Annotated in this window: 62 protein-coding genes (1 of these 62 running past the window's edge); 36 read left to right on the forward strand and 26 right to left on the reverse strand. The window is 73.0% G+C overall.

Annotation, left to right across the window (positions count from 1 at the left end):
* Together ACFVXH_RS07120 and ACFVXH_RS07125 are read right to left on the reverse strand one after the other, a co-directional pair.
* Positions 1–1,341 (reverse strand): trypsin-like serine protease (locus ACFVXH_RS07120; RefSeq protein WP_387821015.1); only part of this gene is annotated, 1,341 nt, incomplete at its 3' end.
* 46 nt (positions 1,342–1,387) lie between these two features.
* Entirely contained in the window at positions 1,388–1,909 is a 522-nt protein-coding gene (locus tag ACFVXH_RS07125) for a hypothetical protein (protein WP_375874328.1), read from the reverse strand.
* Positions 1,910–2,325: 416 nt separating this feature from the next.
* Between ACFVXH_RS07125 and ACFVXH_RS07130 the strand changes: the two genes are divergently transcribed.
* Positions 2,326–5,706 (forward strand): ALF repeat-containing protein, encoded by a 3,381-nt coding sequence (locus tag ACFVXH_RS07130; protein WP_387821019.1) that lies wholly within the window; start codon positions 2,326–2,328, stop codon positions 5,704–5,706.
* 63 nt (positions 5,707–5,769) lie between these two features.
* Here the strand turns inward: ACFVXH_RS07130 and ACFVXH_RS07135 are convergent, their stop codons facing one another.
* Complete coding sequence (locus ACFVXH_RS07135; protein ID WP_387821022.1) at positions 5,770–6,588, reverse strand: NAD(P)-dependent oxidoreductase; 819 nt, start codon at positions 6,586–6,588, stop codon at positions 5,770–5,772.
* 65 nt (positions 6,589–6,653) lie between these two features.
* Between ACFVXH_RS07135 and ACFVXH_RS07140 the strand changes: the two genes are divergently transcribed.
* Positions 6,654–7,541 carry a LysR family transcriptional regulator gene (locus ACFVXH_RS07140; RefSeq protein ID WP_387821025.1) on the forward strand — a complete coding sequence of 296 codons (888 nt, stop codon included), beginning with the start codon at positions 6,654–6,656 and terminating at the stop codon, positions 7,539–7,541.
* 175 nt (positions 7,542–7,716) lie between these two features.
* Here ACFVXH_RS07140 and ACFVXH_RS07145 read toward each other — a convergent pair whose 3' ends face one another.
* Positions 7,717–8,361: a DUF6368 family protein gene (locus ACFVXH_RS07145; RefSeq protein WP_387821028.1), complete on the reverse strand. Its 645-nt coding sequence runs from the start codon at positions 8,359–8,361 to the stop codon at positions 7,717–7,719.
* A gap of 34 nt (positions 8,362–8,395) precedes the next feature.
* Positions 8,396–8,557 (reverse strand): hypothetical protein, encoded by a 162-nt coding sequence (locus tag ACFVXH_RS07150; RefSeq protein ID WP_387821032.1) that lies wholly within the window; start codon positions 8,555–8,557, stop codon positions 8,396–8,398.
* A 90-nt stretch (positions 8,558–8,647) separates the two neighbouring features.
* Between ACFVXH_RS07150 and ACFVXH_RS07155 the strand changes: the two genes are divergently transcribed.
* Positions 8,648–9,820: a helix-turn-helix domain-containing protein gene (locus ACFVXH_RS07155; protein ID WP_387821035.1), complete on the forward strand. Its 1,173-nt coding sequence runs from the start codon at positions 8,648–8,650 to the stop codon at positions 9,818–9,820.
* A 10-nt stretch (positions 9,821–9,830) separates the two neighbouring features.
* Here the strand turns inward: ACFVXH_RS07155 and ACFVXH_RS07160 are convergent, their stop codons facing one another.
* Positions 9,831–11,339, reverse strand: coding sequence for an alpha/beta hydrolase (locus ACFVXH_RS07160; RefSeq protein ID WP_387821038.1), 1,509 nt, complete (start codon positions 11,337–11,339; stop codon positions 9,831–9,833).
* 125 nt (positions 11,340–11,464) lie between these two features.
* Here ACFVXH_RS07160 and ACFVXH_RS07165 point away from each other — a divergent pair, with 125 nt between their 5' ends.
* The gene (locus ACFVXH_RS07165; protein ID WP_387821041.1) at positions 11,465–11,929 is read left to right on the forward strand and encodes a MarR family winged helix-turn-helix transcriptional regulator; all 465 of its coding nucleotides are present in this window, start codon (positions 11,465–11,467) and stop codon (positions 11,927–11,929) included.
* Positions 11,930–12,055: 126 nt separating this feature from the next.
* Positions 12,056–12,574, forward strand: a complete 519-nt coding sequence (locus ACFVXH_RS07170) for a cupin domain-containing protein (protein WP_387821044.1) — start codon at positions 12,056–12,058, stop codon at positions 12,572–12,574.
* 294 nt (positions 12,575–12,868) lie between these two features.
* On the opposite strand, the gene ACFVXH_RS07175 is transcribed toward ACFVXH_RS07170, so the two are convergent.
* Both ACFVXH_RS07175 and ACFVXH_RS07180 read right to left on the reverse strand, forming a co-directional pair.
* Positions 12,869–13,633 (reverse strand): hypothetical protein, encoded by a 765-nt coding sequence (locus ACFVXH_RS07175; protein WP_387821047.1) that lies wholly within the window; start codon positions 13,631–13,633, stop codon positions 12,869–12,871.
* Positions 13,634–13,857: 224 nt separating this feature from the next.
* Positions 13,858–15,456 carry an alpha/beta fold hydrolase gene (locus tag ACFVXH_RS07180; RefSeq protein WP_387821050.1) on the reverse strand — a complete coding sequence of 533 codons (1,599 nt, stop codon included), beginning with the start codon at positions 15,454–15,456 and terminating at the stop codon, positions 13,858–13,860.
* A 327-nt stretch (positions 15,457–15,783) separates the two neighbouring features.
* Between ACFVXH_RS07180 and ACFVXH_RS07185 the strand changes: the two genes are divergently transcribed.
* The 9 genes from ACFVXH_RS07185 (at position 15,784) to ACFVXH_RS07225 (ending at position 21,988) form a co-directional block, all read left to right on the forward strand.
* The gene (locus ACFVXH_RS07185; RefSeq protein ID WP_387821053.1) at positions 15,784–16,683 is read left to right on the forward strand and encodes a DUF1963 domain-containing protein; all 900 of its coding nucleotides are present in this window, start codon (positions 15,784–15,786) and stop codon (positions 16,681–16,683) included.
* 243 nt (positions 16,684–16,926) lie between these two features.
* Complete coding sequence (locus ACFVXH_RS07190; RefSeq protein WP_375874338.1) at positions 16,927–17,250, forward strand: hypothetical protein; 324 nt, start codon at positions 16,927–16,929, stop codon at positions 17,248–17,250.
* A 1-nt stretch (position 17,251) separates the two neighbouring features.
* Positions 17,252–17,764 (forward strand): DUF6879 family protein, encoded by a 513-nt coding sequence (locus ACFVXH_RS07195; protein ID WP_387821057.1) that lies wholly within the window; start codon positions 17,252–17,254, stop codon positions 17,762–17,764.
* A gap of 9 nt (positions 17,765–17,773) precedes the next feature.
* The gene (locus ACFVXH_RS07200; RefSeq protein ID WP_387821060.1) at positions 17,774–18,622 is read left to right on the forward strand and encodes a helix-turn-helix domain-containing protein; all 849 of its coding nucleotides are present in this window, start codon (positions 17,774–17,776) and stop codon (positions 18,620–18,622) included.
* 332 nt (positions 18,623–18,954) lie between these two features.
* Complete coding sequence (locus ACFVXH_RS07205) at positions 18,955–19,380, forward strand: hypothetical protein (protein ID WP_387821063.1); 426 nt, start codon at positions 18,955–18,957, stop codon at positions 19,378–19,380.
* On the forward strand, positions 19,377–20,033 hold the full coding sequence (locus ACFVXH_RS07210) for a hypothetical protein (RefSeq protein WP_387821066.1): 657 nt from the start codon (positions 19,377–19,379) through the stop codon (positions 20,031–20,033). The genes ACFVXH_RS07205 and ACFVXH_RS07210 overlap by 4 nt, the downstream gene beginning before the upstream one ends.
* Positions 19,997–20,842 (forward strand): hypothetical protein, encoded by an 846-nt coding sequence (locus ACFVXH_RS07215; RefSeq protein ID WP_387821069.1) that lies wholly within the window; start codon positions 19,997–19,999, stop codon positions 20,840–20,842. Before ACFVXH_RS07210 ends, ACFVXH_RS07215 begins: the two co-directional genes overlap by 37 nt.
* Positions 20,839–21,462: a GNAT family N-acetyltransferase gene (locus ACFVXH_RS07220; protein ID WP_387821072.1), complete on the forward strand. Its 624-nt coding sequence runs from the start codon at positions 20,839–20,841 to the stop codon at positions 21,460–21,462. The genes ACFVXH_RS07215 and ACFVXH_RS07220 overlap by 4 nt, the downstream gene beginning before the upstream one ends.
* Positions 21,463–21,760: 298 nt before the next feature.
* A complete protein-coding gene (locus tag ACFVXH_RS07225) occupies positions 21,761–21,988 on the forward strand; it encodes a holin (protein ID WP_049657972.1) in 228 nt (75 codons plus the stop codon).
* 69 nt (positions 21,989–22,057) lie between these two features.
* Here the strand turns inward: ACFVXH_RS07225 and ACFVXH_RS07230 are convergent, their stop codons facing one another.
* The 6 genes from ACFVXH_RS07230 to ACFVXH_RS07255 form a co-directional block, all read right to left on the reverse strand.
* Positions 22,058–22,252 carry a DUF397 domain-containing protein gene (locus ACFVXH_RS07230; RefSeq protein ID WP_387821075.1) on the reverse strand — a complete coding sequence of 65 codons (195 nt, stop codon included), beginning with the start codon at positions 22,250–22,252 and terminating at the stop codon, positions 22,058–22,060.
* A 20-nt stretch (positions 22,253–22,272) separates the two neighbouring features.
* The gene (locus ACFVXH_RS07235; protein ID WP_387821078.1) at positions 22,273–22,404 is read right to left on the reverse strand and encodes a DUF397 domain-containing protein; all 132 of its coding nucleotides are present in this window, start codon (positions 22,402–22,404) and stop codon (positions 22,273–22,275) included.
* Positions 22,367–23,314: a Scr1 family TA system antitoxin-like transcriptional regulator gene (locus ACFVXH_RS07240; protein WP_387821081.1), complete on the reverse strand. Its 948-nt coding sequence runs from the start codon at positions 23,312–23,314 to the stop codon at positions 22,367–22,369. The genes ACFVXH_RS07235 and ACFVXH_RS07240 overlap by 38 nt, the downstream gene beginning before the upstream one ends.
* 243 nt (positions 23,315–23,557) lie before the next feature.
* Positions 23,558–24,817: a S1 family peptidase gene (locus tag ACFVXH_RS07245; RefSeq protein WP_387821084.1), complete on the reverse strand. Its 1,260-nt coding sequence runs from the start codon at positions 24,815–24,817 to the stop codon at positions 23,558–23,560.
* Between the two features lie 68 nt (positions 24,818–24,885).
* Positions 24,886–25,311 carry a hypothetical protein gene (locus ACFVXH_RS07250; RefSeq protein ID WP_387821086.1) on the reverse strand — a complete coding sequence of 142 codons (426 nt, stop codon included), beginning with the start codon at positions 25,309–25,311 and terminating at the stop codon, positions 24,886–24,888.
* 4 nt (positions 25,312–25,315) lie between these two features.
* Positions 25,316–25,744, reverse strand: coding sequence for a hypothetical protein (locus ACFVXH_RS07255; protein WP_387821089.1), 429 nt, complete (start codon positions 25,742–25,744; stop codon positions 25,316–25,318).
* A gap of 756 nt (positions 25,745–26,500) precedes the next feature.
* Between ACFVXH_RS07255 and ACFVXH_RS07260 the strand changes: the two genes are divergently transcribed.
* The 9 genes from ACFVXH_RS07260 to ACFVXH_RS07300 all read left to right on the forward strand — a co-directional run bounded on the left by ACFVXH_RS07260 (position 26,501) and on the right by ACFVXH_RS07300 (position 33,707).
* On the forward strand, positions 26,501–26,785 hold the full coding sequence (locus ACFVXH_RS07260) for a hypothetical protein (protein ID WP_387821092.1): 285 nt from the start codon (positions 26,501–26,503) through the stop codon (positions 26,783–26,785).
* A 19-nt stretch (positions 26,786–26,804) separates the two neighbouring features.
* Positions 26,805–27,590, forward strand: coding sequence for a helix-turn-helix transcriptional regulator (locus ACFVXH_RS07265; protein ID WP_049657953.1), 786 nt, complete (start codon positions 26,805–26,807; stop codon positions 27,588–27,590).
* 154 nt (positions 27,591–27,744) lie between these two features.
* Positions 27,745–28,155 (forward strand): sigma factor-like helix-turn-helix DNA-binding protein, encoded by a 411-nt coding sequence (locus ACFVXH_RS07270; protein ID WP_074001055.1) that lies wholly within the window; start codon positions 27,745–27,747, stop codon positions 28,153–28,155.
* Between the two features lie 305 nt (positions 28,156–28,460).
* Positions 28,461–28,670, forward strand: a complete 210-nt coding sequence (locus ACFVXH_RS07275) for a cold-shock protein (RefSeq protein WP_355270029.1) — start codon at positions 28,461–28,463, stop codon at positions 28,668–28,670.
* 280 nt (positions 28,671–28,950) lie between these two features.
* Positions 28,951–29,343 carry a hypothetical protein gene (locus tag ACFVXH_RS07280; RefSeq protein ID WP_387821097.1) on the forward strand — a complete coding sequence of 131 codons (393 nt, stop codon included), beginning with the start codon at positions 28,951–28,953 and terminating at the stop codon, positions 29,341–29,343.
* Positions 29,344–29,467: 124 nt separating this feature from the next.
* Positions 29,468–30,349: a S1 family peptidase gene (locus tag ACFVXH_RS07285; protein ID WP_387821100.1), complete on the forward strand. Its 882-nt coding sequence runs from the start codon at positions 29,468–29,470 to the stop codon at positions 30,347–30,349.
* 65 nt (positions 30,350–30,414) lie between these two features.
* On the forward strand, positions 30,415–31,422 hold the full coding sequence (locus ACFVXH_RS07290) for an aldo/keto reductase (RefSeq protein WP_387821103.1): 1,008 nt from the start codon (positions 30,415–30,417) through the stop codon (positions 31,420–31,422).
* A 51-nt stretch (positions 31,423–31,473) separates the two neighbouring features.
* The gene (locus tag ACFVXH_RS07295; protein ID WP_387821106.1) at positions 31,474–32,298 is read left to right on the forward strand and encodes a DUF4253 domain-containing protein; all 825 of its coding nucleotides are present in this window, start codon (positions 31,474–31,476) and stop codon (positions 32,296–32,298) included.
* A 149-nt stretch (positions 32,299–32,447) separates the two neighbouring features.
* Positions 32,448–33,707 carry an SLC13 family permease gene (locus ACFVXH_RS07300; protein WP_387821646.1) on the forward strand — a complete coding sequence of 420 codons (1,260 nt, stop codon included), beginning with the start codon at positions 32,448–32,450 and terminating at the stop codon, positions 33,705–33,707.
* A 66-nt stretch (positions 33,708–33,773) separates the two neighbouring features.
* On the opposite strand, the gene ACFVXH_RS07305 is transcribed toward ACFVXH_RS07300, so the two are convergent.
* The 4 genes from ACFVXH_RS07305 to ACFVXH_RS07320 all read right to left on the reverse strand — a co-directional run bounded on the left by ACFVXH_RS07305 (position 33,774) and on the right by ACFVXH_RS07320 (position 37,396).
* A complete protein-coding gene (locus ACFVXH_RS07305) occupies positions 33,774–34,214 on the reverse strand; it encodes a hypothetical protein (RefSeq protein ID WP_387821109.1) in 441 nt (146 codons plus the stop codon).
* A 143-nt stretch (positions 34,215–34,357) separates the two neighbouring features.
* Positions 34,358–36,148: a beta-galactosidase family protein gene (locus ACFVXH_RS07310; RefSeq protein WP_387821112.1), complete on the reverse strand. Its 1,791-nt coding sequence runs from the start codon at positions 36,146–36,148 to the stop codon at positions 34,358–34,360.
* A 105-nt stretch (positions 36,149–36,253) separates the two neighbouring features.
* Positions 36,254–36,727 carry a hypothetical protein gene (locus tag ACFVXH_RS07315; RefSeq protein WP_387821115.1) on the reverse strand — a complete coding sequence of 158 codons (474 nt, stop codon included), beginning with the start codon at positions 36,725–36,727 and terminating at the stop codon, positions 36,254–36,256.
* A gap of 69 nt (positions 36,728–36,796) precedes the next feature.
* Positions 36,797–37,396 (reverse strand): hypothetical protein, encoded by a 600-nt coding sequence (locus ACFVXH_RS07320; protein WP_387821117.1) that lies wholly within the window; start codon positions 37,394–37,396, stop codon positions 36,797–36,799.
* Positions 37,397–37,546: 150 nt separating this feature from the next.
* On the opposite strand from ACFVXH_RS07320, the gene ACFVXH_RS07325 reads away from it, so the two are divergent.
* Positions 37,547–38,089, forward strand: a complete 543-nt coding sequence (locus ACFVXH_RS07325; protein WP_387821120.1) for an SMI1/KNR4 family protein — start codon at positions 37,547–37,549, stop codon at positions 38,087–38,089.
* 42 nt (positions 38,090–38,131) lie between these two features.
* Here the strand turns inward: ACFVXH_RS07325 and ACFVXH_RS07330 are convergent, their stop codons facing one another.
* Both ACFVXH_RS07330 and ACFVXH_RS07335 read right to left on the reverse strand, forming a co-directional pair.
* Positions 38,132–39,208, reverse strand: a complete 1,077-nt coding sequence (locus ACFVXH_RS07330; RefSeq protein WP_387821123.1) for a LuxR C-terminal-related transcriptional regulator — start codon at positions 39,206–39,208, stop codon at positions 38,132–38,134.
* Between the two features lie 114 nt (positions 39,209–39,322).
* Positions 39,323–40,267 (reverse strand): NAD-dependent epimerase/dehydratase family protein, encoded by a 945-nt coding sequence (locus tag ACFVXH_RS07335; protein WP_387821126.1) that lies wholly within the window; start codon positions 40,265–40,267, stop codon positions 39,323–39,325.
* A 174-nt stretch (positions 40,268–40,441) separates the two neighbouring features.
* Here ACFVXH_RS07335 and ACFVXH_RS07340 point away from each other — a divergent pair, with 174 nt between their 5' ends.
* Positions 40,442–41,794 carry an ALF repeat-containing protein gene (locus tag ACFVXH_RS07340; protein ID WP_387821649.1) on the forward strand — a complete coding sequence of 451 codons (1,353 nt, stop codon included), beginning with the start codon at positions 40,442–40,444 and terminating at the stop codon, positions 41,792–41,794.
* A gap of 167 nt (positions 41,795–41,961) precedes the next feature.
* On the opposite strand, the gene ACFVXH_RS07345 is transcribed toward ACFVXH_RS07340, so the two are convergent.
* Positions 41,962–42,162: a hypothetical protein gene (locus tag ACFVXH_RS07345; protein WP_387821129.1), complete on the reverse strand. Its 201-nt coding sequence runs from the start codon at positions 42,160–42,162 to the stop codon at positions 41,962–41,964.
* 219 nt (positions 42,163–42,381) lie between these two features.
* Here ACFVXH_RS07345 and ACFVXH_RS07350 point away from each other — a divergent pair, with 219 nt between their 5' ends.
* Entirely contained in the window at positions 42,382–42,903 is a 522-nt protein-coding gene (locus ACFVXH_RS07350; protein WP_387821132.1) for a peptidylprolyl isomerase, read from the forward strand.
* 89 nt (positions 42,904–42,992) lie between these two features.
* On the opposite strand, the gene ACFVXH_RS07355 is transcribed toward ACFVXH_RS07350, so the two are convergent.
* From ACFVXH_RS07355 to ACFVXH_RS07365, 3 genes are all read right to left on the reverse strand, one after another.
* Entirely contained in the window at positions 42,993–43,532 is a 540-nt protein-coding gene (locus ACFVXH_RS07355; RefSeq protein ID WP_387821135.1) for an RICIN domain-containing protein, read from the reverse strand.
* Between the two features lie 260 nt (positions 43,533–43,792).
* Positions 43,793–44,887, reverse strand: coding sequence for an RICIN domain-containing protein (locus ACFVXH_RS07360; protein ID WP_387821138.1), 1,095 nt, complete (start codon positions 44,885–44,887; stop codon positions 43,793–43,795).
* Between the two features lie 47 nt (positions 44,888–44,934).
* Positions 44,935–46,050, reverse strand: a complete 1,116-nt coding sequence (locus ACFVXH_RS07365; protein WP_387821141.1) for an alpha/beta hydrolase — start codon at positions 46,048–46,050, stop codon at positions 44,935–44,937.
* A gap of 202 nt (positions 46,051–46,252) precedes the next feature.
* On the opposite strand from ACFVXH_RS07365, the gene ACFVXH_RS07370 reads away from it, so the two are divergent.
* Positions 46,253–47,236 (forward strand): helix-turn-helix transcriptional regulator, encoded by a 984-nt coding sequence (locus tag ACFVXH_RS07370; protein ID WP_074001041.1) that lies wholly within the window; start codon positions 46,253–46,255, stop codon positions 47,234–47,236.
* A gap of 291 nt (positions 47,237–47,527) precedes the next feature.
* Here the strand turns inward: ACFVXH_RS07370 and ACFVXH_RS07375 are convergent, their stop codons facing one another.
* Positions 47,528–47,803: a hypothetical protein gene (locus ACFVXH_RS07375; RefSeq protein WP_380781285.1), complete on the reverse strand. Its 276-nt coding sequence runs from the start codon at positions 47,801–47,803 to the stop codon at positions 47,528–47,530.
* On the reverse strand, positions 47,800–48,192 hold the full coding sequence (locus tag ACFVXH_RS07380; RefSeq protein ID WP_380781284.1) for an ATP-binding protein: 393 nt from the start codon (positions 48,190–48,192) through the stop codon (positions 47,800–47,802). Before ACFVXH_RS07380 ends, ACFVXH_RS07375 begins: the two co-directional genes overlap by 4 nt.
* A 237-nt stretch (positions 48,193–48,429) precedes the next feature.
* Here ACFVXH_RS07380 and ACFVXH_RS07385 point away from each other — a divergent pair, with 237 nt between their 5' ends.
* The 9 genes from ACFVXH_RS07385 to ACFVXH_RS07425 all read left to right on the forward strand — a co-directional run.
* A complete protein-coding gene (locus ACFVXH_RS07385; protein WP_375876274.1) occupies positions 48,430–49,287 on the forward strand; it encodes a helix-turn-helix domain-containing protein in 858 nt (285 codons plus the stop codon).
* Positions 49,284–49,475, forward strand: coding sequence for a DUF397 domain-containing protein (locus tag ACFVXH_RS07390; RefSeq protein WP_074001038.1), 192 nt, complete (start codon positions 49,284–49,286; stop codon positions 49,473–49,475). Before ACFVXH_RS07385 ends, ACFVXH_RS07390 begins: the two co-directional genes overlap by 4 nt.
* A 320-nt stretch (positions 49,476–49,795) precedes the next feature.
* On the forward strand, positions 49,796–50,092 hold the full coding sequence (locus ACFVXH_RS07395; RefSeq protein WP_380781282.1) for a hypothetical protein: 297 nt from the start codon (positions 49,796–49,798) through the stop codon (positions 50,090–50,092).
* 244 nt (positions 50,093–50,336) lie between these two features.
* On the forward strand, positions 50,337–50,648 hold the full coding sequence (locus ACFVXH_RS07400; protein ID WP_387821148.1) for a hypothetical protein: 312 nt from the start codon (positions 50,337–50,339) through the stop codon (positions 50,646–50,648).
* Positions 50,572–51,102 carry a DUF6879 family protein gene (locus tag ACFVXH_RS07405; protein WP_387821151.1) on the forward strand — a complete coding sequence of 177 codons (531 nt, stop codon included), beginning with the start codon at positions 50,572–50,574 and terminating at the stop codon, positions 51,100–51,102. The genes ACFVXH_RS07400 and ACFVXH_RS07405 overlap by 77 nt, the downstream gene beginning before the upstream one ends.
* Positions 51,103–51,132: 30 nt before the next feature.
* Positions 51,133–51,981, forward strand: coding sequence for a helix-turn-helix domain-containing protein (locus ACFVXH_RS07410; RefSeq protein ID WP_387821154.1), 849 nt, complete (start codon positions 51,133–51,135; stop codon positions 51,979–51,981).
* Between the two features lie 135 nt (positions 51,982–52,116).
* Positions 52,117–53,016, forward strand: coding sequence for a hypothetical protein (locus ACFVXH_RS07415; RefSeq protein WP_387821157.1), 900 nt, complete (start codon positions 52,117–52,119; stop codon positions 53,014–53,016).
* Positions 53,017–53,193: 177 nt separating this feature from the next.
* Positions 53,194–53,571, forward strand: coding sequence for an ASCH domain-containing protein (locus tag ACFVXH_RS07420; protein ID WP_387821160.1), 378 nt, complete (start codon positions 53,194–53,196; stop codon positions 53,569–53,571).
* A protein-coding gene (locus ACFVXH_RS07425) for a low molecular weight phosphotyrosine protein phosphatase (RefSeq protein ID WP_387821163.1) crosses the window boundary here: on the forward strand, positions 53,568–53,629 show its 5' portion. The gene runs 361 nt beyond the window's last position; the window shows 62 of its 423 coding nt (coding positions 1–62); its start codon is at positions 53,568–53,570; its stop codon lies beyond the right edge, outside the window. The genes ACFVXH_RS07420 and ACFVXH_RS07425 overlap by 4 nt, the downstream gene beginning before the upstream one ends.

Below are 53,629 nucleotides of genomic sequence, written 5' to 3' on the forward strand. Positions count from 1 at the left end.
CGGTGTCCAGCCGCCGGCCCGGTTCCACGTCGCCCGGTAGATGGACCCGTCGGTGCCGGTGGCGAACACGTCGAGGGTGTTGGTGACCGGGTTGTGCAGGACGGCCGGTACGCCGACGAAGGCACCTCCGGGGTTGAGGGTGAACCAGCCGTGCCAGCCCGCCCCTTCGGTGTTGTAGAGGTGGGCCATGACGCCGTCGGCGCGCAGGGCGAAGACCTCGGCGGTCCGGGTGTCCGGGTTGTAGACGGTGGTGGGGGAGCCGCGGAACTTCCAGTCGGCGGTCATGGTCCAGGCCGACCAGCCGGTGGCGCGGCTCCACGTCGCCCGGTAGATGGACCCGTCGGTGCCGGTGGCGAACACGTCGAGGGTGTTGGTGACCGGGTTGTGGACGACGGCCGGGGAACCGGTGAACCGCGCGCCGTCGCCGAGGACGTACCAGCCGGACCAGCCCTCGCCGTTGGTGTTGTAGGCGTGGATCATGGCGCCGTCGCTGCGCAGGGCGAAGGTCTCGGCGGTCCTGGTGTCCGGGTTGTAGACGGTGCTGCGGCCCCCGGAACGGGCGGCGACCACGGCGGACCAGGCGGACACGGCCTGCTGGATCCAGCCCCCGAGGTCGTCGACCCGGGTCTCGTACGCGCCGGTGCGGGTGGTCGGGGCGGCGCCGAGGCAACCGTTCTGCCAGGAGCGGCTGTTGAGGGCGGCGAGTTCGTAGCGGTCGCCGACCTTGCGCAGGGCGGGGCCGCCGGTGTCGCCCTTGCAGACGGCGGCGTCCGCGGGGGCCTTGGCGGCGATGGCGAGACCGGTCGGGTCGCCGGCGCCGACGGTGAAGGCGGCGCTGTGGAGCTTGTCGGGCACCCACTCGGCCTTGGTGCGGCCGTAGCCCGTCACCAGCAGGTCCTCACCGGCGGCGGGGGCGGTGGTGGCCACGACGAGCGGGGTGATGTCGGTGACGGGGGTGGCGAGCCGGGCCAGGACGAGGTCGCGGTCGGTGCGGGGGACGAGCTCGGCGATCTCGCGGACCTGGCCGGTCGTGGTGGTGAGGTCGGTGCGGCCGATGGTGGCGGTGGCCTTGAGGGCCGGCGGGCCGGCGGGGACGGTCGTCGGCTGGGCGGGGTTGTCGGCGAAGCAGGCGGCGGCGGTGACGATCCAGTACGGGTCGACCAGGGCGCCGGTGCAGGCGCGCTGGCCGTTGCCGATGTCCAGCTTGGCGGTGAAGGCGTAGGAGCCGGCGGGCGCGGTGTCGCCGTTCAGGGCGGGGGCGGGTGTTGCGGCGAGCAGGGCGGCGGCGAGGACGGCGGCGCTGACCGTCCCGGCGGTCCGTGCGGAGCGCGGGCGGGGCATGGGGAGGCTTTCCTTCGTCGGTGGTCGGGGAGGAGCGGACCGTGCGTCACGCGGTGGCGGTGATCTCCAGCAGGCTGAAGATGCGCGCCTGCGGCGGGTCCGCGCTCTCACCGACCGGTGTCCAGGCGTTCTTCGTCACGTTGAAGGACTTGGTCTCGGTGTCCGTTCGCATGTCGAAGCGCACGGCGTAGTCGTTGCCCACGGCGGCGTAGACGGAGGGGAGTTCGAGGCTCAGCCGGCCGGTCGGGCCGCTGATCTGGAAGCAGAACCGGCCGTGGCCGACCGGGTCGGTGGTCTTCATGTTCCGGGCGTTCACTTCGAGCAGGCCGGGGCGGCTGTCGCAGGTGGCGAGCAGGATGTGGCCGTCGCCGCTCTTCAGCCGGATGCCGCGCTCCTGGAAGATCTTGTCGGCCTGGGGGTACGCGAAGTCCTCGACGGCCGGTGGCGGGGTGTCGTCCGCGGTGGCGGCCCCGGCAGGCAGGGGAGCGGCGCCGACCGTGGTCAGACCGGTCAGGGCGACGGCACCGACGACGGCACCGGTGGTCAGGACGCGGAACAAGGTCTTCATGCTGGTGTGGCCTCCTCGTATGGAATTCCACGGGCAAGGGAATGGTGCGATCGAGGTAAACGATGCGCCGAGCCAGTGCGGCATCAGGTGCCTCGCCATTGGATCGGGCGCCTATTGGTATCACGGTCGCCGAGTTCCGCAAAAGAGTCTTGTTCGAGCCAATATTGCGGGCCGAGCGGCCTGCGGCGATCCCCGTCGGAATCCGCCCCTCCGGCCGCAAGGCGAACGAGAAATCCATTCTGACCAGCGCTTTCTCCAACCTGACGGCCTCGTTGTACCCGATCTGCGGCCTGGCTCATGAATTCAACATCGAACCCGTTCGTCCATGGTCTGTGTGACAGTTCGATGGGCTGGTTCTGATGCCCAAGAAAAGGCTTTGAATTTCGCTTGAAAAGAGCTCAAGGAATCGAGGATAAATGGTCGACAAATTATCCGGGACCATGCCCCCGCCGACGCTTCGCCGCCGGGCCCGGCTGACCGCGGTGACGGCGCTGTCGCTGGCCATGGCGGTGTTCGGCACGACGGTGGCGGCGGCGGTCCCCGCCGATCCGGGGCCGGCGCCGCTGCCCGCGGGCGCGCGCACCCAGGTGGTCGAGGCGTGGATGGCCGGCGGGTCGGCGGTCAAGGACGCCGCGGCGGCCGCGCTGGTCGGCAGCGACGCCGAGATCAGCGGCTTCCTGGCCACCGGTCTGCAGCGGGCGACCATCGAGGACGAGCGCGCCGCGGTCCTGAAGATGCTCTCCCTCTCCGGCGCCGGTGTGCGGGCCGCGGCGCAACAGGCCCTGAACGGCACGGACGCGCAGCTGCACGAGTTCGTGCTGACCGGCTTCCAGGACCCGCTGCAGGAGGACCGGCGCGTGGCCGTGCTGACCGCCATCAGCACGGGCGGCCGCGCGGTCCAGGAGGCGGCGCAGAAGGTCCTGCGCGACGGTTCCGCCAAGGCGCTGACGGACTTCCTCGGCGCGGGCCTGGTCGAGGCCCGCGAGGAGGACGACCGGGTCGAGGTCCTCAAGGCCCTGGCGGGCGGCGGCCCCGAGGTGCAGAAGCTCGCGCAGCGGGCCCTGAGCGGGACGGCCGACGACATCGCGGACTTCCTGGAGAGCGGGCTGGAGCTGGCCCGCGCCCGTGACCAGGAGACCCTGACGATCAGTCAGCTCGTCGATGCCGCCACGGAGGCCGGTAAGCGGGCCAAGGCCGAGACCGATGCGGCCAAGGCGGCGGGCGAGCGCGCGCAGGAGGCCTCCCGACTGGCCAAGGAGGCCGCGCAGAAGGCCGCAAAGGAAGCCGAGGAGGCCAAGAACGACCTGGTGAAGGCGGGGCGGGCCGCGAACCGCGCGGCCGAGGCGGCGGAGGGCGCGGCCAACGCCGCGCGGACCGCGATCCAGGCCTCCAACACGGCGGTGGCCGCGGCCCGGACGGCGGCGAACGCGGCCCGCGGCGCGGCCAGTGCCGCGGCGGCCGCGAGTCAGGCCGCCACGCGCGCCTACCAGGCCGCCTCGGCGGCCCGCCAGGACGCCGGCCAGGCCCAGGCGGCCCGCAACGCGGCGCAGGCCGCCCGGGATGCGGCGGCCGGCGCCCGCAGTGCCGCGGACGCCGCCGCGAGCGCGGCCGTCTCGGGCGCGCAGGCCGGGCTCTCCGCGAGCTCCGCGGCCAGCGCTGCGCGCAACGCGGCGGATGCCGCGGACGCGGCGAGTTCGGCGGGGGTGTCCGCCGGCCAGGCCACCGCGCAGTCCCGGCGGGCGTCGGAGGCGGCGGCTGTCGCCCGCAGCGCGTCCGCCGCCGCCGACGCGGCCTCGAAGCGGGCCAACGCGCTGGCCTCCCGGGCGGCTTCGGCCGCGAAGGACGCCCAGGCGGCCGCCAACGGAGCCGCCACCCACGCGGAGAACGCCGCGAAGGCGGCGGACGAGGCCGCCAACCAGGCGGGCAACGCCCAGGACTGGGCGAACAAGGCCACCGAGCACGCCAACGCGGCGGTGGCCGCCGCGAAGGTGGCGAGCGACGCCGTGGCGGTGGCCCAGAACGTGGAGAAGCTCGCCCGGGAGAGCGAGCAGGAGCAGATCGACGCCGACGCCAAGGTGGGTGTCGAGGAGGCCACGACACTCCGCAAGGCCGCGGCGGCGGAGGAGCGGGCGCGGGAGACCGCCACGACCCGGGCGGCAGCCGTCGACGAGGCAACCCGACAGCTGGTCGCCAAGGCCGCCGACCCGGCGGTCGACACCGCGGCGGCGGCCGCCGCCGGCCGCCGGGCCGCCGTCAACCTGCTGTCCAGTAGCGGCGCGTGGACCAGCCGGGCCGCCCAGAGCGCGCTCTCCGGTACCGACCGGGAGGTGGTCGACTGGGCCGGGTCGCAGTACCCGAAGGCCCTGCGGCAGGACGACCGGGAGATGACCCTGGTGTTCTCCGCCCTCGGCGGCCCCGGCCTCGCGGAGGCGGCGCAGCAGGCGCTGGCCGCCGACAGCCCGGACCGGATCCAGGCCTTCCTCACCCAGGGCGTCCACGACGTCCAGGCCGAGGACAACCGGGTCCGGGTCCTCAAGCTGATGTACAACGCGGGCAAGGCGGTCACCGCCGCCGCGAACGCCGCCCTGAACGACCGCTCCGCGAAGGCCCTGACCGAGTTCCTGGCCACCGGCTACTGGGAGGCCAAGGCCGAGGACGACCGGGTGTCCGTCCTCACCATCATGGGCCAGGGCGGCCCCACCGTGGCGGCCCTCGGACAGGTCGTGATGTCCGGCCCGGGCTCGATGCAGAGCGACTTCGTCGACTGGGGCCAGTACCGGGCGGCCCAGAAGGACCAGGACACCGCCGCCCACGTGGGGGCGGTCCGGGCGCTGATCGCGAGCGCCGCCCAGATCGCGGCGCAGGCGAACCAGAACGCGGCCGAGGCGTCCGTGGTCGCGGCCCAGGCCCGTTCGGCGGCCCAGGAGGCGGGCCAGTGGGCCGACCGGGCCCGCGCGTCGGCCGACCAGGCCAAGGGCTACGCGGACGAGGCGCGGAACAAGGCCGCGGAGGCCACGGCCTCGGCCACCGCCGCGGCGTCCTCCGCCCAGCAGGCGAAGACCGCCTCGGCCACGGCGAGGCTGGCGAGCCGACAGGCCAACTACTCCGCGAACCAGGCCGCGGCGTCGGCCCACAGCGCGGTGGCGTCGGCCGCCGGTGCCGCCGCGTCGGCCGGTGAGGCCAGGGCCTCGGCGCTGGCCGCCGGCAAGAGCTCGGAGGAGGCCGGCCGGGCCGCGACCGAGGCCGGGGACATCGCGGCCCGCAAGCGCGAGCAGGAGCAGGCGGCGGAGGCGGCCAGGGTGGCGGAGCAGGCCCGTCAGGACGCCGCGAACCACGTCATCCGCTTCGACAACGTGGCCTACGACACCGCCCGGCCGCTGCCGGACCTCGATTCCGTCATCGACCCCCAGGCCCGGGCCCGCAGGTACGCCACGCTGAGCGGCGACCTGAGCACCTGGCTGGGGGGCGTGTCGGTGGCGGCCCTGGTCGCCCCGGGGGTGGGGCCTGCCGGCGTGATCGCCTCCGAGACCCTCGGCGTCGCGTCGCTGGTCGCCGGCGGGTTGAGCACCGTGCTGTCCGGAATCGGGTACGGCTGGACCAGCTCGGAGTTCCAGTCCTCCGTCGGCATGTTCGGGTTCAACCTCCTCTGCTTCGGGCAGGGAAGCGCGGTCAAGAAGTTCAAGAGCATCGGGCCGGACCTCTGGGACAAGGGAGCCCAGGCCGTCATCGGTGGCGGATCGGCCGCCGTCAACTTCATCACCTCGAAGCCCTGGAAGCGGATCCCTCACTTCTGGTGACGAACGCCCGTGCGGCGGTGGCCCCGGCCACCGCCGCACGCGGCCGCGCGCCCCGGCGCCGCCCTACCGGCCGCGTAGCAGCGCCCCCGGCACCGCCGACAGGTCCTCCTCGGCGATCTCCGGATGCGCCAGCAGCACCTCGCGGGCCGCCGCCAGCACCGGGCCGCCGCCCGCCAGGGCGAGGTCCTTGGCGGCCAGGCGGACCGGGAAGTCCGACCCCGTGCCGAACGCCCGGGCCGCCACCCCCGCGAGCGGCCCGGCCGACAGCACCTCCCGCGCCTGCTCCTGCGGAACGCCCAACTCATCGGCCACCGCCAGGACTTCGCCCAGGACGGTGACGGAGGCGACGATCGCGCCGATCACCACCACCTTCAGCGCCGCGCCCGAGCCCGGGCCGCCGCAGCGCCGTACCCGGCCCAGGTGCTCCAGGACCGGCTGGGCGCGGTCCAGGTCGGCGTCCTCGCCGCCCGCGAAGACCGTCAGGTCGCCGGTGGCCGCAGGGCCCGTGCTGCCCATCACCGGGGCGTCCACCAGGGCGACGCCGTCCGGCAGTCCGGCGTGCAGGGCGGCGGTGGCGCGCGGGCCGATCGAGGACATGTCGATCCACAGGGTGCCCGGGGCGAGGTCGGCGGTGAACCGTCCGGCCAGCTCGGTGACGGCCTCCGGGTCGGACAGCATGGTGACGACGACGTCCGCGCCGCGCACGGCCTCCGCCGGGGTGGCGGCCTCGGTGGCCCTGACGGCCCCGGCGGCCGCCCCGGTGAGGTCCCCGGCGCGGCCGGGGGAGCGGTTCCAGACGGTCAACGGGTAGCCGGCGTCGGCGAGTCGGCGGGCCATCGGCAGGCCCATCCGGCCCAGTCCCAGAAAAGCGATCTTCTCCATGGCCGCCACGCTAGGCAGCCACGAGCCAGGCGACAAGCGAATGTCCCGCATGGTAGTCATGCGGAATGGACATGGCTTGGCTGGACGTCTTCCGCACCGTCGCCCACCTGGGCTCCTTCACCGCCGCCGGCGAGCGGCTGGGCTTCACCCAGTCCGCGATCTCCCGCCAGATCGCCACCCTGGAAGCCGAGTTGGGCACACCACTGTTCGACCGGCTGGCACGCGGGGTGCGGCTCACCGAGCACGGCCGGGCGCTGCTGCCGCACGCCGAGGCGATGCTGGAACGGCTCGACACCACCCGGCGCGACCTGGTCGCCCTCACCGAACTCACCGCCGGACGCCTGCGGGTCGGCGCCTTCGACAGCGCCAACGCCGCCCTCGTCCCCGGCGCCCTCGCCGCCTTCCGCGCCGCGCACCCGGACGTGGCGATCAGCCTCACCGAAGGGCTGGCGGCGCACCTGCTGGACCTGCTCGCCGAGGGCGCGATCGACCTCGCCCTGGTCGCCTCGTACACCGAACCCGCCGACACCGGCGACCGGTTCGACTTCCGGCCGCTCACGGACGACCCGGTGCTCGTCGCCCTCCCGCGCGGCCACCGCCTCGCCAGACGCCGCCGCCTGCGCCTGGCCGAACTCGCCGACGAACCCTGGATCGCCGCCCGCCGCCACGCCGAATCCACCCTCCTCGCCGCCTGCGTCCGCAGCGGCTTCCAGCCCCGCATCGAGTACACCGTCGCCGCCTGGACCGCCAAACTCGGCCTGGTGGCCGCCGGATTGGGCATCACCCTGATCCCCTCCCTCGCCGCCCGCGTCACCCGCCCCGGCATCGCCCTCATCCCCCTGCACCCCGACGACACCCCGGTCCGGCAGGTCTACACGGTCACGCGGCGCGGCCGGCGGGTGCCCCCGGCAGCCGAGGCCTTCGCGGCCCTCCTGCGCGAGGGCGTCGGCTAGCGGCACAGGGCGGGGAGAGCCGGCCCGGCAACGGCCTGGGCGCGAACAGCGACGTTGCTGCCGGAGCACGGCGGTGCCGGCCGACCGCCACCGTGCCGGCGTGCTGATCGCGTCACCGGTGCTGTGGCCGCGGGACGCCACGACCTGATCCGACGCCCAAGAGGGGCCGGGCCCGCTACTTGACCAGGTGGAAGTCCGGATGCCGAAGCCAGGCGGCCAGGAACTCCACGTCACCGACATGCCGGAACCAGCGGCCGGCGCCGCCCGTGTCGTAGGAGACCTCTGCCACCTTCCCCGGTAGGGACGCCACCAGTGCCCTCGCCCCGGTGAGGTCCGTGTCGCCGCGCGTCTCACCACGCGGAGTGCGATAGCCGAGGACCCCGTCGAAGTCGACCAGCGCGCCGAAACGGCGGGCCAGGGCGAGGGCGAGGTGGCCGAGGAGCAGATGGTTCTCCTGCCCCGAGCAGTCGGCGCACAGGACCAGCCCCTGCACCGGGGGCGTCAGGAAGGCCGAGTAGTCCTCGTCGTCCGCCGGCAGGTACTCGTCCTCCGACAGGAGGAAGCCGCCGACGCCGACCGGATCAAAGTCCCGCAGCCCCAAGGGCGAAGCCTCCCGTACCCGGAAGGCCAGATCGCCACCGGCCTGGGTCCTGACCGGCTCGCAGAAGGTCTCCAACCACGGGACCACTCCGGCCAGGACGTCCCCGAAGGAGCAAGGTTCGAAGAGCCACAGCCCGACTGCCGGTCCCGACACGATGCCTCCAGACGCGCGTGGTCCGGTGCCACGGGCAGCCCCGGTTCTACCAGGTCCTGGAGGCACACGCGTGATCGTTGACGCGACACGTCCTGACGTCCTAACGGCGCGCGGCGAGGACGGCGGTCAGGGCGCTGACCGCCGGGCCGCCGAGGAGCAGCACGGCCAGGTGGCGGGGCCGGGACCGCAGGGTCAGGCGGAAGCCGCCCACGCGGAACTCCAGGAACGGGCGAGGGGGACGGGAACGCTGCTGTCGGGGCATGGGGATCTCCGTGGACGGGACGACTCTCGGTACAGCGCCCATCACAATGGTCTGCACGGTGGTTGCGTCAGGTCGCAACCGGGACTTGCGGTGGGAGAGCGCAACTTGCCGACGGTGCAACATGGAGACGGACACGGGGTGCCCGTGCGGAGGGGGCTGGCCCCGCTCGACGAACGGCTGTCGCAGCCGCAGCGGCGCTGTGCGGAGTGCCTGCGCGAGCTGAGGGAGCGGACCGGCCTCACCTCGGAGGAACTGGCCGAACGGCTGGGTGTCGACAGGACCCGGCTGTCGAAGTTCCTCAACGGCCGGGAGGTGCCCCGCCTGGAGATCGCCACTCGGCTGCACCGCCTGGCGGCCGAGTGCGCGGGTACGGAGGTCTCGCAGGCCGAGGCGGCGGAGATCCGGGCGCTGATGTACGCGGCGGTGCGCGTGCGCAATCCGCTGCAGGCCCGTGAGTTCGAACTCGCCGCCGCCCGCGAGGAGCTTGACCACCACCGAGCCGAGGCGATCCAGGAGCTGGCCGACCTCCAGCAGGAACTCCACGACGAGCGTAAACGGCGCCAGGACGCGGAGGACGCGCTGGAGGAACTGACCTTCGGTAGTCGCGAGGAGATCCGTGTACTGACCGATGAACGGGATGCCGCACTCGATCGCATCGTGCAGTTGGAGGACCGGATCCGGCAGGCGGGGGCCATGCTCAGGCTGCGTGAGAGGGACGCCGAGACCCTCGACCAGATCACCCGCGCCACGGATGCCGAACTGGCCCTGTGGGAGAGTAGCGGCACGGGGGATCTGGCGGGCATCTGCGCCACGGTCGTTTACCTGCGTGATGCTGACGAAGACGACGCCGCCGACCGCCTCATCGAGCAAATCGTTCTCGGCTATCCCGTTCGGCACGTCGTTAGCCTTGCCCATGAGCTCAACTCCATGTCTCGCTTCCGTGAGAGTGTCATGGTTGAACATGGACTTGTCCGTCTGCGGAGGCCTATTGACCTCTTCCGCTGGCTCTCTGGAGAGGACAGGAAGAGCGAAGCACGTTCGAACCTCATCACAACACTGGCCAATGTTGCGCCTGTTGGGAATCTCGTCCGGTTCCATAAGGCGTGTGTGGATCACGGCAATACGGACCTGGATTTCGATCTGCAAAAGGCCATGGTGGAGAGGTCGCGAGAGCTTCTGACGAGCAAGGATGACTACTGGACGGAGCATCTCCAGAACCAGCTGGAGGCCATGCGGGCGGCGCTGGCTGAACGCCGCCCGTAGCCGCTTTCGCTCAGCAGACGGTGTCCGAGGCCGGCAGCGCCCCCGTCGACAGGTAGGTGTCCACCGCCGCGTTCGCGCACGGGCTGTAGCCGTTGAGGGTGAGGGTGTGGACACGGCCCGGGACGGTGACCAGGCGGGAGCCGGACAGGCGGGCGTGGAGGGCGAGGGCGCCCTGGTAGGGGGCGTGGGTGTCGCCGGTGGCGTGGAGCTGGAGGGCGGGGACGGCGTTGCGGACCTCGACCGGCGGCTCCAGCGGGGCGCCGCGCCAGGAGGCGCACGGGACCGGGCCGTTGTAGACCGGGCCGAAGACCGGCTCGGTGGCGCGGGAGCGTTCGACGGCGTCGCGGTACCACGCGGCCGAGCGGGGCATCGCCACGTCGTCGCACACGATGGCGACCGTGGACGACAGGCCGGCGCCGGCCTCCGGGCCCGGGGCGAGGAGCATGGTCAGCAGCTGGTGCAGGGCCGGGCCCGCCTGTACCGGCCGGCCGTCGGCGGCGTCCAGCAACTGGCGCAGCGCGTCCGCGTATTCGGCGCTGTCGCGGTCGTCGCTCTGGAAGACCGCGAGCAGGACCGGCAGCAGGGCGCCGTCGAGCCGGTGGCCGTCGACGGCGATCGGCGCCGCCTCGGCCCGCCGGACCAGACCCTCGACGGTGGACCGCACCGCCGCCGGGGTGGCGCCCAGGTGGTGGGCGGCGTCGCGCGGCGCGGCCCAGGCGGCGAAGTCGTCCAGGGCGCGCTCGTTGGCGCCGCCCATGTCCTGGAACGCCCCGACGCCGTACCGGGCCGGGTCGAGGGCGCTGTCCAGCACCAGCCGGTCGACGCGCCGGGGGAACAGCTGCGCGTACACCGCGCCCAGCATCGCGCCGTAGGACTGCCCGAAGAAGGAGGTCCGCTGCTCGCCCAGCGCGGCGCGCAGCACGTCGACGTCCCGGGCGGTGTTGCGGGTGGTCAGGTGGGGCAGCAGGTCCGGGTACTTGCTCCAGCAGGCGTCCGCGTCGGCCTTGGCCAGGCGCCAGGCCTGCTCGAAGCCGGCCTGGCCGGTGCCGGTCGAGCGCAGCCAGGTGCCGCGGGTGAGGCCGCAGTCCGGGCCGCCGGCGCCGACCCCGCGCGGATCCATGCCGACGAGGTCGTAGGCCGCCGCCGTCCCGGGCGCCAGCTGCTCCCGCAGCGCGGCCGGCATGTCCAGCCCGCGCTCGCCGGGCCCGCCGGGGTTGGTCTGGAGTATCCCGCGCCGTTTGGCGGGGTCGGCGGAGCGGATCCGGGAGACGGCCAGGGAGAGGGTGCGGCCCCGCGGCTCGCGGTAGTCCAGCGGGACGGCCAGGGCCGCGCACTCGGCGCCGGCGGCGGCCAACTGCGGTTCCTGGCAGGGGGACCAGGCGAGCTGCTGGCGGTGGAAGCGCTCCAGCGGGTCGGCGGCGGGGGAGGCCGAGGACGTGGGGGAGGCGGGGGCGGCCGCGCCGAGTACGGCGGCCGCGGACAGGGCGAGGGCGGCGGCGAGCGCCGGTGCGGTCTTCATATGGGCCACCCTAGAAGGGAGTTGACCATCGCAGAGCCCCGGGTCCCGGAACTGCCTTGACCTCAAGGCGGCTTGAAGTCCTACGGTCGGTCGTGTCCTGACGACCAGGTGAAGGAGCACCGGACATGACGATCAAGACCTACGAACCACAGACCATCGCCGCCCAGCCCATCGGGGCGTGGACCGGCGAGCTCTTCCGCCGCCTGGTGGTGGACGGCCTGCGCGTGCAGCTCGCGGTGGAAGGCCTCACCCAGCCGCACTGGTGGACGCTCAACCACGCCGCCGGCCGGCCCGGCGGGTGGACCCGCACGACCCTGGCCGAGCGGCTCGCCCCGTACGACGACCAGGGCACCGTCTTCGACGCCGTCTTCGACGACCTGATCGCCCGCGGCTGGCTGACCGAGGACGCCGACGGGGCGTTCACCCTGACCGAGGAGGGCGAGGCCGGCCGCCTGCGCGCCCGCGAGCGCAACCTGGCGGTCAGCGAACGCGCCCACGAGGGCATCGGCACCGAGGAGTTCGTGACCACGGTCAACGTGCTGCGCCGGATGGTGGCGAACCTGGGCGGCAACGGGAACCTCCCCGACTGACGGCGCCCGGGCGGCACGGGGGAGGCCGAGGATGCGGGGAGGCGGGTCGGCGGGAGGAAATTGACCCATGGAAACGGTCGCTGATTGCCACCTGATCGTGGGTCTTTCCGGCCGTAGGTTGGTCACATGACGACGACGAGGAACACCGCCCCCGCCACCACTGCCGCCCCCGTGCTGACCCGCTGCGCCGAGGCCGAGATCTGCGCCGACCCGAGCTCCACCATGACGCTGCTCGCCGACTCGGCCCCGGGCGAGGGCGGCTTCACCGTCTACCGCTCCACCTTCGCCGCCGGCGCCCCCGGGGCGCCCGCGCACTTCCACACCCGGGCCTGGGAGCTGTTCTTCGTGATCGGCGGCTCGCTGCGGGTGCTGGTCGGCGAGGAGGTCACCGTGCTGGGCGCGGGCGACTTCCTGGCCGTGCCCCCGCACACTCCGCACGCCTTCGCCGCCGCCCCGGGCTCCGAGGCCGACGTGCTGTGCGTGTTCGCGCCCGGCATGGACCGCTTCGACTACCTGCGGCTGCTGGGCAGCGTCATGCGCGGCGAGACCGCGCCGGGGGCGATCGCGGCCTCCTCCGAGCGCTTCGACAACCACTACGTCGACAGCCCCGCCTGGCGCGCGGCCCTGGCGGGCGACGGCGCCTGAGACCCGCGGGGCCGCTCGACGGGCCAGGGTCCTCGACGGGCCGGGGCGCTCGACGGGCCGGGGCCGCCCGGGTGTGGAACGGTGGAAGACCGGAAGTCCCGGCTGCGAGAGGAGTGGCCATGTCGTCGAAGCGCCGCCGCAAGAAGAAGGCCAGGGCCAAGCACGGGGCCAACCACGGCCGCCGCCCCCAGTGCTGAAACGCGGCTGAACGGGTGAGCCGGTGAGCCGGTGAGGGTGCCCGGACGGGCCCGGAGAGGCCGTCCGGGCGCCCCGGCCCCACCGGGCACCCCCCGCTCAGAGCCGCCCGCGCCCCGCGAAGCCGCCGCGCGCCACCTTGTGGTACTGGCAGTGGTCGACCCAGCCCGCGCCGAAGGCCAGCTCCAGGACCACGCCCCGCCCGTCCGCACGGGCCTCGTCCAGCAGCCGTGCCGCGTCCGCGTCCGGCGGGGTCTGCTCCAGCACGAAGAGCCGGTCGGGGTACGGGCCCGCCGGGATCGGGTCCCGGGGCGGGATGCCGGGCCGGTCCCAGGTCAGCTTCGCACCGGGGCTGGACAGGCAAGGGGGGTCCATCCGCCAGCCGTTGGCGTCGACGCCGCCGTCGCGGTACCAGCGCAGCGCGTGCTCCAGGCTCCCGTGCGGGTCCGGCCCCTGCCCGTTGGCCTGCCACTCGGCCACGTTCGCCGCCTCGATCCGCCGCAGGACGTCGAGGACATCCTCCCGGACGACGAAGTAGGCGCGGGCGTGGATCCGGCAGACCAGCAGGGTGTCCCGGGGGTGGTCCAGGCCGTAGGTGGACGGGCGGGTGGACTGGTCCAGCACCTGGGTCAGCAGGTGCTCGACCCCCTCCACCGCCCCCAGCGCCTCGACCAGCGCCCGGATCCGCTCCCGCTCCGCCGCCCGGGCCGCCCGCGCCGTCGGTGAACCGATCAGCCTGAGCTTGCGCCGCTCGGTCGGCCAGTGGTGCGCCCGCAGCGACTGCATGCCGTTGAGGAGCGGGTTCACCAGCATGACGACGAGGTACACGAGGCTCGTCGCCACGTCCTTCAGCAGCTTCTTCACCGGCAGGGATCCTCTCGGGTCGCGCGCGTCCGCGCCCACACCCTGGCCCGCCCGCGCCGCGGCCCGCAATCCGCCCCCGTACTCAACTCCCCAGCGTGCCCGAGCCGTTGCCGAGCGCGAGCGCGAGCGCGAGCACGAGCACGAGCACGAGCACGAGCACGAGCGCGAACGCACGCCGTCCGCCGCCGCCCGGACCGCGTGCGGACGGCGGCGGGACGCTGCCGCTACTTGGTGCAGGTCACGTCGGCCTCCGGCAGGCGCCCGCCCGCCAGGTAGGCGTTGACCGTGTCGTCCACGCACGCGTTGCCGTACGTCCCGTACAGCCCGTGCTGGTCGGCGCCCCGCAGGGTCAGCAGCCGGGAGCTGGGCAGCAGCCCGTGCAGGGCGACGCCGTCCCGGTAGGGGGCGCGCGGGTCGCCGGTGGCGGAGAGGATCAGCGCCTGGGCGTCGCGGCGCACCTCGGTGGGCGCCTCGCGCGGGGCGTCCAGGAAGGCGCACGGGGAGATGTTGTCGAGCAGCGGGCCGGACAGCGGGTACCGGGCGCGGTCGCGCTCGATCCGGCGCCAGTACTCCTCGGGATCGCGCGGCGCCGTACCGTCCGCGCACAGGATGGCCTGGGAGACGCTGCCGGCCTGCGAGCCCTGCGGGGTGAACAGGAAGCGCAGCAGGGCGGTGGTCTCGGCCGAGGGGGTGACCGGCCGGCCCGCCGCGGCCTCGGCGAGCACCGCCATCAGCTCGGCGAGGCCCGCCCGTTCAGGGTCGGAGTCGCCCTGGAGGTTCCCGAACACCAGCAGCGGCACCCGGGTGTCGTCGAGTTCGAAGGCGTCCGCGCCGGTGCCGAGGACGAGCGGGCGCGCCGAGGCCGCCCCGACCGTCCGCAGCACCCCGGCGACCACCTCCTCGCGGGTGCGGCCCAGCCCGTAGGTGTCGTTGCGCCGCGCCGCCCAGTCCGCCCAGTCGGCGAACGCCCGCTCGTTCGCCCGCACCATGTTGGGGAGCAGCTCCGGCCCGACGTGGTCCGGGGCCAGCGCGCCGTCCAGGACCACCCGGTCGAAGCGGCCGGGGAACATCTGGGAGTACACCGTGCCCAGGTAGGTGCCGTACGAGAGGCCGAGGTAGGAGATCCGCCGCTCGCCGAGCGCGCCCCGCACCACGTCCATGTCCCGGGCCGCGTCGCGGGTGCTCGCGTGCGGCAGCAGGTCCCCGGCCGCCGAACGGCACCGGGCCGCGAGGTCCCGCTGGAAGGTGACCTGGCGCTCGAAGGAGGCCCGGGTGGTCCCGGCGGAGGTGATGTTGTAGCCGATCGGCCAGTCGCAGTCGAGGGGGGCGCTGCGGCCGGCGAAACGCTGGTCCAGCCCGACGATGTCGAAGCGGGCGGCGGTGTCCTTCAACGCGGCGTGCACCCTCGTCGGTGCGCCGAGCGTCGGACTGCCGGGGCCGCCGTCGTTCAGCAGCAGCGTGCCGATCCGGTGGCGGGTGTCGGTGGCCTTGATCCGGGAGAGCGCGAGGGTGACGGTGCGTCCGCCGGGGTCGCCGTAGTCGAGCGGCACGGTGACCTCCGCGCAGCGGGCGCCGGCCTTCTCCAGGTCGGCGCCCACCTGGTCGTCCGGGCCCTGGACGCAGCTGTGCCAGTCGGGGCGCTGCTGGTAGTAGCGGTCGAGCGCCTGGGCGGTGGCGGCCTGGGCGGGGACGGTCGCGGCGGCCGTGGTCAGGGCGGCGGCGAGGGCGAGGCCGGCCGCGAGGGTGCGGCGGCGGGCGCGCGGCCCGGCGGGGCGTGGTTCGGTGCGGTGTGGCTCGGCGGTGCGGGGGCGTGGTTCGCTCATGACGTCTCCTCGGCGGTGCGGGGCCCGGCGCGGGCCGTGGCGAAGGCAGGGGTCGTGACGACGATCGCGGTACCGGCGGCCGTGTCTACGGAGGACACCTGCACCTGTGCGAGCTGACGGTACGTCAAAAAACGGACGCCGGGGACCGGATGGTCAGTGTCCACGGCATTGACATCCCCGCCCGCCCGAAGTGGAGGTGCTCCCGTCCGGCCCGCCGTCGCCGGGCGGGCCGGACGGCGGGCGAGGCCGCTGTCGGTGGCGTGTCCTACGGTGATGCCGTCGGCGGGTACGCGGTGCCCGCCCGAGCACCGCCCGATGGAGACGACGATGACCCGCACCACCCCGAAGCGCGCCGTGGACCTAGAGCAGCTGTTCCCCGAACTGGTGCCGCTGCGCCGCGACGCCGTACGCCTCCACCCGCGCGCCGGCAGCCCGTCCGCGGCCGAGAGCTCGGTCGGCGGGCCGCCGCTGTGGCCCGCCGACGAGCCGTGGCCGCTGTGCCCGAGCACCAGCCACCCGGGGGAGTGGGGCGGGCCCGCCGCGGAGGGGCCGGTGCCGCTGGTCCCCGTCGTCCAGATCCACCGCCGGGACGTGCCCCAACTCGCCTTCCCCGCCGGGACGGACCTGCTCCAGGTGCTCTGGTGCCCGTTCATCATCGGCCGCTGCCCGACCGCGACGCCCCTGGTGCGCTGGCGGAGCTCCGAGGAGGTCGGGCCGGCCCTCGCCTCCGTGCCGCCGACCGTGGGCACCGCGCCGAAGGACAGCATCCCGGCGCCGTGCGTCCTGCACCCCGAGCCGGTGGTCGACTACCCGAGCTGGGACATGCCGGAGGGCCTGGGCCCGGAGCTGAGCGTGCGGATGGAGGAGCTGCGGGCCCGCACCGGCCTGCGGTACGGCTACCACCTGGCCGAGGCCCCGGGGATCAAGCTCGGCGGGTACCCGGGCTGGACCCAGGAGCCCTGCTGGCCGGACTGCCCGACCTGCGGGCGGACGATGGAGCACCTCCTGACGGTGAGCAGCTGGGAGTACGACGGTCAGTCGTACCGCACCTGGCTCCCGCTGGAGGACAAGGACGACGAGACCGGCGAGGAGCGCCGGGACGCCGACGGCGGCCGCGGGGCGCACAGCCCCGCCGGGCTGATGATCGGGGACGCGGGCGGGGTGTACGTCTTCGAGTGCCGGTCCTGCCCGGACCGCCCGGTGGACCACCACTGGGACTGCTCCTGAGGCGCCGCCGCCCGGCCGTCCGCCCCCGGCGGGCCTCAGCGCCCGAGGTGGTCGGATCGTGCGGTGCCGCTTCTCGCTCTTTCGTAGCCGCTGTCTGCGGGACCAGGTCTGTCGAGCAGCAGGGTAGATGGGGCTTTCCCCTTACCCGCACGGCTACTTGTGCTCTCGCCGGACTCCGGGAGGCCAAGTTGACAGTCCGCCAGAAAAGGAGACGCCTGACAGGTCGGTCGTGTACGCGCCAGGATGAGCCCGCCGGTTGTGCAACTACGCGGAACCGGAATCACAGGGAGCATCGTGGAGCCTCTACAGTTCATCGGGATCATCTCCAACACGCCAGAGGTCGACTCGCCGACGATCTGGCGTGACCCGGAGAACGGCGACCTGCTCATCCAGTCCTACAAGGCCAGCGATGAGGACTTGAACCGCTGCAAGGAGGTTGGTTCGGTCCCCGGGCACTCGACTGACGTGCCTGACCACGAGACCGTGATCCGCCTCCCGGAAGAAATGATCAAGTTCATCGTGGACCTCGCCGCAAGGCTGGCCACTCAAGAGGACGAGAAGGAGTAGCGTGGCCAACCCGATCGCCACGGCCATGGCAGAGGCCAAGTTCTCTGCCGTGCACCTGGAGATGCGCGACAGCTACACACCGAACGACCCGCAGTTCCAGCGCTATCGGGAGGGGCTTCGCTACAGCCCGGACGACCGGCCGGAGTGGTTCCAGAACTGGACCACCTTCGCCGGAGAGGTGATTGACCGTGGCGTGGTCATGCGCCGGGCTCGGATCGTCTCCGAGCCGGTCACGGAGTACATCCGCTACGAGCACCACGTGACATTCCTGAACGTGGCCATCGGCGAGCAGGTTCGCTGGCTTCCACGCCGGTTGGCGGCAGACATCGCTCTGCCCGGAACCGACCTGTGGATGTTCGATGACTCCAAGGTCATGTTCACCTTCTTCTCGGGTGACGGGGATGTGGTGGACCGGGAGTGGACGACCGAACCCACCGTCGTTCAGCTCGTGAAGAACGCCTTCGAGACCGTGTGGCACAGGGCGACTCCGCACGCGGACTACGTGCTCAAGTAACCGAACGAGATGCGCACCTCTCGCTCATCGAGCGTTCAGCAGGCCCGGATAGCTCTGGCCGAACGGCTCAAGGAGATCCGTAAGGACTCCGGGCTCACCGGACCTGCTCTCGCCGGCGCGTGCGGTTGGAGCAAGTCGAAGTGCTCCCGCGTCGAGAACGCGATCACGGCACCGTCCGAGCAGGACGTCAGGGACTGGTGCCGGGCCTGCGGAGCAGACGACCAGGCCGCGGACCTGGTGGCTTCCCTCCGCTCGGTAGAGACCATGTTCACCGAGTGGCGACGCATGGAGCGGAGCGGGCTCAAGCGCGCCCAGGAGATGGTCCTGCCGTTGTACGAGCGAACCACACGGTTCCGGGCGTACACACCTGGCATCCTGCACGGTCTCCTCCAAACCCGGGACTACACCCGCTCGGTACTCCAAGCCACCCAACGCCGTCGTGTTGCCGTGGACGACGTGGAAGAGGCTGTGCAGGTGCGTATGGAGCGACAGGAGATCCTGAGGGACCACGGGAAGACCTTCGCCTTCATCATCGAGGAGGCATGCCTGTATCACGGTCTTGGCGGCACGGAGGTAGCCGCCGGCCAACTCGTCCACCTGACCGCTGTCGCCTCCCTGGCGAACGTGAGCCTGGGAATCGTTCCGAGGGGATACTCGCGCCACTCGATGCACGTCGAAGCGTTCTCGCTCTACGACTCGTCACAGGCCAACGTCGAACTCGTCTCCGGTTACCTCCAGATCACGCAGCCCTCCGAAGTGGCCATGTACATCAGCCGGTTCGGGGAACTGGCCGCAGATGCCGTGCACGGCACCGCCGCTCGCACCCTGATCACAGAGGCGATTGACTCTCTCGGGTGACTGCTTTGCAACTGCGTGCAACTTGCTGGAGAGCGTCCGGCTGAAACTCCTACGGTCTACGACACACCCCCATCGCCATGGCGAAGGAGGAGAGACCGATGGTGAGACGCACCCCCAGGGCCAGGTGCGAGTACCGGGAGGTGCTGCCCGGACCTCGCGCTGGTAACCGTGCTCGTGGCCTCCGGCCGCTTCCGGACGGCACCCGCGCCTTCGGTCGCCCCAAGACTCCCGGCGCGGTGGCAGCGCGAGGGTTCCACCGGGACGGGGCGCCACCGCATGACTGCTCGCCCGAGGTACGAGCGAGCAGAGGTGAACACGGATTGGAGAAGTGCATGGGTGCCACCACCGTCACGCCCAGCGTCGAGCTGGACGAGCTGGGCAAGTTCTTCACGATCGCCGCGCACCGGATCGAGGCGGGCCAGGCCAGGCCGGAGATGTTCTCGGCCGCCGTCGACGCGGCGTGGCACCGTCTCGTCAGCGACCCGGCCGCGCACGACGCGTTCGCCCTCCGGCACGCCGGCCGCAAGCTGACGCACGTCAAGGACGCGGGCACCGGCTTCGTCTCCTGGGTGTCGGCGTACGAGGAGGCGTACGGCCCGCTCCCGGAGGTCTGGTTCGCCGACGCCCATGGCACGGTCGACGCCGAGGCCCTGGCCCGCTACCGCGAGACGGGCGAGGTCTGGGCCGAGTGGAACTGCTCGCCCGAGCCCGGCGACGGCGACGGCGACGACCTGACCCCGCCGGTGACCACCCTGTGACCACCGCACCATCCGGCGGAGCGCCCCGGCCGACCGCCGGGGCGCTCCGCCTCACCGAAGCCCGGACGGAGAACCCCGTCAGCGTGGACGTGGACGGGTACCTCGCCGGGCTGTACGAGCACTGCCCGTTCCTGCGACCGTCCACGTCGCGCGGCATGACGGGGTGGACGGTCTACGACATTGCCCCGGGCAGCCACCGGTACGCCGTGGAGGCGGAGTTGTTCCACGCCGGGGTCCGGGCCGCGGAGTGGGTTCGCCCGCTGATGGGCCGGCCGTTCGGTGTCCTCGCGTGCGAGAACGTCGTGCTGCGCGGGCACTGCGAGGGCGCCGACCACCGCGAGCTGATGGCCTGGCCGCACTGGGCGCTGAAGCACCTGTACGCCCCGGTCGGGGTCATGTTCGGCAAGTTCCCCCAGGGCACGGTCGAGACCGGCCGGCGCGGGCAGCGGATCCCGCCGCCGCCCCTCTCGTTCCTCCCGGTACGGGCGGGCGTCCGGTCGCTGGACCCGCAGTTCCTGGAGACCACCCCGGACCTCGCGGCGGCGTTGGCGGTCTCGGCCGACGACGGCCGCGACGTCTTCGAGCACGTCCCTTGTGAATGGAAGGCAGTTCGAGAATGGGCGAGTTCCCTGCCGAGGCCCGCGAAGCGCTGAGCGCGGCGGAGGCCTTCTGTGGGCCGATCGAGCTGACGGAGATCAGCAACCGTCGGGGCTCGGCGGTGTGGAAGGCCGACGGTCCGCGCGGCTCGGCGAGCATCAAGCTCGGCACCGGCGAGGCCGCCGAGGTCACCGCCCGCGAAGCCTCCGTCCTGGACCAGCTCCCCGGCTACACCGTGACCGCCGGCCGCTTCGCCGACGGCATTTGGTACGTCACTCCGTGGCTGGCCGGGCCGTCCACGTGGCAGGTCTTCCGCCCCGTGCGCAAAGGAGACGGCGGGAAGGACGAAGCCCTCGCCGCCGCTGTCGGACTGTGCCGCGCCGTGGCGGACCTCCACGCCGACGGGTGGGTGCACGGGGACCTCCAGCCCGCGCACGGCATCCACGGCGAGGACGGGACGGTGCGCCTCCTCGATTTCGCCTGGTCGCGGCGGATCGGCAGCACGCCGTGGCCGACGTTCGGCGGCACGATGATCCACCTCACCGCCCCAGAACTCGCCGCCCGGATCATCAACGGCCCCCAGCCCGTCACCACGACACAGACCGCCGACATCTACGCCCTCGCCGGAACCCTGTGGACCTGCGTCACCGGCACGTGGCCGCTGGACTACGACACCGCAGGCCTCCCCAAGGGCACGCCCGTGGAGGAGATCCGCAAGGCCATCGCCCACCGGGCCGTCCCCATGTCCACCGCGATGCCCTGGCCCGCCCTCCAGGCCCGGCTGCGCTACGCCCTGCTGGCCGCCCCCGACGAGCGGCCCACCGCCGCCGAACTGGCGAAGCTCATCGAAGCGGCGGGCGGATGATCGACCTGCGGGAGCTGGGCCCCGGCGACGAGGAATCCCTGCTCCGGATCTACAGCGCGGAGTCGACGCAGTACCTGGGCCGGGCGCCCATGGACGCCGACGAAGCCCGCTACCGCCTACGCGACATCATGGCGGCAGCGGCACAGTCACCGCGCACGCTGTACGTGCTCGGCCTCGCCGTGGACGGTGACCTCCTCGGCATCGTCAAACTCCACCACGACCGCCCCCTCGCCGCCGTCAGCTACATCCTGCGCGCGGACGCCTGGGGCCGAGGCTACGCCACCGAAGGGGTCCGCAGGCTCCTCGCCCTGGCCTTCGACCACCTCGGCCTGCCGGAGGTCCGCGCCAAGCACAGTCCGGACAACCCCGCCTCCGGCCGCGTCCTCCGCAAGGCAGGCTTCGCCCTCACCGGTGAGCGCAACGGCTTCATGACCTACGCCATACGCGTCCCCGCGCAGACGGGTAGACCCTCCGCGCCGCCCGCTCGACCGGAGCCGGCCGTCGAACGCGCTCTCCTCGAGCACGTCATCAAGCTGGCGGACACCGCCCTCGACGTCGGCGACGTACCCGCCCTGGCGGCGGCGCCGCGCGCCATGGAGCTGAGCGCCCCGCCGGGGTGAAGCGGGGCGCGGGGCGCGGGACCGGACGCGGCAAGGAAATCGATACCGGGGCGCGTCGTCGGATCCGGCGGCTTGAACGTGTACACCGGGGCGGCAACTCCCCGATGGCGCGTGCCCTCCGACCCTCCGGCCCCGTCGACCCCCTCCGACCGCTCCGATCCCGACGGCCCCGCCCCGGGCCGCATCCGGCAACCCCGCCGCAGTCCCGCAGGACGGCATGCCCTCCGAAGAACGGCGCCGCCACCGGGTGCTCCGCAACCGCGCACCCCACCACCTTCACCGCGAAGGAGTCCTGACCATGCGGAAGCTCATCGTCGACCTGGTCGAGCGCACCGTCGCCACGTACGCCGTGGCGTTCCTCGGCCTGCTGCTGGCCGACAAGTTCGACCTCACATCGATCGGCTCGCTCAAGGCGGCGGCGGTCGCGGCGCTGCCCGCGGCCCTGACCGTGCTCAAGGGCGCGGTGGCGACCCGCATCGGCGACCCGGACTCGGCCGCCCTGCTGGGCCGCAGCAACCGCGAGTAGTCGGTTCGGCACGGCAGGGGGCGGGGAGCCATCCGGCACCCCGCCCCCTGCAACGAAATTGACGTCTAGTCAGCTGCCGACCGGAAACTCGTCCCCCCGGATCGCGGTGATGAAGGAGTCCCAGGCGGCGGCCGGGAAGAGGAGGGCCGGGCCGTGGGGGTCCTTGGAGTCACGCACGGGAACGAGACCGGGGAACCCGGGGGCCACCTCGACGCACTCGCCCGCGTTGTCCCCGCTGTAGCTGCTCTTGCGCCAGGCCGGCATGGCTGCCCCTTCGGAGGGTTCTATGTCGGAAGGCCGCCCGTGCGGACGGCCTTGACGAAGGCTTCCCAGGCGGCGGCTGGGAAAACAAGGGCTGGGCCGTGGGGGTCCTTGGAGTCACGCACGGGGACGAGACCGGGGAATCCGGGGGCCACCTCGATGCAGTCGCCGCCGTTCGTGCCGCTGTGGCTGCTCTTGCGCCAGCTGGCCGCGTCGAGCTCGTTCCGCATCATCCCTGAACCCTTCCATCGCCTCGGCGATCAGCGTGAGCGACTCGCTCGCCGTGCGCGCGTCGCCACGCAGGCGATCATAGCGGTGCCGATGCCCGGAAATGATGATCGGATCATCACAGGGATTGCCCTTGTCAAGGTTCTCGGAGTACACCGAGTGCTGGCCATCCGGCATCTCCAGAATGACCATTGAGGAGTTGATGATCGTCGTCCGAGCCGTGAACGGCACGATCTGAAGGACGATGTTCTCGCGCCGGGCGATGTCCAGCAGGTGCTGCATCTGCCGCATCATCACCTTCGGTCCGCCGACCACCGATCGAATCGCGCTCTCGTCCAGGAGGACCACCAACTGCGGCCCGCCCTCGGCGAGGAAGCGCTTCTGCCGTGCGAGCCTCGCCGCGACCCGCCCCTCGATCACTTCAGGGTGCTCACCCGTTCCGCCCGCCTCGAACATCGCTCGCGCGTAGTCCCGGCACTGAAGCAGCCCGTGCATGTAGTCGGTCTGGAACACGTAGGCCCCGACCGCCTCGGCCTCCGAGTCGGCATGGGTCTGGAACCAGTCCGGATGGTCGATCTGTGCGCTCCAGTCGACCCCGTTGCACAGCCGCTTCAACAGGCCGCCGGTGTTCAGCAGCCGTTCGGTTTCCTCGAGTTCGTCGGCCGGAGGCTTCCGCCGTCCGCTCTCGGTCCGCGAGATCACCGTCCGGTCGAGGTGGAGTTCCTTGCCCAATCGCTCCTGCGTGTAACCCGCCGACTCCCGCGCGTGGCGGACCTCTTCACCGAACAGGATCGCGGAGCTCGCCGTCGGTCCCCGCTTGATCTTCCGCCGTGCCATCACTACCCCCAGCTCGCACGCCACGTGCTCAACACGCGTATCGGGAGGCCACCGTATCCCCGTACTTCGGCGTTCAGTACCGGAATGCGGTCTTTTGCTTGCACAGCGTCATGGCGCGTGCCCCCGGCGTGCGCCCTTGCCGCCGTCCACCGGGACGGGCCCCAGCAGGCGTGTGCGGGAAGCCGGCCGGGCCGGCTTCCCGTACAGGGGGTGCTCGCGTTCCTCACCTGTGCCGTGGGGTGGTCACTGGTGCCAGTCGACCGTGGAGATGGCGCCGAGATCGCGCGCGATCGTGGAGAGCGGCTGGATGTAGGTGTACGGCCTCGGCGCGCTGCCGGGGGTCGAGCCGCCCGTCACGGTGCCGACGGCGCTGGTGCCGTAGAGGGCCGCGCCTCCGCTGTCACCGTAATCCGACTGCATTCCGGCGACCTTGACCTGGCGGGTCGAGGTATAGGTCTCGTTGCCTATCGTTGTGGTGTAGGTGGAGATGCCGTCGACGAATGTGCCGCACCTCCAGCCGCTCGCCACGCCCGAGGCGCAGATGGTCCCGCCATCGACGATCTGGTTGTCCGCGCTGCGGATGTAGTCGTTGTAGACGTTGTAGCCGCTGGACGTCTTGACCGCGCTCCCGCCGGGGGTCCAGCCCCGCGGGTTGTCCATCGCGATCAGCGCGTAGTCCGAGGCGGGGAACTGCCGGTCGGCGATGTGGCCGATCCGGGTGTTGCCCTGGTTGTCCGGCCAGCTGTCGTCGCGCCGGACCGCCGGGTTCGACTGCCCCAGCCAGCAGTGGCCGGCGGTCACCAGGTAGGTCACACCGGCCTGCTTGATCATGATTCCGGCCGAGCAGGTGCCGGTGTTGTTCTCGTCCCGCAGGCCGTCGCCCCCGACCAGGCCGGTCCGGGCGTAGGCGGTCCCCTGGTGGGTGGTGACGCTGACCTTCGCACGGTCGGCGTCGGTGATGCCGGCCGTCCGCAACAGCGCCTCGGTGTCCGTGCCGGCCGGCACGTCCAGCACGACGCGGTCGGTCCGGTTGTCCAGGGACCAGGAGCTGTCGCCCGGCGTCAGCTTCTTCTCCGCGGCCGCGTCGAGCCGCTCGTGCACCTCCCGGAGTTCGGCGGTGGTGTAGGCGGCGCGCTGCGGGATGATGCCGGCGGCCCGGGCCGCGCGCTCCCCCTCGTCGTCCAGCACGTTGGCGTGGACCTCGCCGTCCATCACGTCGAGCCACACGCCCGCGGCCCTGGCGCCCTGGCTGTCGCGGAACGCCCGGGCGGTCTTCGACAGCCCGCCCTCCGCGGCGAGGCGCTGCGCCACCTGCTGCTCGGGGAGCCCGAGTTGCTGCGCCAGCGCGTGGGCGGCGCCGCCCGGGGCGGCCGGGGGCGTCAAGGCGACGGTTCCGGTGGCCGAGGCCACGGCCGGGCTCTGGGCCGCGGCCGGTGCCAGGGTCACCCCGGCGAGCAGGAGCGCGGCTCCGGCCCTGGCGAGGGTCTTCCTGGAGACCTTCATGGTCTTCTCCTTCGTGCGGATCGAACGTGTTGAGGTGAGAGGGGAGCGAGCGGGCGCCGGGCCACCGCTCAGGCGAGGATGTTCATCTGCGAGGACATCAGCCGGTACTGGCCGGAGGCGTAGTCGTAGGAGATGTAGCCGGTCCAGTACGCGCCGACCAGCGAGTCGGTGAGCTCCCGGGTGAAGGTGTACGAGGTGCCGTACGAGGCCCACTGCCAGGCGCCCGAGACGTAGGAGTTCACGCCGCACTTGTCCGGGTTGCAGTTGTACAGCCCGACCCAGTCGTACTTCCCGACCGGGTTGCCGTTGTAGTTCCAGCCGATCGTGACGACCTGGGTCTCCTTCACGTGGACGGCGGCGGCCCAGGTGCCCGGCGCGGACTGGGCCGCCGCCGCGGCGGCCGGTACGGGGGGACCGGCCGCCGCGGCGCCCTGGGCGGGCAGCGCGCCCAGCAGGGCGAGGGCCAGCGCCGCCGCCTTCGTCGACAGGGCCATCGGCTCAGTCGATGTGGGAGCGGTGGGACTCGATGATGCGGTACTGGCTGGAGGCGTAGTCGTAGGAGACGTAGGCCGTCCAGTAGTCGCCGCTGACCGCCGGGACGCTGGTCAGGTACGAGGTGCCGTGGTTGTAGGCCCACTGCCAGGTCTCGTAGCTGTTGACGCCGATGGCGTTCGGGTCGCGCTTGTAGAGGCCGATCCAGTCGTACTTGCCGACGTTGTTCGGCGGGGTCCAGTTGATCTGGACGTAGCCGCCGTTCTTCTCCGCCCAGGTCGTGGGCGCGTCGGCGGCCAGCGTCGAGTTCGACGCGCTCTGGACGCCGGCGGGCACCGCCGCGGAGGCGGTGGCCGTGCCCGCGAGGGGCAGGGCGACGGCCGTCACCAGGGCCGCGACGGCGGCGGCACGGGTGCGGTGGGGAATGCGGGACATGCGAGTCCTCCCGGGTCGTCTGCCGGCGGCCCCGTCTGGCGGCCGCCGAGTCCGTGACCGGACCCGGAACACGCTCGTGGACTCCCGCAGACAAGCGGTCAACGTCCTGTCGACACCCTGGTCACCACGGCCGCGGGCACCCCCGACGGGCGCCCCGGTAGACAACCGATGAACGGCGCATCGGTGAACTCCCGTACCAAGCAAACGATTTCAGGAGGACAGTCCTCCGCTACGGGGGCCCGCGCAGGGCGGGGGATGCGAGGGCTGAGGGGAAGGGCGGTGGCGGGGTCCGTCACAAGTGGAGCGCCCGCCACCGCCGGAGTGCAGAGAGACCGCCTCGGGCCACCGGGGCCGGGCGGTCTCTGCTGTTCGGGCGGGCCCATGCGCCAACACGGCCCGCTGCCGATGTTCCCGAGATGTTGGAGTGAACAGCGCCCCCCGGGTTCCGGACCCGCAGGTCCGGGTGACGCCGCTGTCAATCGTCACACCCGGCCAGGACGGCTTACAAGGGCGCGCTGCACAAAGGCGCATCAAAATCCGGTTTCGATTCGCTGAACTGCGGCTTCCTGGTACGACGTTCGCAAGATTTCAGGTAGGGGCCGGGACTGTCGCGCATCAATCCGCGCGATGTTCGCCGAACCGATTGGGATTCACCCATATGCCTGACAGAGTGTCATCCAACGGGCACCCCGTGCGACGCCAACCGCACAAGTGCCCACCCGTTGGAGTGGACAGTGATATAGGAGGGTTCCCTCGATGACGAGGAAGCGGAACAAGCGCGTCCCCATCCCCTGCGCGGACGGCGTCCCGAGGCCCGCGCGCCGTCCGGCCCTGCCCTGGCCGTTCGTGGCCGGACAGTCGTCCGTGACGGCCGTGACGGCCGTGACCGCCGGCCAGGTGGCCGTGGTGATCGTCGTGGTCGTCCTGACGGTCGCGCTCACCGCCGCCCTGGTGGCGACCGGCATGTCGGCCGGAGTGGCGCTCGAACTGACCACCGGGGGCTGGCTGTTGGCCTCCAGGCTGCAAAGGGGACGGGCCTAGGGGAGAGCGCCTGCCTGCGATGGGACGCCGAGAGAACCCGATCGAGACGACCGAGCCGGCGCTGAGCCGACTGGCCGCCTGGCTGCGGGAGCAGCGCGAGCAGGCCGGGTTGACGTACAGTCAGCTCGCCGTTCGGACCAACTACCACGCCACCACCCTGCAACGGGCCGCCAGCGGGCGCTCCCTGCCGAGCTGGAAGGTCGTCGAGGCCGTCACCGGCGAATGCGGCGGCGACCTCAAGACGGCCCGGCGCAAGTGGGTCCACGCCAACTACTGGGCCCACGTGCCCCGCCCCTCGGGGAGCCGGCGGCTGCGCGCACCGAGGCGGGTCGACCCCCAACAGGTCGACTCCTTCGCCGACTTGCGCCGGGCGATGCACGAGATGCGCCGCAAGGCCGACTGGCCCTCCCTGCGGGAACTGGACCGCCGGGCCCGCGACCGGGGAGGGCGCCTGCCCTCCAGCACGCTGGCCCTGGTCCTCAAGGGCGAGGCCCCGCTGCGCAAACCCGTCTTCCTCGCCTACATGGAGGTCTGCGGGGTCCGGGAGGCCCGCCGCGCGCTGTGGGCGGCGGCCTGGGACCGGACGAACAACGCCCGTACCCCGTTCCCGGTCAACTCGCGCACGTACCAGAGCGAGTTCACCCGGGCCATGCAGTCCTCCAGCGCCGGGACGTCGACGGACATCCTGTTCCGGCTCTGGATGACCCTGCGCACCAACCTGGCCGCCGACCGCGACGATGGCCCCGGCCACTCCGGCGCGGCGGGCCGCGGAGGCACCGACGACAACCCGCCGGTGCTCGTGTGACCCGGTCCGCGGCCGGGACGCGCCACCCGCGTCCCGGCCGCGGACCCCAGCCACCCACGGACGGGCACCCGCCCGCGTCCCCGTCGCGGGCCGGCGCCCGCCCGCGCCACCTGCGGGAAACCTCGGGACACCTCGGGAAACTCGGGACACCACCATGCCGACACCACCACGCCGCCCGGCCGCCCCCGGGCCCGCCCTGGGCCTGTGGGCGCTGCACGACCTCCACCTGCGCCACTACCTGGACTACGCCGCGCTGCTCCTGTCGCCCGCCGACGCGCCCCTGGCCGTCCGCGCCGCCTTCGAGGAGCTCGGCGGCCACTGGCTCGACGCCCTGGCCACCGCCAGCCCGGCCGCCTGCGCCTGGCAGGCGGTGCGCCGCCGCGTCTGCGCCCTGGCCGGCCCCCGGCCGCTCGGCCCGGTCGCCCACCTCACCGCCGCCCAGCAGGACGTCCTGCTGCTGCACCTGGTCCTCGACCTGTCCGCCGCCGAGATCGCCGCCCTCACCGGCACCGAGCCCGCCGCCGTCCACGTCCAGCTCCGCTCCCTGGCGGCCGCCCGCCGCTGAGCGGACCCGCCCGGGGGCGCCCCCGCCGTGCGGCGCCCGGGGCCGGGCCGGCGGGCCGGCCCGTACGGCCGGCGGCGCACCCGGACGTCACCGGTGCGCCGAAGAAGAGCGCCGCGAGAATTCCCGTTTCGGCCCGAGGCCTGTTACGGTCGTAGGAGTTGCAGTTTTGGTTCCCATGAACTCTGTGTGCGCCTGCTGATTCCCATCGCAGGCGTATTTTTTTTCTGAGATCCCGGCGGGTCATCAGTGCGGCGACGAGTAGCCCGCGCAGTGCGGGCTACAGCGCCTTAGAAGGAGAATTTCCCATGGCTTTCGGCACCGTGAAGTGGTTCAACGGGGAAAAGGGCTTCGGCTTCATCCAGCAGGAAGACGGCGGCCCGGACGTGTTCGCCCACTACTCGAACATCAACGCCTCGGGCTTCCGTGAGCTGCTCGAGGGCCAGAAGGTCGAGTACGACGTCACCCAGGGCCAGAAGGGCCTCCAGGCGGAGAACATCCGCCCGATCGCTCTCTGACATTTCCCGCCGCACGATTCTCGAATCGTAGAGGGAACCGGGGCCCGTACCGCACAGGCGGTACGGGCCCCGGCCTTTTGCCCGGACCCCGGGGTCCGGGCGGAGGAACAACGGAGGAAAAGCGGGGGAACAGCAGGAGCCGCGACCGTCCCACCCGACCGTTCCGTGAAGAAGCCGGCGGTCGTGCCCGTCCCGGGGTGAGCCCGGCGGCGGACCGGGACCGTAGACGTGGACGGGGCGCCCGCTGCCGGAGCGGGCGCCGCGGCGCGAGGAGGCAGGCGTGCTCAGGTTCCACGGCGCGTGGCGGATCACCGTGGTCGGCACGAGCGCCGACTTCGACCAGCGGGCGGTCGTGCGCGGCGCGTACGGACTGCGGGTGCTGCCGGGGCGGGTCGGCGCCACGATCGCGGTCGACGAGGAGAGCTGGACGCTGTCCCTGGAACACCACCCGCGGGGCCGCACCTGGCAGCCCAACCTGCGCACCACCCCCGGACCGGTCACCGAACACGACGGCCTGCGCAGCCAGTTGCTCACCAGCAACGACCGCCACTGGCCGGGCAAGCCGCTCGGCTACGTCAACTTCGTGCTGCGCCTGGAGCAGAGCGTCCCCCCGACCGGCGTCCCCCCGCTGCCGTCGCCGTCGCCGGGGGAGTACGGGTGGGCCACCCGGTAGCCCGAGGGCGGGTCCGGGGGATACCCCCAGGCCGGGGCGGCCCGCTGGCCGGGTGTTGCGGCGGGCGGGCGCCGAGTTGACTGGTCGTATCCGCACCAGCCGACCGACCGAAAGGCCGTCACCCGTGTCGTTCCGCACGACCGTCCGCACCGCCCCCCGTACCTCCGCCGCCCGGACGTCCGTCCGCGAGCCCGCCCGCCGCCGCGGCGCCCGGGTCGCCGCCGTCGCCGCCCTGGCCGCCGCGCTGGGCGCCACCGCCATGAGCGGCAGCGCCTCCGCGATCGTCAACGGCCGTGACTCCAGCGAGCGTTACCCCTTCATGGCCACCCTCCCGCTGAGCGCGAAGCAGCTCGCCGACGGCGCCTGCGGCGGCACCCTGATCGACCGCCAGTGGGTGCTGACCGCCGCCCACTGCGTGGTGGGCACCGAGGACACCGGCGTCACCCTCAAGGGCACCGTGCGCATCGGCAGCGCCCACCGCGACAGCGGCGGCAGCGTACGGAACGTCGAGCGCGTCGTCGTCCACCCCGGCTTCGGCTTCGGCGACGGCGCCACCCGCCCCAACCACGACGACCTCGCCCTCGTCCGCCTGGACCGCCCCGCCGCCGGGCAGCCCATCCGCATCGCCGACCACCCCGGAACCCCCGGCACCCCCACCCGGCTGCTCGGCTTCGGCACCGTCGTCGACACCCAGGACTACCAGCAGATGGTCTTCCCCGACCGCCTCCAGGAACTGCCCAGCCGCATCGGCGCACCGGCCGACTGCGCCCCCGGCTACGCCGACCCCACCCGCCTGTGCACGCTCAGCCGCGTCCCGCAGGCCATGGCCTGCTTCGGCGACTCCGGCGGCCCCCAGATCCAGCGCGGCCGCGGCGGCCGCTGGGAACTGGTCGGCACCACCTCCGGCCCCGGCGCCCCCGGCGTGCCCTGCGCGGACGGCCCCGGCCTGTACACCGACGTGCCCGCCTACGCCCCCTGGATCCGCGCCACCATCGCCGCCGGCTGACGGCCCGGCACCACCACGCGGCTAAAGTCCCAGGTGAGAACCGTCGCGCCCGAGGAGAGCCCGCCATGCCGACCGACCCCGCCGCCACCGCAACCCCCGCCCCCGCCGCGCGCCCGCACCCCGCGCGCCTCGGCCTGGGCACGGCGGCCGTCGGCCGGCCCGGCTACATCAACCTCGGGCGCGACACCGACCTGCCCGCCGACCGCACCGTCGACGCCCTGCGCGCCCGCACCCACACCCTGCTCGACGCCGCGTACGCCGCCGGCGTCCGCTACCTCGACACCGCCCGCTCCTACGGCCGCGCCGAGGAGTTCCTCGGCCAGTGGCTCGCCGAACACCCCCGGGCCGCCGCCGAGGTGACGGTCGGCAGCAAGTGGGGCTACACCTACACCGCCGACTGGCGGACCAGCGGAGTCGCCGCACACGAGGTCAAGGAGCACTCGACGGCCGTCTACGACCGCCAGATCCGCGAGACCCGCGCCCTGCTCGGCGACCACCTGGACGTCTACCTCGTCCACTCCGTCACCCCCGACAGCCCCGCCCTCACCGACCCCGCCCTGCACCGGCGCCTCGCCGCCCTCGCCGCCGAAGGCGTGCGGGTCGGCCTGTCCACCAGCGGCCCCGCCCAGGCCGACACCATCCGCCGGGCCCTCGCCGTCACCGCCGACGGCCGACCGCTGTTCACCGCCGTCCAGGCCACCTGGAACCTGCTGGAGACCTCCGCCGCCCCCGCCCTCGCCGAGGCCCACGCGGCCGGCTGGCTCGTCGTCGTCAAGGAGGCCATGGCCAACGGCCGCCTGGCCGGCCGCAACGCCACCGGCCCCGACACCGCCGCCCTGCGCACCCTCGCACAGCACACCGGCGCGACCGCCGACGCCCTCGCCCTGGCCGCGGCCGCCGCCCAGCCCTGGGCCGACACCGTCCTCTCCGGCGCCGCCACCCCCGAGCAGCTCACCTCCAACCTCGCCGCCACCCACCTGCGCCCCACCCCCGAGGACCTCGCCGCCCTCGCGCCCATGGCCGAGCCCGCCGAGGCGTACTGGCGCACGCGGGCCGCACTGCCCTGGTCCTGACGGGGCGCCCGCCGCCGGGCGTTGTCGGTGCCCGCCCCTACGGTGGGCCGCATGATCGAGCACCCGGACCGCGCCGCCGCCCTCGCCGCCCTGCCCGTCGACCTGCCGCCCGGCCGGCTGGTCACCGAGGAGGACGGGCGGGAGCCGCTGCTGTGGATCAGCGACGACCCCGCGCCCGCCGGGCTGTGGCGGCAGCTGCACCGCGCCCACCCGCAGACCGGCCTGTGGCCGCTGCTGCTCAGCCCGCTGGACCGCACCGACGACGACTACCGGCCCTGGCTGTCCGGCGAGCTGTACCCGGCCGAGGCCTCCGAGCCCTCCCGCTACGACCCGCAGGCGCTGCTGCGCGGCTGGTGGCGGCAGGTCGACGAGGACGAGGACGGGGACGCGAGCGAGGACGTGAGCGAGGACGCCGGGATCCTGGACGAGGCCCTGGCCCCCTACGGCGGCGCCTGGCCCGGCCTCGCCCCCGCCGCCACCGTGCCCGACGGCGCCGCCGGCACCGAGGCCCGGGAACTGGCCGAGGTGCTGGGCTCCGTCAAGGACGTCCGCCTCGGCCTGGTGCGGGCCGGCAGCGGCGCCGAGGCGCTGACGGTCTGCGGCTGGGGCGGCCCGGCGAACCACGCCGACACCGGCAGGATCGCCGCCGTGCTCGCCGACTGGGAACGCCGCTTCGGCGCCCAGGTGGTCGAAGTCGGCTTCGCCACCCTGGAGTTGAGCGTCCCCGTGCCGCCCGCCACGCTCGCCGAGGCGCTCCCGCTGGCCGCCGAGCACACCGCCTTCTGCCCGGACCTCGTCTTCCAGGGCACCGGCACCCTCACCGCCTACGCCGAGCAGCTGGTGGGCGCCCACCAGTGGTCTTTCTGGTGGGACTGACCTGACCCCGGGGGGTACGGGGCCGGGGGCCCATGCCCCCCGGCCCCCCGGACCCGCCCGGCGGCCGAGCGCCGCCGGTGTGGCATGCTGCGCCGGGCCGCGAACCGAGCGCGAGCACCGACCACACCACCCCCCCCGAGGAGCACGCCCTGAACACCGCCTGCGCCGAAGCCCTGTCCGCAGGACTCCTGGTGCTCGTCCTGGTCTGCGCCGTCGCCCGCCCCTGGGGCTGGCCGGAGGCCGTCGTCGCCGTGCCGGCCGCCGCCCTGCTAGTGGCGACCGGCGCCGTCCCGCTGGAGCACGCCACCGCCGAAGCCGCCCGCCTCGGACCGGTGATCGGCTTCCTGGCCGCCGTCCTGGTCCTGGCCAAGCTCTGCGACGACGAGGGACTGTTCCGCGCCTGCGGGGCATGGATGGCGCGCAGCGCCGCCGGACGCCCGCGCCGCCTGCTGGTCCAGGTGTTCACCGTCGCCTCGGTCGTCACCGCGGTGCTCAGCCTGGACGCCACCGTCGTCCTGCTCACCCCCGTCGTCCTGGCCACCGCCGCCCGCCTCGGCGCCCGGCCCGCACCGCACCTGTACGCCTGCGCCCACCTGTCGAACACGGCCTCGCTGCTGCTGCCCGTCTCCAACCTGACCAACCTGCTCGCCTTCACCGCCAGCGGCCTGAGCTTCGGCCGCTTCGCCGCCCTCATGACGCTGCCGTGGCTGGCGGCGGTCGGCGTCGAGTACCTGGTGCTGCGCCGCTGCTTCGCCGCCGACCTGGACGCCGCCCCGGCCGAGACCCCCGAGACCGGACCGGCCCCCGCCATGCCGGTCTTCGCCCTGGCCACCGTCGGCTGCACGCTCGCCGGGTTCGTCCTCACCTCCGCGCTGGACGTCGACCCGGCCTGGGCGGCGGCCGCCGGCGCCACCGTCCTGGCCGCCCGCGCCCTGGCCCGCGGCCACGCCACCCCCGCGACGGTGGTGCGCTCGGCCGCCCTGCCGTTCCTGGCGTTCGTCCTCGCCCTGGGCATCGTGGTGCGCGCGGTCGTCGACAACGGCCTGGCCGCCGGCCTCGCCCACCTCGTCCCGTCCGGCACCGCGCTGCCCGCCCTGCTCGCCACCGCCGCCCTGGCCGCCGTCCTCGCCAACGTCATCAACAACCTGCCCGCCACCCTCGCCCTGGTGCCGCTGGCCGCCCCCGTCGGGCCCGGCGCCGTCCTCGCGGTCCTGCTCGGGGTGAACATCGGCCCCAACCTCAGCTACGCCGGCTCGCTGGCCACCCTGCTGTGGCGCGGCATCGTCCGCGACCGCGGCGTACCGGTGGACCTGCGCGAGTTCACCCGCCTCGGCCTGCTCGCCGTCCCGGCCACCCTCGCCGCCGCGGTCCTGGCCCTGTGGGCCTCGCTGCGCCTGATCGGGGTCTGAGCGGGGCCCTTGACGTTCCGAGCGGGGCCCTCGACGTTCCGCCCGCCCGCCGAGGCCGCGCCGGGCCTACGCGGGGCGCAGGACGGGATCGATCCCTGCCAGGGCTTCGTGCAGCCGGCGAGCCCCCGAGGCGACGCGGTCGTCAGTGCTCCGCGACATCTCCTCGCACAGCCGCATCGCGTCGTCCCGATCATCGGAGAAGATGCCGAACACGTCGACGACTGCCATGTGGATCCATTCGCCGCGACTCAGGTCGGCGACTGCCAGCGCGGATGCGACGATCGACAGCCCGGCCCTGTCCTTCCGCCGGAGCAGGGCTTCCGCGGTCACCCGGGTGACGAAGGTGTCACCTGGGTCGAGCACGAGCCCGAGCAGCGGCCCGAGGGCCTCCTGGACGTCGGCGAATCCTGCCAGGCCGTGACCGGCATCCGCCCGGTCCCGGTAGTCACGGCTCCGCCCGAGCTCGCCGAGCGCCGCGACGGCCGCGCGCCTCAGGTCATGGTCCACCTGTTCGCCCACCCTCTCGCGATCGCCGCCCCTGCCGGCCGCCATCATGCCAAGCCCGGCCTGGTGCTGCCGAGTCGTGGCGGAGCAGGAAGTCGGCGGGTCCGACGTCCCGCGTCGGGGAGTGGCCGGCGGGCCCGGGCCGGTCAGTACTCGGAGCTGGGGGCCGGTGTGACCGGGCCGAGGTCCGGTGCGTCGCGCAACTCCACCGCCGTGCCGTGGCGTTCGAGTTCCAGGACGACCAGTTCGTTGGCGCCGGCCCGCCACAGTGGGGCGGGGGCGTAGAGGGTGCGCTGGGGGCCGGCGGCGCAGTGGCGGCCGAGCAGGAAGCCGTTGAGCCAGAGCAGTCCGCGGCCCCAGTGGGGCAGGGCGACGAACGCGTCGGCGGGGGAGGGGAGTTCGGCGGTGAAGCGGTGGAAGGCCGGCTCCCCGTCGCGTACCCCGGCGTCGGCGGTGAAGCGCAGGGCGGTCAGGTCGGTCAGCGGCAGGGGGCGGATCTGCCAGTCGAAGAGCCGTTGGTGGCCGTGCGAGACGCCGCGGGTGATGCCCTTGCGGTCGTCCATCTGCGGGCCGTAGTTCACCCGGCCCAGTGCCTCGACCAGGATGTCCAGCGCGACGCCGTCGGGCCCGGTGGCCAGCGGCAGGGTCGCGCCGGGGGAGTTGCGCTCCAGCGTTCCGAGCGGGCGGCCGTCCGCGAAGACCTGCGCCCGGTCGGCCAACCCGTCGATGCGCAGCGGCAGTTCGGGGCGCGGCCCGGGCACGCGGGTGCGGTAGTGGATCAGGCCGCGGTCCTGCCCGACCTGTTCCATCGGCAGCGGTGCGGCGTGCCGGCGCGGCCGCGACAGCGCGTCCAGGGCCTCGGCCAGGGGCGCCCGCCCGTGCGCGCGCTCCAGCCGCTGCGGCGCCACCCGGGGTACGGGGGCGGGCAGTTCGCCGTCCGGCAGGGGCAGGTAGCGGCCGATGACCTCGCGCAGGGCGTGGAACTTCTCGGTCAGCTCGCCGGCCTCGCCGATCGGCGCGTCGTAGTCGTAGCTGGTGACGGTCGGCTCGTAGCCGGCGTCCAGCGGGTGGGCGCCGGAGTGGTTGGCGCCGGACCACAGGCCGAAGCTGGTGCCGCCGTGCGCCATGTAGAGGCTGACGGAGGCGCCGGTGGCGAGGAGTTCGTCGAGCGAGGCGGCGGTCTCCTTGGGGTCGCGGACGTGGTGCGGCAGGCCCCACTGGTCGAACCAGCCGATCCAGAACTCCATGGCGGTCAGCGGGCCTTCGCCCTGGTGGCGGCGGAGCACCGCGAGGCGCTCGGGCGCGCGGGAGCCGAAGGTGGCGGTGGCGAGGTGGCCGGGGATGGCGCCGCCCTGCTGCATGGTGTCGTGGGCGCCGTCGGCGGTGAACAGCAGGCAGTCCACGCCGCGCCGCACCAGGCCGTCGCGCAGGTGGGCGAGGTAGGCGGCGTCGTCGCCGTAGCTGCCGTACTCGTTCTCCACCTGCACCGCCACCACCGGCCCGCCCCGGCTCGCCAGCAGCGGCAGCAGCTCGGGCGCCAGCGCGTCGAACCAGCCGTCCACCTCGGCCAGGTACGCCGGGTCCGCGCAGCGCAGCCGCAGCCCGTCCACCGCGAGCAGCCGGGCGGGCAGCCCGCCGAACTCCCACTCCGCGCAGATGTACGGGCCGGGGCGCAGGATCACGTCCAGGCCCAGGCCGCCGGCCAGCCGCACGAACCGGGCCATGTCCCGCCAGCCGGTGAAGTCCACCGTCCCGTCGGGCAGTTCGTGGAAGTTCCACGGGACGTAGGTGTCCACCGTGTTCACGCCCAGCGCCCGCACCCGCCGCAGCCGGTCCTCCCACAGCCGCGGGTGCACCCGGAAGTAGTGCACCGCCCCGGCCACCACCCGGTGCGGCACCCCGTCCCGCACGAACCCGTCCGCGTCGTACCCGAGCATGCGCACACCCCGCCTTCCCGCAGGACACCCCCGCGGGCCCCGGAGGCCCCGGAGACCCGGCACCGCCGAGCCTAGCGAGGAACGGGCCGCGCGGGCCGTCGGTGCTCAGGTGTCGTAGCAGCCGTTCCAGGGGGCGGAGAAGGCCAGGCCGTCCGGGTGGAGCTCCATCCAGACGCCGTCCTCCTCGTCCTCCTCTTCCTCGTCCACCTCCAGGACCAGGCCGAACAGGGCGCCCTCGAAGCGGACGTCGAAGGGCGCGATGGCGATGTCCTGGTAGCGCCGCCCCGGCAGGGCGTCCAGCCACTGCTCCAGCAGCCGCCGGGCCGCGGCGATCGCCTGCTGCTCGCCGTCCGCCGTCGTGCCGGTGAACTCGATGCGCGAGCCCAGGTGGCGGCCGGCCTCGTCGAAGCGGTGGAGGACGGCGTGCCAGCGCTTCTGCGGCTGCCAGTCGTCGCCGCTCCAGCCCTCGCGGAAGGCCGCGACGACGGTTGCGTAGAACTGGCCGCCCTCGCACCGCCCGATCGTGCGGGTGCGGTAGTCGGGCTGGTAGCCGATCGGGATGACCTTGGGAACGTTCACGGGCCGAACCCTAGCTCCCACCTGCGACAACGCGCGCCGACGAGGGCCGGGACGCCGGTGGCCTCGGGGTCAGCCGGTCGGCCGCACCACGGGAGGGAGCGTGATGACCGGGCCGATCGGCCGGCAGCCGTCGTACGTCATCGCCTGAAAGGGCGGGCAGTGGGCGTTCGTCGGCCCCGGCGCGGGTGGCGCGGGCAGCTCCGGCCTCGGCGGGACGGTCCAGTCGGGGGACGGCTTGGCGGCCGGTGCGGCCGGGGCCTTCGACCGGGCGGCCGGTGCGGCGGGCGGGGCCGGCGTGGTGGGCGCGGCCGGGGGCCGGGGGCGGGAGGTGGCCGGCTGGGCGGGCGGCTCCGTCCCGGCGTCCTGCGTCGCGGCGACCGGGACCACCGTCTCGGCGGGGTCGGGGTCGGTGCTTGCCGGGGCCGGGGCCGGGGCCTCCGCCGGGGCCTGCGCTGGAGCCGGAGCAGTGCTCTCCGCCGGGTCGCCGGGCGAGGGGGCGGCCGAGGCGCTCGCCGAAGGACTGGCCGAGGCGGCAGGGCTCGCCTGGCCGCCCGGCCCGGCCGAGGCGCCGCCCGGGGACGCGGCCAGCAGTGCCACGCCGATCCCGGCCGCCCCGAGGACGCACACCCCCGCCGCGATGCCCAGTGACCGCCGCCGACGGCGCGTCACCTCGCCGTCCGCTGCCACTGTCGAGCCGTCCCGCATCTGGACCCCGCCCTGTTCTTCCTGTGATCATGCCGCCGAACTGCGCGGATGCTAGCAGGCGCCGCGACGCGCAGCCGTAGCCGGGGGCGCGGGAGACCACGAGAGGGAACGACGGTGCACACATCCGACATCAGCAGGCTTCTGGAGCTCATGCCCCCGCCCGAGGGGGCCGGTGAATCCGGTGACTGGGCGGCGGTCGAGTCGGCGTGGGGTCTGCGGTTCCCGCGCGACTACGTCGAGTTCGTCGCGCGGTACGGGGCGGGGGAGATCGACCGGTCCCTCGCGGTGTTCGCCCCCGACGAGCTGATGCCGCCGGACGCCCCGCAGCCGGGCATGCGCGGCATGACGGAGGAGGCGCGCTGGCTCTTCGAGGAGGACGGCGAGCCCACCGGCGAGGTGCGCTCCGCCGGGCAGATCGTCGCCTGGGGGGCGTCCTGCGCCGCCGACACCCTGGGCTGGCTGACGGTCGGCGACGACCCCGACGCGTGGCCCGTCCTCGTCCTGGACCGCGACGGGGGCGCGCCCCGGGTCTTCGGCCCGGGCATGGTCGGGTTCCTCCACGGGGTGGTCTCGGGGGAGATCAGCCCGAGCCCCGTCGGCGCCGTCGTCACCTGGGGCGAGGAGCGGCCCCGCTTCGTCCACTGGCGGGCGGAGTAGCGGTCGGTCCGGTCCGGCCCGGAGTCGCGCGTCGTACGTCCGCTACCGCGGCGGCAGGCCGAGGGTGGGGAGGTGGTCGGCCATCAGGAGGGCGACGAGTTCGCGGCGGGAGCGGACGCCGGTCTTGTGGAGGATGGCGGTGACGTGCTGCTGGACGGTGGGCACGGTCAGGTGGAGCAGCGCGGCGATGTCCTTCGTACTGGCGCCGCGCACCGCGTGCAGGGCGACCTGCTGTTCGCGCGGGGACAGGCCGTGGGCGAGGATTGCCAGCGGCAGGCGCTGGACGGGGGAGGCCGGGGAGGCGACGACGGCGACGCCGCCGCGCCGGCCGTCCAGCGGGGAGGCGTGCAGGGACAGCCACTGGCCGTCGGGGGTGCACACCCGCACCTCGGCGGGGCCGCCGCGGCGGGCGGCCTGGCGGGCGACGGTGAGGAAGCCGCTGGGCACCCCGCCGGTGTGGGCGGTGGGTTCGGCCATCCGTCCGATCAGTTCGCGGGCCGCCGCGTCCGCCGAGCGCAGCCGCCCGTACCGGTCCAGGATGGCGACGGCCGGGGCGGGGAGGGGCGGCAGGGGGCGGGCGCCGCGCAGGGCGGCGAGGTGGGTGTCGCGCAGGGCGGCGCCGATCGGAGCGGCGACGCGTTCGGCCAGACGCAGGTTGGGCAGGTCGTAGCGGCCGCGGGCGCGGTCGCGCATGAACGCCGCGGAGCCCCAACGGCCGCCGCCCAGGTCGAAGTTGATCCGCAGCTCGTCGCCGTAGCCGCAGGGGTTGAGCAACTCCCGGTAGCGGACGCTGCGTTCGGGGCGGCCGTCGGTGGCCCGGTCGATGCTCTGCACCCGGTGGCCGGCGGTGCGGATCGCGGTGAAGGTGGTGGAGTCCTCGCCCTGGAGCTCCAGGTGCACGGCCTGCTCGAACTGGGAGGGGTCCAGGCCGTCGGCGACGGTGGAGGTGGGGAACCCGGTGACCGGGTCGTTGCCGTGCCAGCAGCCGCCGTCGAAGCCGAGCGGTTCCAGCAGCAGGGCGTGCAGCGCGCGGAACAGCTCGCCGGCGGGCGGCCTGGAGGCCGCCAACTCGCCTATGGAACCCAGGACTTCCCGCTCAACCTCACGTCGTTTGGCCACGGACGGAATCCTACGGAAGCAGGGTCTCCGTGTCCGGTGAACGGACGAGGAAGGACGGATACGGAGCGATGGGGAGAGGCGCCCGCCCCCGCCGGTGACCGGCGCCCCCGTCCGTCACCGGCCGCCGTGCTCGCGCCACCAGGCGACCGTGGCCCGCAGCTGCTCCTCCAGCGGCGTGGCGCGCACCGTGAACGCGGCCTCGTACGCGGAGCAGTCCACCGTGAACGGTCGGTCGAACTGGTAGCGCGTCTCCCGCAGTTCGCGCAGCAGCGGGGAGAACAGCCCCGCCACGGCCAGCGCCGCCGCGGGCAGGCGGCGCACCGGGACCGGGCCGCCGCCGGCCTCGGCGGCCAGCCGCTCGACCATCGCGCGCACCGACAGGGCAGGGGCGGTGGGCACGTGCCAGGCCCGGCCCCAGGCCCGCTCCTCGCCCGCGATTTCGGCCATCGCCCGGGCCACGTCCGGCAGGTAGGTCCAGCTGTGCGGGGCGTCCGGGTCGCCGAGCGTCGCGACCGGGCGGCCCTTGAGCAGGTTGGGCACCACCCGCGCGGCCAGGTGGCCGCCGTCGGTGACGCCGGGGCCGAAGAAGTCCGAGGCCCGTACCTCCACCGCCCGGATCCGCCCGGCCTCGTGCAGCGCCCGCGCCCGCTCCCAGGCCGCCGCCCGCACCCGCCCCTTGGGGCCGGTCGCGGCGAGCGGCAGGTTCTCGGTCAGCGCCCCCGCCGCCGGCCCGTAGCCGTACAGGTTGCCGAGCATGACCAGCACCGCGCCGCTCTCCTCGGCCGCCGCGCACAGCGAGGCGCTCAGCGCCGGCCAGAGCCGCGCCCACTGCGGCAGCGGCGGCGCGGCGCAGCCGTGGACGGCGGCGGCACCGCGGGCGGCCCGCGCCAGCGCCGCGGAGTCGCTCGCGTCCAGGGCGAGGTGCTCGACGCCGGGGACGGCCGGCCCGGCGGGACGTCCGGTACGGGTGGCGACCCGGACCTCGTGGCCCTGTTCGGCCAGCAGGCGGGCGGTGGCGGCCCCGGCGGGCCCGTGTCCGACGACCAGGTGGAAGCTCATCCGCCACACCCTAGTGGCGGCCCCGGACGGGCGGGGCGCGGGCGGGGCGCGGTGCGATATGCAGCCGGGTGGGGGGAATGGGTGATTCGGCAAATAATTGGTATGGCAGTCGTAAAAGTGGATCTATGCTGTTGGCGTTTCATGATCCTTCGTACAAAGCAGGTCTTGCTCAAGATGAAGCTGCCCCGGGTGTCCGCCGTCGTCGCGGCCGCCGTTCTGGCCCCCGCCGTCCTCTTCCCCACCACGGCCTCGGCCACCGACACCCCCAAGCCGACCGGCGTCTCCGGCCCCGACACCGGCTCCGACTCCGCCAAGGACACCGCGCCCCAGGACGCCGACGGCCAGGAGCAGCGCGACCGCGCCGAGGTCAAGCGCATCCTCGCCGACCCGAAGAGCGGCGTCGGCGTGCGCGAGGCGGCCGAGAAGGCCCTCAAGGGCGGCGCCGCCGAGCTGCGGCACTTCCTGGACGTCGAGCACGACGAGCAGACCAGGATCGACAACCAGGTCCGGGTCTCCCAGATCTACGCCATCGGCGGCCCGGCCGTGAAGGCGGCCGCCAAGGCCGCCCTCCGCGGCACCGACGAGGACATCACCGCGTTCCTGACCACCGGCCAGTACGTCGCCCGCGCCGAGGACGAGGACCGCGCCAAGGTCGAGGCCCTGGTGGCCGACCCCAAGACCGGCCCCGGCGTGCGCGAGGGTGCCGAGCAGGCCCTCAAGGGCGGCGCGGCCGACCTGCGGACCTTCCTGACGACCAAGCTGCCCAGGCTTCGCAGCGACGACAACCGGGTCAAGCTCAGCCAGCTCATGGACCAGGGCGGCCCGGCCGTGCGCGAGGCGGCCAACAAGGCGCTGGACGCCGGTACCAACGCGGCCGTCGACGCCTTCCTCAACGAGGGCTTCGCCAAGGCCCAGTTCGAGGACGACCGGGTCGAGGTGCTGCGCGTCATCGCCGACAAGGAGACCGGTCCGGTCACCGCCGCGGCCGCCCAGAAGGCCATGGACGGCAACGCCGAGGACGTGCGGCGCTTCCTGACCGTCGAGCTGCCGAACCTGCGCTTCAGCGACAACCGGCTGAAGGTCTCCCAGATCATCGAGACCGGCGGCCCCGCGGTGAAGAAGGCCGCCATGGCCGCCTACGAGGGCAGCTACGCGGACCTCCTGGCCTTCCTCAAGGACGGCTGGGCCAAGGCCCAGGCCGAGGACGCGGCAGCGGCGGCCAAGCAGGACAACGGCGCGGGCAACGGTACGGGGACGGGCGCGGGCACCGGTGGCACCGGGCAGCAGCCGCAGACCGTGCAGCCGGCCGGCCTCACCACCGGCACCGGTACCGGTACCACCACCACCGGCACCGGGACCACCACCGGGACCCGTACGGGCAGCGGCACCACCGGCAGCACCGGTTCCGGCGCGCTCGCCGCCACCGGCACCGACGGGCTCGGCTGGGAGGCCGGCGGCGCCGCCGCGGCCCTCGCCGCGGGAGCGGCGCTGGTCGTGGCCGCCCGCCGCCGCTCCACCGAGAGCTGACACCCGGGAGCTCCGGGAGCTGAATCCGGGAGCTGAAATCCGGAAGCGGAACCCGGGGGCTGACACCCCCTCGCGTCCCCGGCGGCCGCCCACCCGGGCGGCGGCCGGGGACGCGTCCGCGTTCAGGGGCCAGGGCCCTTCGACCTCCCCGCCCGGACGACGACGGCTCAGCAGCCGTCCCCGCCACCGTTCCCGCCGTTGTCCCCGCCGATGAAGCCCTCCTGGCGGCGCCGGCTGCGCTTTGTGCTGCGCAGCGCGTTGCCGGCGCCGAGGGTGAGGGCGGCGGCCACCCGGGCCCAGCGCGGCCCGCCGCGATCGGCCCACACCACGCAGCCGCACCCCGCGATCACCAGGACCAGAATCCCCACCAGAACCGCACCGATCATCACGGCGACCCGCCTTTCCTCGACGCCCTACTGCCTGGTAGGACGTGCGGACCGTCCCACCCGGTTCGGCCACGAGGCCGGACGCTGTGCCAGGATGCGGGTGCCGAACGGCCCAGGTCACCGTACCGGTCGTACGGGAACAAGTACCGACCGGCACCACGTGCCGGACCCACCCGTCAGCCGTACCCCGAGGAGTCACCCGTGGCCACTGCCCGGTTCGCCACCCTGCACACCACGGCGGGCCCGATCCGCCTGGAGCTGTTCCCGTTCCACGCGCCGAAGACGGTCCGCAACTTCGCCGAACTCGCCGAGGGCACCCGGGAGTACACCGACCCGCGCACCGGCGAGCCGGGCCAGGGCCCGTACTACGACGGCACGCTGTTCCACCGGGTGATCAAGGGCTTCATGATCCAGGGCGGTGACCCGACCGGCACCGGCACCGGCGGCCCGGGCTACGCCTTCGCGGACGAGTTCCACCCGGAGCTGTTCTTCACCAAGCCGTACCTGCTCGCGATGGCCAACGCCGGCCCGGGCACCAACGGCTCGCAGTTCTTCATCACGGTGGGCACCCCCGCCCACCTCAACCGCAAGCACACCATCTTCGGCCAGGTCGCCGACGCCGCCTCCAAGGTCGTGGTCGACGCGATCGCCGCCGCCCCGACCGAGGACGAGCGCCCGGTCGAGGACGTGGTGATCACCTCCGTGGAGATCGAGCAGTCCTGACCCGCCGCCCGCCGCCCGCCGTCCATCCTGCCCCGCCCGGGACACGGGCGGGGCAGGGCAGGGGAGTTGGCTTTCGGTGCCGGGGGCCACTACGCGGACCTGAGGTACCACTCCTGGGTTTCCTTCTCCGCGTACGGACGGAGGAGGGCCTTGTCGCTGCCGAATTGTGCGCCCCCGGTGAGGGCGAGGGAGAGGTGGGACCAGGGTGAGATCTCGACCTGGCCGGACCTCACGTAGTGCACGTCCCACCGCTGGTTCGGGTTGTTCCCGTCGCAGGCCTGGACGGTGACCGGGTCCAGGGTGTCGTTCGGGGCGGTCAGGCACGTGCCCGTCGCCCTGTTCCTGATGAACTGCTTCCCGTCGATCTTGTCCAGGTTCCACTGCTGGTGTTCGTTCCCGGGGTCGGGGGTGGAGACGACGGCCACGCCGCTGCCGTTGACGTCCAGGTCCATGGCCGGTTCGTTGGGCGGCGGGTAGATCCTGAACCGGTGCCACTGCCCGGTCTGCTGGGACGGCAGGGCCGTCGGCGGGGCGGCCGCCGCGGCTAGGCCGGGGGTGGTGCCCAGGAGCACGGCGGTGATGGCCGCGGTCGCGATGCGCTTGGCAGGGGACATGGTGGTCGCTCCCATGCGGGTCGTCCCTCGTGGGGTGTCCGGGAGGTGGGCGGGCTCCGCCGCGGATGGCGTCGGAGGTTCTGCGGGGCCGCCCCGGCCGTCGGGCCTCCGGGGCCCGGCGGGCACGGCGGTGCTTCGTACCCACCCGACCAGGCTAGCCAGATGTCGGGCCGCCCGCAGCTCCGTGGGAAAGCGCAGGTCAGGGCCGTGTGGGCGGAAACGCGAAGCCGCCGCCCGGCGAGGCGCGGGCGGCGGCACGTGGGGCGCGGGGTGTGTCAGGAGCAGCTGTTGAACGTCGCGCTGGTGTTGGCGATGTAGAGGGTGGCGCCGCCGTTGGGGTCGGAGGTGACCGGGATGGTGATGGTGTCGTCGGCGGTCCACGGGAAGCCCTGGGCGTCGAAGGTCCAGGTGCCGGTGACCTTGCGGGCGAGCTCGGCGAGCGTCACCCAGCCGTACTGCTGCTGCGGGACGGTGACGGTGACGGAGTTGTTGACGCTGCGCGAGCCGCTCCAGACGTTCTGGAAGCTGATGCCGGTCTTGACCGAGGCCTTGAACACTCCTTCGGCGCCGCCGCCGATGTCGCTGCCCAGCTCGGTGCCGATGGTGTTGGACCAGCCGCTGGTGTCGGTGACCGCGAAGGACTGCTGGACGGTGCTGCTGGTGTTGTTGAACCAGATCGCGGAGGCGCACACCCGCGGCAGCGGTGCGGCGGGGGCCTCGCTCTTCGTGGCCCAGGAGCAGGCGGAGATGTTCTTCTGGCACTGCTTGGCGGCGTGGTCGACGGCCAGGTTGCGGGCGGCCTGCGCGAAGCCGGTGGCCCACTGCTGGTTGGCGGTGCCGTTGCAGGCGTACTGGTCGGTCCAGGCGTCGTCGTAGTTGCCGCCGAGCAGCAGGTCCAGGCAGGTGTTGTCGCCGGCGTGGCGGATCATGAACGCGTCGCCGCCGCCGGGCGCGGGCTGGAGGAACCAGCGCTGGCTGGCCTGCCCGGCGCAGGTCTGCTGGCGCAGGGCCGGGGTGAGGAAGGCCAGGTCGATGCACTTGCCGGTGTCGTTGTTGACGATGGTGAAGGTGTAGTCCGAGGGGTCGACGTTCAGCCGCCAGGACTGGTGGTAGCCGGGGGCGGAGTTGGTGACGATGTAGGCGCCGTCGCCCATGTTGCCGTTCTGGACGTCGAGTTGGCGCCCGTTGCTGAGCGACTTGATGGTCAGGCACTGCTGCGGCGAGGCGCAGGCGGCGAGCGGGGCGGACGGCGCGGGCGCGGCGGCGCGGGCGGGGGCGGCGGCCAGGCCCAGGGCGGCGCAACAGGTCACCAGGAGGGCCGCGAGCAGGCGCAGCCAGGGCGCGGTGCGTCCGAGGGGCAGGGTGGGCAAGGGGTGTCCTTTCGTCGGGGGAGAGGGTGGGGAGAGGAGGTCAGAGGTCAGGAGGCGGCGGCGAAGGCCGCCTCCAGGCGCGGGACGTAGTCCACGAGGTCCTGCGCCCAGCAGCCCGCGGTGTGGCCGCCGTGGCAGTCGGCGCCCCAGCCGGTGCCGTCGCCGTAGTCGGTGAAGCGGTACGGCAGGCCGAGCGCGTCCAGGCGCTGCTTGAGGCGCTTGGCGGTGCCCTCGGCCCAGAACTCCATGTCGCCGGGGCTGTTGTTGCCGTTGCCGGTGTAGACGGCGATGCCGGTGTGGTCGAGCACGGCGGCGCGCGCGACGGGGTCGGCGGCGTTCCAGCGCCAGTCGGCGTTGAACACCGGGTACGGGCTGCCGAAGATCGCGTCGCTGGAGACGGTGGGGCCGAAGTCCAGGCCGCAGGGGTGGCCGTCGCTGGGGCCGCAGAGCACGGTGCCGGCGTTGACCAGGGTGGCGACCACGGCACCGCGGATGATCATCTCGTCGGTGGACAGGTCGTTGGCGCCGGACATGGTGAGGACCTGGCCGAACAGGTCGGGGCGGTCCTGGGCGTAGTGCAGGGCGCCGAAGCCGCCCATGGACAGCCCGCCGACGGCCCGGTGGGCGCGGTCGGTGCGGGTGCGCAGGTTGGCGTCGACGAACGGGAGGACCTGGGTGAGGTGGAAGGTCTCCCAGTTCTGCGCGCCGGCGGCGGTGCCCTGGTCGAGCCAGTCGGCGTACCAGCCGCGCAGGCCGCCGTCCGGGATGACGGTGATCATCGACTGGGCGGCGGTCAGCGCGGGGTAGGCCAGCGCCGGGTCGCTCGGGTTGTCCGAGGCGCCGTGCAGGAAGTACAGCACCGGGTAGCGCTTGTCCGGCCGGGACGCGTAGTCGGCGGGCAGCAGGATGCGGATGGTGTGCGGTCCGGCGACCTGCGGGGTGGTGACGGTGATGACGAAGTTGGTGGCGCTGCCGGTGGGGGTGCCGACCTGGGTGAGGCCGAAGCCGTCGGTCAGCGGTGGCGGCGCGTCGGCCCCTGCCCCGGCCCGTACGGAGGCGGTTGCCGAGGCGGACGCGGGTGCGGCGGGTGCGGCGAGCGGGAGCAGGCAGGCGGCCAGGGCGGCGAGAGCCGCGCGGGCGCGCCGGAGCCGGGCAGGGGGCATGGGCGTCCTCGGCCTTCCGTCGTGTCTTCCGTCGTGTGACTGATCGCCGTCAACTCTTGCCAGGGGCCCCGCCCGGACGCCAGAGCCCCCGGTGGCGCACCTGGGCCACCGGCGCATGTGCGCCGCCGCTGCGGGTAGGCTCCCCCGGCTCCGCCCGGGGCGGGTACGGGGGGCGGGGCGCACCGTGACATTGGGGGGTGTCGTGCACGACGTACTGGAACCGGACTCCGAACGCGGCCGCGTCTACCACTGCCTGGTCGGCCGGCCGCGCGCCCGCGTACCCGAACTGGCACGGGAGGCGGGCCTGGACGAGGAGGCCGTCCTCGCCGTGCTCCGCGACCTCGCCGACGAGGGCGTCGCGGTGGCCTTCGACACCACCGACAGCGCCGACGACCGCGACCACGCCTGGGAGGCGCTGCCGCCCGCCCGGGTGGTCGAGGCGGTGCTGCAGCACGACGCGCTGCGCCAGGCCGCCGCCCGCCGGGCCGGCGCCGAACTGGAACGGCTCTACCGCTTCGCCCGCCGCGACACCGGCAGCTACGGCGCGCTGGAGGTCGTCGACGACCCGACCGAGGTGCTGGCCGCCAGCCACCGCCTCCAACTCGCCGCCCGTCACCAGGTGCGGGTCATCGACGTGCCGCCGTACTCCGGCAGCCGCGCCCACTACCTCGACCAGGAGGTGCTGCAACGCCGCCGGATGGCCGCGGGCGTCGTCTACCGCGCCATCTACCAGGGGTGCGCGTTCCAGGACCCGGTGGCCGGGCCCAACATGGCCCGGATGATCGAGGCGGGCGAGCAGGCGCGGACACTGGACGAGCCGCCGCTCAAACTCGCCATCGGGGACGACGACCTGGCCATCGTCACGCTGCGCGCCGACGACGGACCGGGCGTCGTCTCGCTGCTGATCCGGCCGTCCGGGCTGCTGAACGCGCTGAGCGCGGTCTTCGAGACGCTGTGGCGCCTGGCCGTACCCGCCTCCATGGCCGGCGTCGACCCGCGCATCGACGAACGCGACCGGCGGATCCTCACGTTGATGGCCGGAGGGGCCACGGACGACGCGATCGCCCGCCGGCTGGGGCTGGGGCGGCGCACGGTGGTGCGGCGGGTCTCGACCCTGCTGGCGCACCTGGGGGCCACCACCCGTTTCCAGGCGGGGGTGCAGGCCGCGCGGAGGGGGTGGCTGTAGGCGGGGGCGGCTTCCTGGTGCGGTGCGTTGGTGTGGAGGGGAGGGAGTGGGAAGTCGGATCGGCCGACTTCTGGTGCGGGCCGCGTGGAGGGGTTGTCTGTAGGCGGGGCGCCGGCCTGACGTCTGACGCGGCGCGTCGGCGGGGAGGGGCGCGAGAAGTCGGATCGGCCGACTTCTCGCGGTGCGCGGCGACGCGGCCGTCGTCGAAGTGGAGCGGGGAGTGGACGGGTCGGTGCTGAGGCGGCGGTCCGGGCTGGGGGCCGGCCGGGTCTCAGCGCCGGACGTGGCCGATCACGTGGGCTGCTGGGTGGGGTTCGCCCAGCTGATCCTGATCTCGCGGTCGCCGGCAGGGATGACGAGGACGGGTTCGTCGGCGAGGTCGCGGATGATGTCGCGCCGGGCACAGGGGCCGGTGAGGCGGCGCTCCAGGGCGTAGTGCTGGAAGCGGGACATCGGGCGGTAGCGGACCGAGTCCCAGAGCCGGCGCAGGAGGTCGTCGCTGAGGGTGTGGACGGCGGGCGGCTGGTGGTCCGGGATCTCCACGAGGACGTCGTGATCGGCCCTCACGCGGCCACCTCCGACCAGACGATCTTGCCGGTGTGCTCGCGCGGGGAGCAACCCGTGCGGGTCGACAGGCACTTGACGAGGTGGAGGCCGCGTCCGGCCTCGCCGTCGAGGGTGAGGGCGCGCAGGACCGGTTCGCGGTTCCGCCGGGCGTCGTGCACCTCGATGCGGAGGCGGGCGGGGTCGAGGTCGAGGGCGAGGTAGATGCGGTGGCCGGGCGGCGTCCCGTGGACGAGGGCGTTGGTGACGAGCTCCGAGACGATCAGGAGCCCGGAGTCGCGGTACGACTCACCGGCGGGGGTGGAGGCGAGGAGCGAGGCGAGGAGGGAGCGCCCCTCGCCGGGGGAGCGGCGGCTGCGCGGCAGCCAGGTGGTGGAGGAGTGGCAGGACATGGCGAATCCACCTTCCAGGTGCGGAGTTTGAAGCCATGTGGAGGCATAGGGATGCCCGGCAGCAGGTCAGGATCAGTCACTCAAGAGACCCGAAGGACTACTCCCTGTAGCATGCTCTGCAATGGCTTCATTGTGCAAGCGCGCCATCACGCAATTGCGCGGAGTCGCAAGATTCTTGTGACCGCCAAGGGAGGTGGCAGACTGTGACCCGACGTCAACCAAGAGGGAGCGACGAGCGTGGACAGTCCAACCGTGCTGCGCCGTAGGCTCGGCTCCGAGCTGCGACGATTGCGCGAACGGACCGGGCGTCAGGCCAAGTCCGTTGCGGACGAACTCGGCTTCAGTGCAACCAAGGTGTCGCGGATCGAGTCGGGTCAGACGACCCTGAAGGAATCAGACATTCGCGCGATGCTCGAACTGTACGGCGTCAGCGACGAGGCCGAGTTGCGGCAGTTCATCTCGCTGACCCGCCGCAGCACGCAGCGCGGCTGGTGGCACGACTACGCGGACACCCTGCCGGACTGGTTCCAGACCTACGTGGGCCTTGAGGCCGACGCCGCGCGGATTCGCTCCTATGAGTCCGAGTTGATTCCTGGGCTGTTTCAGACCGCCGACTACGCACGCGAGGTATTTCGGGCCTTCCGGTCGGAGCGGAACGGTGACCAAGCCATCGAACGGCGGGTGAAGCTCAGGCTGCAACGCCAAGAGCTCGTCCGGAGTCCAGAACCACTAGCCGTTCACGCTGTGCTCTCCGAGGCCGTCCTTCGACGCGTGGTCGGGGGCGCTCACGTCATGACGGAGCAGGTCGGCCACCTGGTTACGACTTCGCAATTGCCCAACATCACCATCCAGGTGCTTCCGTTCAGCGTGGGTGCTCACGCGGCGATGGGGACGAATTTCCGCATACTTTCCTTCTCGGACGTGCCGGGCGAGGTCGTTTACTGCGAGTCGGTCAGCAGCAGCCTCTACATCGAGAAGGAGGCCGACATCCTTCGGCATGAGACTGTCTTCAACCAGCTAACGTCGTTGGCGATGACTCCGGAGGACTCCGTCTCCTGGATGCAGAAGCTGATGACAGAAGGGTACGGAGTATGAACTGGCACAAGAGCAGCTACAGCAATCCCTCTGGCGGCGACTGCGTCGAGGTGGCCGATGGCGTCACCGGCGTGGTTCCGGTGCGGGACAGCAAGGATCCTCACGGGCCGGCTCTCGCTTTCACCGCTGAGGCGTGGCAGTCCTTCGTTGCGGGCGTCCAGGCCGGCGACTTTCCGGCCGGTTCCTGAAGCGTTTCTTGCCGGGCGGCCCTGCGGAGCACGCAGGGCCGCCCGGTCTGCTTGATGCGCTGGGCCAACGTGAGGGCCCTCGGAGTGCCTCGACCTCGCAGCGGGGGCGGGCTGAAAACCTGAAGCCTCCACCCCTCCGCGCGACTACTGTGCTGCCGGGTAGGCCGCCCCGACCGCTGGAGGCTGATTCGTGCTGACCGATTCGCACCCGCCGTAGGTACCTCTGGAGAGCCCGGAGGGCCCTACGGAGGCCCCTGATGTCCCGAACCGTCCGCACGACTCCCCGACAACTCCGCGTCGAAGAAGGCGCATCGCACTCCATGTCTTTGTACGACCTGCGCTACACCCGCGCCGAACTGGCCCGGGCCGCCCGTGAAGGCCGCCGCCCCGCCCCCAAGAAGACGCGCCGCCGGATCACCTCCTGGCAGTGGCAGGTGCTCGACTGCAGGACGGGGTACTTCTCCACCGAGATGGCCACGGCCGAAGGCCGGGCCCGCCTCCGGGGCCGGCTCGACGCCCAGCGGATCCGTGGACTGCACCGCGCCGGCCACGACCTCGCCGGCGCGGACATCCCCCCGGTCCACCACCGCCACGACGCACTCTGGCACGCCTGGTAGACGCGCGAAGTCCCCCTGCCTCCTTGCCGGGCGGCCCCGCGCGTCACGCGGGGCCGCCCGGTTGAACGGCGCGCTGGGGGTTTTCGTCCTGCTCGACATGGTGAGGAGTGGTCCGGCGGGTCGGCTGAGCAGGCGTTTCATCAGGAGATGAAACGCCTGACAACGCAGCCTCGGGCGCGGGATGCTGATGTCGCGTCAACTCCGTGCACACGAATGCGTAAGCCGCGTGACAGGAGAGGTGGCCATGGGCCTAGAGTTCTTCGGAATCGACCCCGAGACCAACGAGGAAGGCTCGCCCACCGTCTGGGTGGACGTGGCTCGGCGTCGGCTCGTGATCCAGGGTGACACCGTCACCGGGGCCGTGCTCGCGGAGGTCGGCGAGACCGAGTGGGTTGCCGGTCACAAGGCCGGCGTGCCTGCCCACGAGTCCGTGATCAGCATCCCCGAGCGGATGATCCCCTTCATCAGGAAGGCTTGCGATGCCATCGAACGTGCCGGACTTCAGGACCCTGCTCCGGGAGGCGAAGAAGTCGGCCGTGCATCTGGAGATGCGTGACCAGTACGGTGTCGCGGACGAAGCCGATCAGTTCGCCGCGTGGAAGGCCGGGCACCGGTACTCCCTGGAGAACCGGGCCGAGTGGTGGCATCCGTTCCACGACTTCGTCGTGGAGACGATTGCCCGTGGCGTGACGATCCGGCGGGCCCGGATCGTGTCGGAGCCCGTCACCGAGTACATCCGCTACGAGCACTCCCACACGTTCACCAACATCGCGGCCGGTGAGCAGATCCGATGGCTGCCCCGGCGCCGGGCGCTGGACCTCGCGTTGCCCGGGGCCGACTTCTGGTTGTTCGACAGCAGGATCGTGCGGTTCAACCTGTTCACGGGCGACGGTGAGTGGGCCGATCCCCGGAACGTGATGACCGAGGACCCCGCCACCGCCGAACTGTGCACGAAGGCCTTCGAAGCCGTGTGGGAACGGGGGGTGCCCCACGAGGACTTCGAGGTCTGAGCCGGCACCGAACCACCGGGTGGACAGCACATGTCATCGTCGCCTTCGTCCAGCGTCGTCGCAGCGCGAAAGGCCGTCGCCGACCAGCTGGTCGAGATCCGCAAGGACGCCGGACTCACGGGAAGCGGGCTGTCCGCCCTGTGCGGTTGGCACCCCGCCAAGACCTCCCGCATCCAGTCCGGCAAGGCCGCCCCGTCGGAAGGCGACATCAGGGCCTGGTGCGTCGCCTGCGGGGCCGGCGACCGGATCCCCGACCTGATCGCGGCATCCCGCGCAGCCGACTCGATGTACCAGGAGTGGAGGCGCCGGAACAGTTCCGGCATGAGGCTCGCCCAGGAGAAGGTCCTCGGCGACTACGAGCGTACGAGGCTCTTCCGGATCTACGTGTCGAACGTACTTCCCGGCTTCTTCCAGACCACCGGGTACGCGACGGCGCTCATGCAGTCCATCACCGATTTCCAGGGCACCCCGAACGACGTCGCGACGGCCGTACCGGCGCGTCTGGCGCGGGCGCAGCTCATGTACACGGGGGCGCGCCGGTTCGCGGTCCTCATCGAGGAATGGGTGTTGCGCACCAGGATCGGCAGCGCCGAGGACATGGCCGCCCAGCTCCGCCATCTGCTCACCTTGATGTCGCTGCCGTCCGTCTCCGTCGGGATCATCCCGGTCGGCGGCCCGCGCGCCGTCTGGCCCCTTGAGGCCTTCTACCTGTTCGATGACCAGCGGGTGGCGGTGGAGACGCTGACGGCGAAGGTGAACGTGCTCCAGCCCAGAGAGATCACGGACTACATCCGGGCCTTCATGGGACTGTCCGGCATGGCCGTGTACGGGACGCAGGCCAGGGCACTGATCGCCGACGCCGTCGCCTCGTTGGAGTGACGGCCCGCAATAAGGCGCAAGCTCGTTGAGTGCGCTGTGCCGGGGCTCCTACGGTCTATGACGCACCCCCGCCGCCGGCCGGCGCTCTCTCACCACCTCACCCATCGCACCATCCCGACCCGAGGGAGGCGCACCATGACCGCATTGACGCTGAAGTCCCCGAACACGGTGCTCGCCAACGCCGTTGACGACGCCGTGGACGTCCTGCGGCCGCGCATCGTGGACTGCGACATCGAGCGCATCGGCTTCTCGGTGGGCACGCAGATCAACGGGAACCCGCACCTGGGAACCCACCTCGTCCAGAGCCTCGCCTTCCTCCTGGCGGAGCGGGCCCGGGACGAATTCGGCGTCGACACCGTGGTCGACTTCTGCGCGCTCGACAACTCCCCGGCGGAGACGGCCGGTTTCGACGGCCGGCGCTACCAGCGGGCCTACGCCCATGCCCTGGGCGCCGACGAGATCTCATCGCTCGTCGCCCGGCACTACCGGCCGCTGTTCGACGCCTGCCGCGCCCGGACGAACGTGCCGTACACGGTCACCACCTACACCCGGCAGCAGGACGCCCCGGCGTTCCGGGCCGAGTTCCTGCGGACGCTGGAACTCCTGGACGCGGTCGGCGCCTGGCTGTCGCCGAACAGCGGCAGTGCCCAAATCCGGCTGCCCTGCCCGGCGTGCGGCTGGGCGGAGAAGCACGCCGAGCGGACGCGGCTGCTGGAACTGGACGAGGCCGGCGGCCTGTTCGAGGCGTTCTGCTTCGAGCACGGCCGCTACGAAGCCGACATCACGCCGCTGGGCGGCGGCTACCTCGACCTCGCCACGCTGTACCGCAACGTCGTCAAGGAACGCTCCTACCGGCCCGACGACCGGACCTTGCACGTCATGGTCAAGGGTGGTGACTGGGCCTTCGGCTGCCAACTCGTCGACGGCGCGCACGCCGTCCTCGGCCTGCCGCCCGGCCCCCTGCCGGTCCGGATCTTCACCCCCCAGATCCTCGGCAGCGACGGCGGCAAACTCTCCAAGAGCCTGCTGCGCTAAGCCGCCGAAGCGGGACTCGCCCAGGACGACACCACCCCCGCGTGGCTGCTCGACCCCTCGGCCTGGCCCGGCACCCAGGAGGACTACGTCGAAGCGCTGACGGGTCTCGGCGAACTCGTGCTGAGCGACCCCAGGCACTTCTTCCGCTCCTACACCACGACCGCATTGGAAACACTGATGAGCACCCGCCGACCCGACACGCTCGACTCCCGGGCGAAGCGCCCCCGCACCATGCCGATCTACCGGCAGTACTTCGACCTGATCGCCAGCGGCGAGAAGACGGTCGAGGTCCGCGTCGCCTACGAGTCGATGAAGCGGATCAAGCCGGGAGACCTGATCAACTTCACCTGCCGCGAGTCGAGTTGCCTGACCCGGGTCACCCGGATCGGGACGTACCGCACCTTCAAGGAGATGTTCGGCACCGAGCGCGTGGAGGCGGTCAACCCGCACGCCACCGAGGCCGAACAGCTCGAAGCGATCCACGCCATCTTCCCGCCCCACAAGGAGGCGTTGGGCGTGCTCACCTTCGAGATCGAGAGGGTGCACGCCGAATGAGCCCGGCCCGCCGCAAGGTCCTGGTGATCTGCAAGGGAAACCACTGCCGGTCCCCGAT

The organism is Kitasatospora sp. NPDC058184 (assembly GCF_042883725.1).
Classification (GTDB): domain Bacteria; phylum Actinomycetota; class Actinomycetes; order Streptomycetales; family Streptomycetaceae; genus Kitasatospora.

Coding starts and splice junctions, on each gene's coding strand:
- ACFVXH_RS07125 (WP_375874328.1), bottom strand. CDS start 1,909: ATGAAGACCTTGTTCCGCGTCCTGACCACCGGTGCCGTCGTCGGTGCC.
- ACFVXH_RS07130 (WP_387821019.1), top strand. CDS start 2,326: ATGGTCGACAAATTATCCGGGACCATGCCCCCGCCGACGCTTCGCCGC.
- ACFVXH_RS07135 (WP_387821022.1), bottom strand. CDS start 6,588: ATGGAGAAGATCGCTTTTCTGGGACTGGGCCGGATGGGCCTGCCGATG.
- ACFVXH_RS07140 (WP_387821025.1), top strand. CDS start 6,654: ATGGACATGGCTTGGCTGGACGTCTTCCGCACCGTCGCCCACCTGGGC.
- ACFVXH_RS07150 (WP_387821032.1), bottom strand. CDS start 8,557: ATGCCCCGACAGCAGCGTTCCCGTCCCCCTCGCCCGTTCCTGGAGTTC.
- ACFVXH_RS07160 (WP_387821038.1), bottom strand. CDS start 11,339: ATGAAGACCGCACCGGCGCTCGCCGCCGCCCTCGCCCTGTCCGCGGCC.
- ACFVXH_RS07165 (WP_387821041.1), top strand. CDS start 11,465: ATGACGATCAAGACCTACGAACCACAGACCATCGCCGCCCAGCCCATC.
- ACFVXH_RS07170 (WP_387821044.1), top strand. CDS start 12,056: ATGACGACGACGAGGAACACCGCCCCCGCCACCACTGCCGCCCCCGTG.
- ACFVXH_RS07180 (WP_387821050.1), bottom strand. CDS start 15,456: ATGAGCGAACCACGCCCCCGCACCGCCGAGCCACACCGCACCGAACCA.
- ACFVXH_RS07185 (WP_387821053.1), top strand. CDS start 15,784: ATGACCCGCACCACCCCGAAGCGCGCCGTGGACCTAGAGCAGCTGTTC.
- ACFVXH_RS07190 (WP_375874338.1), top strand. CDS start 16,927: ATGAGCCCGCCGGTTGTGCAACTACGCGGAACCGGAATCACAGGGAGC.
- ACFVXH_RS07200 (WP_387821060.1), top strand. CDS start 17,774: ATGCGCACCTCTCGCTCATCGAGCGTTCAGCAGGCCCGGATAGCTCTG.
- ACFVXH_RS07205 (WP_387821063.1), top strand. CDS start 18,955: ATGGGTGCCACCACCGTCACGCCCAGCGTCGAGCTGGACGAGCTGGGC.
- ACFVXH_RS07215 (WP_387821069.1), top strand. CDS start 19,997: ATGGGCGAGTTCCCTGCCGAGGCCCGCGAAGCGCTGAGCGCGGCGGAG.
- ACFVXH_RS07220 (WP_387821072.1), top strand. CDS start 20,839: ATGATCGACCTGCGGGAGCTGGGCCCCGGCGACGAGGAATCCCTGCTC.
- ACFVXH_RS07225 (WP_049657972.1), top strand. CDS start 21,761: ATGCGGAAGCTCATCGTCGACCTGGTCGAGCGCACCGTCGCCACGTAC.
- ACFVXH_RS07230 (WP_387821075.1), bottom strand. CDS start 22,252: ATGCCGGCCTGGCGCAAGAGCAGCTACAGCGGGGACAACGCGGGCGAG.
- ACFVXH_RS07240 (WP_387821081.1), bottom strand. CDS start 23,314: ATGGCACGGCGGAAGATCAAGCGGGGACCGACGGCGAGCTCCGCGATC.
- ACFVXH_RS07245 (WP_387821084.1), bottom strand. CDS start 24,817: ATGAAGGTCTCCAGGAAGACCCTCGCCAGGGCCGGAGCCGCGCTCCTG.
- ACFVXH_RS07250 (WP_387821086.1), bottom strand. CDS start 25,311: ATGGCCCTGTCGACGAAGGCGGCGGCGCTGGCCCTCGCCCTGCTGGGC.
- ACFVXH_RS07255 (WP_387821089.1), bottom strand. CDS start 25,744: ATGTCCCGCATTCCCCACCGCACCCGTGCCGCCGCCGTCGCGGCCCTG.
- ACFVXH_RS07260 (WP_387821092.1), top strand. CDS start 26,501: ATGACGAGGAAGCGGAACAAGCGCGTCCCCATCCCCTGCGCGGACGGC.
- ACFVXH_RS07265 (WP_049657953.1), top strand. CDS start 26,805: ATGGGACGCCGAGAGAACCCGATCGAGACGACCGAGCCGGCGCTGAGC.
- ACFVXH_RS07270 (WP_074001055.1), top strand. CDS start 27,745: ATGCCGACACCACCACGCCGCCCGGCCGCCCCCGGGCCCGCCCTGGGC.
- ACFVXH_RS07275 (WP_355270029.1), top strand. CDS start 28,461: ATGGCTTTCGGCACCGTGAAGTGGTTCAACGGGGAAAAGGGCTTCGGC.
- ACFVXH_RS07290 (WP_387821103.1), top strand. CDS start 30,415: ATGCCGACCGACCCCGCCGCCACCGCAACCCCCGCCCCCGCCGCGCGC.
- ACFVXH_RS07295 (WP_387821106.1), top strand. CDS start 31,474: ATGATCGAGCACCCGGACCGCGCCGCCGCCCTCGCCGCCCTGCCCGTC.
- ACFVXH_RS07310 (WP_387821112.1), bottom strand. CDS start 36,148: ATGCTCGGGTACGACGCGGACGGGTTCGTGCGGGACGGGGTGCCGCAC.
- ACFVXH_RS07335 (WP_387821126.1), bottom strand. CDS start 40,267: ATGAGCTTCCACCTGGTCGTCGGACACGGGCCCGCCGGGGCCGCCACC.
- ACFVXH_RS07340 (WP_387821649.1), top strand. CDS start 40,442: ATGAAGCTGCCCCGGGTGTCCGCCGTCGTCGCGGCCGCCGTTCTGGCC.
- ACFVXH_RS07355 (WP_387821135.1), bottom strand. CDS start 43,532: ATGGGAGCGACCACCATGTCCCCTGCCAAGCGCATCGCGACCGCGGCC.
- ACFVXH_RS07365 (WP_387821141.1), bottom strand. CDS start 46,050: ATGCCCCCTGCCCGGCTCCGGCGCGCCCGCGCGGCTCTCGCCGCCCTG.
- ACFVXH_RS07380 (WP_380781284.1), bottom strand. CDS start 48,192: ATGTCCTGCCACTCCTCCACCACCTGGCTGCCGCGCAGCCGCCGCTCC.
- ACFVXH_RS07390 (WP_074001038.1), top strand. CDS start 49,284: ATGAACTGGCACAAGAGCAGCTACAGCAATCCCTCTGGCGGCGACTGC.
- ACFVXH_RS07395 (WP_380781282.1), top strand. CDS start 49,796: ATGTCTTTGTACGACCTGCGCTACACCCGCGCCGAACTGGCCCGGGCC.
- ACFVXH_RS07400 (WP_387821148.1), top strand. CDS start 50,337: ATGGGCCTAGAGTTCTTCGGAATCGACCCCGAGACCAACGAGGAAGGC.
- ACFVXH_RS07405 (WP_387821151.1), top strand. CDS start 50,572: ATGCCATCGAACGTGCCGGACTTCAGGACCCTGCTCCGGGAGGCGAAG.
- ACFVXH_RS07410 (WP_387821154.1), top strand. CDS start 51,133: ATGTCATCGTCGCCTTCGTCCAGCGTCGTCGCAGCGCGAAAGGCCGTC.
- ACFVXH_RS07415 (WP_387821157.1), top strand. CDS start 52,117: ATGACCGCATTGACGCTGAAGTCCCCGAACACGGTGCTCGCCAACGCC.
- ACFVXH_RS07420 (WP_387821160.1), top strand. CDS start 53,194: ATGAGCACCCGCCGACCCGACACGCTCGACTCCCGGGCGAAGCGCCCC.